The 57,671-nt window shown below is 33.4% G+C and carries 48 protein-coding genes and 1 tRNA gene (2 of these 49 only partly in view); 31 read left to right on the top strand and 18 right to left on the bottom strand.

The genetic code is table 11. The features are described from left to right. The 10 genes from ACM55H_RS09330 to ACM55H_RS09285 all read left to right on the top strand — a co-directional run. Positions 1–305: the 3' portion of a GatB/YqeY domain-containing protein gene (locus tag ACM55H_RS09330; RefSeq protein ID WP_416836240.1), read on the top strand. It extends 145 nt beyond the left edge of the window; the window shows 305 of its 450 coding nt (coding positions 146–450); its start codon lies off the left edge, out of view; the stop codon is at positions 303–305. A gap of 60 nt (positions 306–365) precedes the next feature. Next, positions 366–439, top strand: a tRNA-Arg gene (locus tag ACM55H_RS09325). An 83-nt stretch (positions 440–522) separates the two neighbouring features. Further along, positions 523–1,332 carry a zinc-dependent peptidase gene (locus tag ACM55H_RS09320; protein ID WP_416836239.1) on the top strand — a complete coding sequence of 270 codons (810 nt, stop codon included), beginning with the start codon at positions 523–525 and terminating at the stop codon, positions 1,330–1,332. A gap of 365 nt (positions 1,333–1,697) precedes the next feature. Beyond that, positions 1,698–4,421 carry a hybrid sensor histidine kinase/response regulator transcription factor gene (locus ACM55H_RS09315; RefSeq protein ID WP_416836238.1) on the top strand — a complete coding sequence of 908 codons (2,724 nt, stop codon included), beginning with the start codon at positions 1,698–1,700 and terminating at the stop codon, positions 4,419–4,421. A gap of 398 nt (positions 4,422–4,819) precedes the next feature. Beyond that, a complete protein-coding gene (locus tag ACM55H_RS09310) occupies positions 4,820–6,361 on the top strand; it encodes a glycoside hydrolase domain-containing protein (RefSeq protein WP_416836237.1) in 1,542 nt (513 codons plus the stop codon). A gap of 713 nt (positions 6,362–7,074) precedes the next feature. Beyond that, positions 7,075–8,415, top strand: a complete 1,341-nt coding sequence (locus tag ACM55H_RS09305; protein ID WP_416836236.1) for a sugar porter family MFS transporter — start codon at positions 7,075–7,077, stop codon at positions 8,413–8,415. After that, positions 8,399–9,997, top strand: a complete 1,599-nt coding sequence (locus ACM55H_RS09300) for a glycoside hydrolase family 32 protein (protein ID WP_416836235.1) — start codon at positions 8,399–8,401, stop codon at positions 9,995–9,997. The genes ACM55H_RS09305 and ACM55H_RS09300 overlap by 17 nt, the downstream gene beginning before the upstream one ends. Before the next feature lie 13 nt (positions 9,998–10,010). Continuing rightward, entirely contained in the window at positions 10,011–13,157 is a 3,147-nt protein-coding gene (locus ACM55H_RS09295) for a SusC/RagA family TonB-linked outer membrane protein (RefSeq protein WP_416836234.1), read from the top strand. A gap of 9 nt (positions 13,158–13,166) precedes the next feature. Next, on the top strand, positions 13,167–14,909 hold the full coding sequence (locus ACM55H_RS09290; RefSeq protein ID WP_416836233.1) for a RagB/SusD family nutrient uptake outer membrane protein: 1,743 nt from the start codon (positions 13,167–13,169) through the stop codon (positions 14,907–14,909). Between the two features lie 93 nt (positions 14,910–15,002). Next, positions 15,003–15,899, top strand: coding sequence for a carbohydrate kinase family protein (locus ACM55H_RS09285; RefSeq protein ID WP_416836232.1), 897 nt, complete (start codon positions 15,003–15,005; stop codon positions 15,897–15,899). Positions 15,900–15,982: 83 nt separating this feature from the next. Here the strand turns inward: ACM55H_RS09285 and rpe are convergent, their stop codons facing one another. The 5 genes from rpe to ACM55H_RS09260 form a co-directional block, all read right to left on the bottom strand. Further along, a complete protein-coding gene (gene rpe / locus ACM55H_RS09280) occupies positions 15,983–16,645 on the bottom strand; it encodes a ribulose-phosphate 3-epimerase (RefSeq protein ID WP_416836231.1) in 663 nt (220 codons plus the stop codon). A gap of 368 nt (positions 16,646–17,013) precedes the next feature. Then, on the bottom strand, positions 17,014–17,877 hold the full coding sequence (locus ACM55H_RS09275) for a sigma-70 family RNA polymerase sigma factor (protein WP_007137700.1): 864 nt from the start codon (positions 17,875–17,877) through the stop codon (positions 17,014–17,016). A gap of 165 nt (positions 17,878–18,042) precedes the next feature. After that, entirely contained in the window at positions 18,043–20,178 is a 2,136-nt protein-coding gene (locus ACM55H_RS09270) for a polyribonucleotide nucleotidyltransferase (protein WP_416836230.1), read from the bottom strand. A gap of 155 nt (positions 20,179–20,333) precedes the next feature. Continuing rightward, the gene (gene rpsO, locus ACM55H_RS09265; RefSeq protein WP_035670202.1) at positions 20,334–20,600 is read right to left on the bottom strand and encodes a 30S ribosomal protein S15; all 267 of its coding nucleotides are present in this window, start codon (positions 20,598–20,600) and stop codon (positions 20,334–20,336) included. Between the two features lie 157 nt (positions 20,601–20,757). Continuing rightward, the gene (locus ACM55H_RS09260; RefSeq protein WP_416836229.1) at positions 20,758–21,213 is read right to left on the bottom strand and encodes a GAF domain-containing protein; all 456 of its coding nucleotides are present in this window, start codon (positions 21,211–21,213) and stop codon (positions 20,758–20,760) included. 75 nt (positions 21,214–21,288) lie between these two features. On the opposite strand from ACM55H_RS09260, the gene xrtF reads away from it, so the two are divergent. The 8 genes from xrtF (at position 21,289) to ACM55H_RS09220 (ending at position 28,335) form a co-directional block, all read left to right on the top strand. After that, the gene (gene xrtF, locus ACM55H_RS09255; protein ID WP_416836228.1) at positions 21,289–21,840 is read left to right on the top strand and encodes an exosortase family protein XrtF; all 552 of its coding nucleotides are present in this window, start codon (positions 21,289–21,291) and stop codon (positions 21,838–21,840) included. Then, on the top strand, positions 21,815–22,258 hold the full coding sequence (locus tag ACM55H_RS09250) for an exosortase F system-associated membrane protein (RefSeq protein WP_416836227.1): 444 nt from the start codon (positions 21,815–21,817) through the stop codon (positions 22,256–22,258). The genes xrtF and ACM55H_RS09250 overlap by 26 nt, the downstream gene beginning before the upstream one ends. 58 nt (positions 22,259–22,316) lie before the next feature. Further along, positions 22,317–23,147, top strand: coding sequence for a restriction endonuclease (locus ACM55H_RS09245; protein WP_416836226.1), 831 nt, complete (start codon positions 22,317–22,319; stop codon positions 23,145–23,147). Positions 23,148–23,186: 39 nt separating this feature from the next. Then, on the top strand, positions 23,187–24,542 hold the full coding sequence (locus ACM55H_RS09240; RefSeq protein ID WP_416836225.1) for an MBL fold metallo-hydrolase RNA specificity domain-containing protein: 1,356 nt from the start codon (positions 23,187–23,189) through the stop codon (positions 24,540–24,542). Positions 24,543–24,594: 52 nt separating this feature from the next. Next, positions 24,595–25,008: an HYC_CC_PP family protein gene (locus ACM55H_RS09235; protein ID WP_416836224.1), complete on the top strand. Its 414-nt coding sequence runs from the start codon at positions 24,595–24,597 to the stop codon at positions 25,006–25,008. Positions 25,009–25,083: 75 nt separating this feature from the next. Continuing rightward, the gene (locus tag ACM55H_RS09230; protein ID WP_416836223.1) at positions 25,084–27,093 is read left to right on the top strand and encodes a TonB-dependent receptor plug domain-containing protein; all 2,010 of its coding nucleotides are present in this window, start codon (positions 25,084–25,086) and stop codon (positions 27,091–27,093) included. Positions 27,094–27,135: 42 nt separating this feature from the next. After that, a complete protein-coding gene (locus tag ACM55H_RS09225) occupies positions 27,136–27,477 on the top strand; it encodes a heavy-metal-associated domain-containing protein (protein ID WP_416836222.1) in 342 nt (113 codons plus the stop codon). A gap of 177 nt (positions 27,478–27,654) precedes the next feature. After that, on the top strand, positions 27,655–28,335 hold the full coding sequence (locus ACM55H_RS09220) for a DedA family protein (protein ID WP_416836221.1): 681 nt from the start codon (positions 27,655–27,657) through the stop codon (positions 28,333–28,335). Between the two features lie 76 nt (positions 28,336–28,411). On the opposite strand, the gene groL is transcribed toward ACM55H_RS09220, so the two are convergent. From groL to miaB, 9 genes are all read right to left on the bottom strand, one after another. Next, complete coding sequence (gene groL, locus ACM55H_RS09215) at positions 28,412–30,040, bottom strand: chaperonin GroEL (RefSeq protein WP_039108955.1); 1,629 nt, start codon at positions 30,038–30,040, stop codon at positions 28,412–28,414. 39 nt (positions 30,041–30,079) lie between these two features. Beyond that, entirely contained in the window at positions 30,080–30,355 is a 276-nt protein-coding gene (locus tag ACM55H_RS09210) for a co-chaperone GroES (protein WP_035670228.1), read from the bottom strand. 135 nt (positions 30,356–30,490) lie between these two features. Further along, positions 30,491–30,835: a preprotein translocase subunit SecG gene (gene secG / locus ACM55H_RS09205; RefSeq protein WP_039108956.1), complete on the bottom strand. Its 345-nt coding sequence runs from the start codon at positions 30,833–30,835 to the stop codon at positions 30,491–30,493. Positions 30,836–30,838: 3 nt separating this feature from the next. Further along, positions 30,839–31,693 carry a tetratricopeptide repeat protein gene (locus ACM55H_RS09200; protein ID WP_416836220.1) on the bottom strand — a complete coding sequence of 285 codons (855 nt, stop codon included), beginning with the start codon at positions 31,691–31,693 and terminating at the stop codon, positions 30,839–30,841. Positions 31,694–31,774: 81 nt separating this feature from the next. Further along, complete coding sequence (locus ACM55H_RS09195) at positions 31,775–32,278, bottom strand: LptE family protein (protein WP_039108960.1); 504 nt, start codon at positions 32,276–32,278, stop codon at positions 31,775–31,777. An 85-nt stretch (positions 32,279–32,363) separates the two neighbouring features. Next, on the bottom strand, positions 32,364–33,623 hold the full coding sequence (locus ACM55H_RS09190; protein ID WP_416836219.1) for a sigma-54 interaction domain-containing protein: 1,260 nt from the start codon (positions 33,621–33,623) through the stop codon (positions 32,364–32,366). Positions 33,624–33,747: 124 nt separating this feature from the next. Then, a complete protein-coding gene (locus ACM55H_RS09185) occupies positions 33,748–33,894 on the bottom strand; it encodes a hypothetical protein (protein WP_416836218.1) in 147 nt (48 codons plus the stop codon). 106 nt (positions 33,895–34,000) lie between these two features. Then, positions 34,001–34,372 (bottom strand): GxxExxY protein, encoded by a 372-nt coding sequence (locus tag ACM55H_RS09180; RefSeq protein WP_416836217.1) that lies wholly within the window; start codon positions 34,370–34,372, stop codon positions 34,001–34,003. Positions 34,373–34,451: 79 nt separating this feature from the next. Continuing rightward, positions 34,452–35,897: a tRNA (N6-isopentenyl adenosine(37)-C2)-methylthiotransferase MiaB gene (gene miaB / locus ACM55H_RS09175; protein WP_416836216.1), complete on the bottom strand. Its 1,446-nt coding sequence runs from the start codon at positions 35,895–35,897 to the stop codon at positions 34,452–34,454. 356 nt (positions 35,898–36,253) lie between these two features. Here miaB and topA point away from each other — a divergent pair, with 356 nt between their 5' ends. From topA to ACM55H_RS09140, 7 genes are all read left to right on the top strand, one after another. Next, entirely contained in the window at positions 36,254–38,770 is a 2,517-nt protein-coding gene (topA, locus tag ACM55H_RS09170) for a type I DNA topoisomerase (protein ID WP_416836215.1), read from the top strand. 69 nt (positions 38,771–38,839) lie between these two features. After that, positions 38,840–39,991 (top strand): formimidoylglutamase, encoded by a 1,152-nt coding sequence (locus ACM55H_RS09165; protein ID WP_416836214.1) that lies wholly within the window; start codon positions 38,840–38,842, stop codon positions 39,989–39,991. A 128-nt stretch (positions 39,992–40,119) separates the two neighbouring features. Beyond that, complete coding sequence (gene porK / locus ACM55H_RS09160; protein ID WP_039108969.1) at positions 40,120–41,526, top strand: T9SS ring complex lipoprotein PorK/GldK; 1,407 nt, start codon at positions 40,120–40,122, stop codon at positions 41,524–41,526. 54 nt (positions 41,527–41,580) lie between these two features. Next, entirely contained in the window at positions 41,581–42,231 is a 651-nt protein-coding gene (gene porL, locus ACM55H_RS09155) for a type IX secretion system motor protein PorL/GldL (RefSeq protein ID WP_416836213.1), read from the top strand. A 45-nt stretch (positions 42,232–42,276) separates the two neighbouring features. Then, entirely contained in the window at positions 42,277–43,827 is a 1,551-nt protein-coding gene (gene porM / locus ACM55H_RS09150; RefSeq protein ID WP_416836212.1) for a type IX secretion system motor protein PorM/GldM, read from the top strand. A 48-nt stretch (positions 43,828–43,875) separates the two neighbouring features. Then, positions 43,876–44,766 (top strand): type IX secretion system ring subunit PorN/GldN, encoded by an 891-nt coding sequence (gene porN, locus ACM55H_RS09145; protein WP_039109448.1) that lies wholly within the window; start codon positions 43,876–43,878, stop codon positions 44,764–44,766. Between the two features lie 101 nt (positions 44,767–44,867). Next, positions 44,868–45,920 carry an NAD(P)/FAD-dependent oxidoreductase gene (locus tag ACM55H_RS09140; protein ID WP_416836211.1) on the top strand — a complete coding sequence of 351 codons (1,053 nt, stop codon included), beginning with the start codon at positions 44,868–44,870 and terminating at the stop codon, positions 45,918–45,920. 2 nt (positions 45,921–45,922) lie between these two features. On the opposite strand, the gene ACM55H_RS09135 is transcribed toward ACM55H_RS09140, so the two are convergent. Continuing rightward, positions 45,923–46,306: a DUF983 domain-containing protein gene (locus ACM55H_RS09135; RefSeq protein ID WP_416836210.1), complete on the bottom strand. Its 384-nt coding sequence runs from the start codon at positions 46,304–46,306 to the stop codon at positions 45,923–45,925. Between the two features lie 73 nt (positions 46,307–46,379). Here ACM55H_RS09135 and abc-f point away from each other — a divergent pair, with 73 nt between their 5' ends. After that, positions 46,380–48,287: a ribosomal protection-like ABC-F family protein gene (abc-f, locus tag ACM55H_RS09130; RefSeq protein ID WP_039108974.1), complete on the top strand. Its 1,908-nt coding sequence runs from the start codon at positions 46,380–46,382 to the stop codon at positions 48,285–48,287. 34 nt (positions 48,288–48,321) lie between these two features. Here the strand turns inward: abc-f and ACM55H_RS09125 are convergent, their stop codons facing one another. Continuing rightward, positions 48,322–49,290, bottom strand: coding sequence for an App1 family protein (locus ACM55H_RS09125; protein ID WP_416836209.1), 969 nt, complete (start codon positions 49,288–49,290; stop codon positions 48,322–48,324). Positions 49,291–49,354: 64 nt separating this feature from the next. On the opposite strand from ACM55H_RS09125, the gene ACM55H_RS09120 reads away from it, so the two are divergent. After that, positions 49,355–50,224 carry a diacylglycerol/lipid kinase family protein gene (locus tag ACM55H_RS09120; protein WP_416836208.1) on the top strand — a complete coding sequence of 290 codons (870 nt, stop codon included), beginning with the start codon at positions 49,355–49,357 and terminating at the stop codon, positions 50,222–50,224. Between the two features lie 9 nt (positions 50,225–50,233). Here the strand turns inward: ACM55H_RS09120 and ACM55H_RS09115 are convergent, their stop codons facing one another. Beyond that, positions 50,234–51,382 carry a GNAT family N-acetyltransferase gene (locus ACM55H_RS09115; protein ID WP_416836207.1) on the bottom strand — a complete coding sequence of 383 codons (1,149 nt, stop codon included), beginning with the start codon at positions 51,380–51,382 and terminating at the stop codon, positions 50,234–50,236. Between the two features lie 97 nt (positions 51,383–51,479). Between ACM55H_RS09115 and ACM55H_RS09110 the strand changes: the two genes are divergently transcribed. Then, positions 51,480–51,758, top strand: a complete 279-nt coding sequence (locus tag ACM55H_RS09110) for a 4a-hydroxytetrahydrobiopterin dehydratase (protein WP_416836206.1) — start codon at positions 51,480–51,482, stop codon at positions 51,756–51,758. Positions 51,759–51,808: 50 nt separating this feature from the next. On the opposite strand, the gene ACM55H_RS09105 is transcribed toward ACM55H_RS09110, so the two are convergent. Next, positions 51,809–52,291 carry a DUF1761 domain-containing protein gene (locus tag ACM55H_RS09105; RefSeq protein WP_039108980.1) on the bottom strand — a complete coding sequence of 161 codons (483 nt, stop codon included), beginning with the start codon at positions 52,289–52,291 and terminating at the stop codon, positions 51,809–51,811. Between the two features lie 228 nt (positions 52,292–52,519). Here ACM55H_RS09105 and ACM55H_RS09100 point away from each other — a divergent pair, with 228 nt between their 5' ends. The 3 genes from ACM55H_RS09100 to nagB all read left to right on the top strand — a co-directional run. Beyond that, positions 52,520–53,326: a leucine-rich repeat domain-containing protein gene (locus ACM55H_RS09100; protein WP_416836205.1), complete on the top strand. Its 807-nt coding sequence runs from the start codon at positions 52,520–52,522 to the stop codon at positions 53,324–53,326. Positions 53,327–53,933: 607 nt separating this feature from the next. Further along, positions 53,934–56,033, top strand: coding sequence for an alpha-L-fucosidase (locus tag ACM55H_RS09095; RefSeq protein WP_416836301.1), 2,100 nt, complete (start codon positions 53,934–53,936; stop codon positions 56,031–56,033). A 146-nt stretch (positions 56,034–56,179) separates the two neighbouring features. After that, a protein-coding gene (gene nagB / locus ACM55H_RS09090) for a glucosamine-6-phosphate deaminase (protein WP_416836300.1) crosses the window boundary here: on the top strand, positions 56,180–57,671 show its 5' portion. The gene runs 422 nt beyond the window's last position; only the first 1,492 of its 1,914 coding nucleotides appear in the window; its start codon is at positions 56,180–56,182; the stop codon falls past the right edge of the window.

Raw genomic sequence — 57,671 nt, 5'->3', positions numbered from 1 at the left:
ACGACGAGGTTAAATTGCTTCAAAGATTAGTAAAAACCCGTAAGGAAAGCGCTAGAATTTTTACAGAGCAAAACCGTTTGGATTTGGCTGAACCAGAATTGGCTCAAATTGCAGTAATCGAAAAATTCTTACCCGCACAATTGAGTGAAGCAGAAGTTGAAGCAGTGATTGCAAAAATCATCTCCGAAACTGGAGCTTCAGGTATTGCTTCAATGGGAAAAGTGATGGGATTAGCTGCTGCTCAATTAGGCGGGACTGCTGAAGGAAAAACCATTTCTACAATAGTTAAAAAATTATTGACATAAAATAGTTATGATTTGCGATTTAGGAATTGGAATTTCAAAACTTTAAATCGCAAATCAAATGGCTGCGTAGTTCAACTGGATAGAATATCAGATTTCGACTCTGAGGGTTGCAGGTTCGAACCCTGTCGCGGCCACAAACGCAAACAAAATACTCCAAAATAATTTCAAGTAAACTTGATTATTTTGGAGTATTTTTGTTTTAAAGAAGAAAAAAAATATGACAGAACAACTTTTTATTTTCATATTGTTTGGGGTATTATTTCTTGTAATGATTATTTTTAGAGTTCTGGAGCCTGCTTATCTCTTATTGTTCAATAAGCCACTTTATATTCATTGGTATCCTTTTTCTAAGAAATTAAAATCTAGCCAACGACAAATTTTAGTCAATGAATTTCCATTTTATAATAGACTTTCCTCTAAAAGGAAAATGTATTTTGAACATCGGGTAAAAGAGTTTATCGGGAACTATCAATTTATCGGGAACGAAATTGTCATTTCAGAACAAATGCAAATGTTGATTGCAGGAACTTATGTAATGTTGACTTTTGGAATGAGGAACTATCTTGTCAGTTTATTCAATAAAATAATAATTTATCCTTCCAGTTATTTTTCTACAGTAAATCAAGAATATCATAAAGGAGAATTTAATCCTAGAATGAAAGCCATAGTTTTTTCATGGGAAGATTTTTTGCTGGGGCATGCAACATCAAATGATAATATTAATCTTGGCTTACATGAGTTTTCACATGTACTGCATTTTCATTGTTTAAAAAGTAATGATCCAAGTGCCATTGTCTTTTTTGATGAATTCAATGAAGTAGTAAAATATTATACCGACCAAAATTTAAATAATGAATTAAGACAAAAAGGTTATTTTAGGTTGTATGCCTATGAAAATCAATTTGAATTTTTATCAGTAATATTAGAGCATTTTTTTGAAACACCTCTTGTTTTTAAAACAACACATCCTGAATTATACGCGCATATTGCTAAGATGATCAATTTTAAAGAAGAATATTTAAATTAAAGGGTTCATTCTAATCAGCTTAATTCGGTTTTATATTTTATGATAAGTTTTTTTTATAAAAAGCCACTCGTAAGTTATTAAAAAGAAAATCGTTATGTAAAATGAAATAGTAATGCCATATTTTTATATATTTGTCCATAATTGTAATAATCATTTTATACTCAAAAGAAAATGATATTAGTTCTACAAAAAAGAACAATTACTACACCATTTGAAATTATCATAATCAGGAATCATTTTTGTAGGGTTAAGAACGTCTATAGTCACTGATACTATTATAGACATGATTTTAGAAAAATCAATTACAAGAATAACTGAAATTACTCTAAAATTTTTATATTGTTATTTTTATAATCATAAATCGTATGTCAAGAAGAGGCTGTTTTATACTACTGGCAAGTTTTATATGTATACTGAATTCCTGTAATTCATCAGAAGCTGATAGAAAGAAAATTTCAATTGGATTTTCACAAAGTGTTGGTGACGATATTTGGAGAACATCGATGAATCATGCAATGGAGGTTGAATCTTCGCTTCATCCAGAGGTTAACTTGAGAATTTATAATGCGAATCGTCAACCAAAAAAACAGATTCGTGATATTGAAAAGTTTATTGAAGATAAAGTAGATGTCATCATAGTTTCCCCTTTTGAATCAGACTCTATTGTCCCAGTAATAGAAAAAGCCAAAGCCAAAGGTATTCCGGTAATCATAGTAGACAGAAAAGTAAATACGTCCAATTATACAGCATATTTGGGAGCAGACAATATTGAAGTGGGACGATTAGCTGGTAAACATCTTGTTTCAATTTCTAAAGGATATGCAAATGTGATTCAAATTTATGGGGATTTAAATACATCGCCTGGTTTAGAAAGAAGCTTGGGGTTTAAACAAATTATTAAACAATATCCTGGTATTAAAGTTTTTGATATAGATTCAGATGACTTTGGGCATCCAAAAACAAATTATATAAAGTTATTAGATAGTTTGTCTAATATTGATTACGTATATGCCTTTAATGATTTAATTGCGTATAACGCATGGAAAATTGCCAAGGATAAAGGGTTAGATAAAAAAATAAAATTTATAGGAGTTGATGGGCTTAATGGACCATTCGGAGGGATTCAATATGTTAAAGATAAAATTTTAGAAGCAACTGTTTTATACCCAACAGGCGGTAGCGAAGCGATACGATTAGCTTTAAAAATAGTCAATCAAGAAATTGTTCCTAAAAATAATAAACTGAATACGATATTGATTGATTCTCTTAATGCAGATATAATGAGCAATCAATTTGATAAAATAGCAATTCAACAGGCTGATATTGAGCAACAACAAAATATTATTAAAAACCAGGAAAAGAAATATTCGACTCAGAGTAATCTTCTGAAACTTTTAATTTCTTTATTTGTAATTGTGCTAAGTTTAGCAATATATAGTATTTATTCTGGAATTACAATTCGTCGTAAGAAGAAAGAATTGGAAGAGACAAATAAAAAAATTGTTAGCCAAAGAAATGAAATTGAAAAATTTTCTGAAGAATTAAAACTAAGTAACGAAGCAAGACTTAATTTTTTTACAGGTTTGTCTCATGAATTCAAAACGCCGTTAACGTTGATATTGAGTTCTATAGAATCTTTGGGAAATGAATTTAGAAATAAAGGTGTTTCCGTGAATAAGGAAATTAATTTGATGTATAACAACTCCAGAAGGTTGCTCCGGTTAATTAATCAATTATTAGACTATAGAAAAACAGAGGATCAAAAATTTACTTTGAGAGCATCAAAAACTAATATTTTAGATTTTTCAAAAAGTATTATTAGTGATTTTGATCGGGAAGCGAAGAAAAGAAATATTGATTTTTCATTGACAACTAACAATCCGGAATTAGAAGTCTATATGGATCGAAATCTTATGGATAAAGTCTATTTTAATTTGTTGTCAAATGCCTTTAAATTTACTCCTGAAAAGGGTAAAATTTCGATTGTAATAAAAGAAGATAAGCCCAATAACATTGTTAAAATTCACTTTAAAGATTCAGGTATAGGGATTCCAGAAAATGAGTTGAAGGAGGTATTTAATGCTTTTTATCAAGGTTCAAATAATTACAGGAACAGTTCTGGAATAGGGCTTCATTTATCAAAAAGTTTTATCGATCTGCACAAAGGGAAAATAGAAATTAATTCAAAAAATGGAGCAGAATTTATAATTACATTACCATTAGGAAAAGAGCATCTTGATGAAAAATATATAATAAAAGAGCCAATACTAGATTTTGTCCATGAACCGGATTATCTGGATTCCGAGTTTATTCAGACTGTTGAACCCAAAAACACCGAAGATAAATATTCGATTCTTTATATAGAGGACAATACCGAGCTTTTAGATTTTGTATCTCATAAATTTTCAGCAGAGTATACTTTTTTTGCATCTGATGGTACCAATGCAATTGAAAGGGCATTAGAATTAATTCCAGATATTATTATCTGTGATTTGAATTTGCCTGAAAAGAATGGTTTTCAAATTTGTGAAATACTCAAGAAAGATTTAAGAACGTCACATATTCCTATTATAATGCTTACCGCTTCGGACAATCAAGATTCCTATTTGAAAGCTCTAGAAAGCGGTGCCGATATCTTTTTGACAAAACCATTCAATTTAAAAGTATTGGCGCAATCTATTAAAGGATTGCTTTTTAACAGAGAAAAACTACGATTTTATTATACCAATAATATTTTAAATATTGAGGATGGTGATTTTGGTGTTTCTGAACAAGATTTTCTAAGAAAGTTGAATGATCTTATTGAAAAAAACTTGGATAATTCTGCTTACACTGTTGAAGATCTTGCACGAAGTTTAACTATTTCTAGGGTACAATTGTATCGAAAAGTGAAAGCTATATTAGGAATTAGTGTCAGTGACCATATTAATAATATGCGATTAGATAAGTCAAAAGAATTACTAAAAAAGGCGGACTTAAATATTTCAGAAATTGCATACGCGGTTGGTTTCTCCTCACCAAATTATTTTTCAACTTCCTTTAAAAATAAATTTGGGGTTACGCCTAAAGAATATAAAAGTAAAAAATAGTTGATTTTCTATTGAACCACTTTCTTCCTAACAAAAATAGCGTAACATAATTGTATTTTACGTAACATAAGAGCAACTACAAAGAAGTAGCTGCTCTTTATTTTTATGTCTAATGTGTTGTTTTTTAGTGTTTTATTTTATTTTTGATGATTATAAAAAGCATTAGATAAAACCATTACATTCTTAAAATAAAAACTGATTTTTTACAAATATCTTAGTAATTGAATTTAAGATTTAAACACAATTAATTTTTTTGTTTGATTTTAAATTACAGCTGCGAAAGATCTTGGAAGTTTTTAATTTCTTTTTGATCGCTTCCTTTTTCTGATAGAAATATTTAATCTGAGAGTATTAAAGTCTTTTTTATGTACTTAATAATTCTCGTAAATCATCAAAATATGAAAATAAGCTTTAAGTTTTTATGTCTTCCACTTTATGTTGCATTATTTTATAATTGTACTAAAGAGGATAAGCCGGCAACTGGAAACCCTATTGTAGAGACAAACGCTCCAGCGTGTCAAACCCCTAATGAATTAGATAATGCGTATCGAACTTTCTTTAAACCTGCAGGAGGTTGGGTTGGTGATCCCATACCATTTTATGAAAATGGAATATTCCATATTTTCTATTTGTACGACGCGAGAAATACATTGTCTACATTTCATCCTTGGTACAAAGTAACTACAACTGATTTTGCAACATTCAATGACACTAGTGAAATGATTGCCACAGGAACTGCGACTGATCAGGATGGAGCATTAGGTACAGGATCCGTTTTTAAATTGAATGGAATTTATTACGCTTTCTATACAGGACATAACGGAATTCTTGATCCTAAAGAAAAAATTATGCTTGCAACGTCTACGGATTTAAAAAATTGGACCAAAGATCCTTCCTTTTTATTGCAGGCTTCTTGGGGATATGATCGCAATGAATTTAGAGATCCAATCGTCATAGAAGATAAAAGTACAGGAACGTATAAAATGTTGATTGCGACACGTTCTGAGGTTGGTTTAGTTTCTAACAGTACTGTGCCATGGCGAGCAGTAATCGCTCAATACAGTTCTACCAATTTAAGAGATTGGACTTTGGAAAAGCCATTTTATGAGGATACAACTACTTTTATAACTGAATGTCCTGATGTATTTAGTATGGGTGACTATCAGTATTTGATCTATTCTAATATTGATGATCGAATGGTACACTATAAATACCGTTTGCTAACTGACAATACTTGGATTACTCCCGTAAATAGTGCGTTAGATGGAATTGCTTTCTATGCTGGAAAAACAGTTGCCGATGGTATAAACCGGTATATAGCAGGGTGGTGTCCTACTAAAAACAAAAACAGTGATGCCGCTATTTTTGATTGGGCTGGATCGCTTGTAACGCATCGCCTTGTTCAGCATCAAAATGGAAGATTAGGTATTGCGATACCCAATGGTGTAGACAGCAAGTTTATTGTTAATGAAGCTTTAAATTCGAAAATAAGCTTTGGGACTACAAAGCAAGGAGATGCCTATACACTGAAGGGCATTGGCACGGAGAAGACATTTTCAGTATTTGACAGAGAAACTAGAGCATTTAAAATTAAAACACATATAAAAGCGACATCATCCACTCAATTCGGTTTTGAATTTGGAGCGTGTGACACGCGAAATGAAGTATTTGCCATTGTATTCGATTTAGCCAAAAATCAATTAAGATTAGATAAGGTTATAAAAAATGCGTCCTCCTTAAATGTAACACAGCTTCCGCTAAATGTACCGGCTAATAAAGAGTTTAATGTTACAATCATTTCTGAAAATTCGGTATGTGTGATATACATTAATGACGAAATCGCTTTTACAAACCGTATCTATAAAATGAATCAGAATCCTTGGGCTATTTTTGCTGATAATGGTGAAGTCACTTTTTCAGATTTAAAAATTTTTAAATAAAAGGAGTATAGAAAAGGATGACTTTAGCCTTTTTGACCTTTATTATAACGCTTGTTTTATAAAGATTCAGGTTTAGTAATTAAAATTAATTCTGTTCATTTTTCACTTTCTTACGTAATATTAAAATCAAAACCATCAAAATCTAATTTTGATGGTTTTTTTATGGCTTTATTTCAATGCAATAATTCTGCTACTTTCCGCACTGGATGCAACTATTGGAAATAGATGTATTGGAATTATTTTTAATATAAGTTGTCTTGTTCTTGTTGCAATTCCTGTACATAGATATAAAAGATCCTTGAATCTTGAGTTCACATTGCATTTTATCAGTATAATTTTTCTTAAAACCTTTAGAATACTTTCACAATATTAGATTGCTTAATAAATTCATTTTTTTTATCAATTATTTTTAAACTTCCTGTAAAAATAAATTAAAATTTTATTAATTGAATAAAATCCATCAAGGGACTTTTTTTTTATTCCTGAATATCTATTTTTTTAAAAAATACGTGTAACATAATTGTAACAAGTGTAACATAATCGAACTACAACGAAGTAGTTATTTGTTTATTTTAAATTATAACTATTTGATAAACAGTATTTTATTGTTTATTCGTAATTATGAAACAGTATTAAATGAAATTGTAACATCCTCAAAATAAAAGCAAAATTTATGCGGATATCTTAGCAATCTAATTTAATATTTTTTGATAATGAAAAAAATTATTGTTTGGTCTCTGATTGCTTCACTAGCAGGGTTTCTTTTTGGATTTGATACCGTTGTTATTTCAGGAGCTGATAAAAAGCTGCAAGTTTTATGGAATTCTTCTGATGCTTTCCATGGAACAGTAGTTATGGGAATGGCTTTATGGGGTACCGTCTTCGGTGCAATATTTGGTGGGATTCCAACTAATAAAATTGGAAGAAAAAATACACTATTATGGATAGGGATTTTATTCTTTATTTCGGCTATTGGTTCGGCTATGGCAAACAATCCATTCGTTTTTGCTGCATTTAGATTTATTGGAGGACTTGGGGTTGGAGCATCAACAATTGCTGCACCCGCTTATATCTCGGAAATTGCTCCTGCAAAAGATAGAGGTAAACTGGTTGCTTTCTATCAATTTAATATTGTTTTGGGAATTCTGGTGGCATTCCTTTCCAATTACTTATTAAGGAATACGGGTGAAAACTCATGGAGATGGATGATGGGAGTACAAGCAATTCCATCGTTTATTTATACCGTATTTATTTATACGATTCCCAAAAGTCCAAGATGGCTATTGTCAAAATCCCGAAATGAGGAGGCTAAAAAAGTCTTGCAGCTAATGGGGCAAGAAGCCGATTTTGAAAAAATGATGGTGGAGATTAACCAAGATAATAACGATACGACTATTTCCAATGAAAATATTTTCATGAAAAAATACCGTACTCCTTTGATTTTAGCCTTTTTTATCGCGCTGTTTAATCAATTGTCTGGTATTAATGCATTTTTATATTATTCACCCAGAATTTTTCAAGAAGCTGGTTTGGGAGAAAGCACCGCTTTATTGAGTAGTATAGGAATTGGAGCCATAAATTTAGTTTTTACGCTAATTGGGGTTTTTCTAATTGATAGATTAGGGAGAAAAGTCTTGATGTATATTGGTTCAGTAGGATACATTATTTCACTTTCTCTTGTTGCCATGGCCTTCTTTTTCCATTGGCAAGGAATGGCGGTTCCAATCTTCTTGTTTTTATTTATTGCTTCACATGCAATAGGTCAAGGAGCCGTAATCTGGGTTTTTATTTCAGAAATTTTCCCGAATCATCTTAGAGCATCCGGACAAGCTTTTGGGAGTACAACGCACTGGGTTTTAGCAGCAATAATTCCATCTCTAATTCCATTTTTGTTTTCGACGATAGGTCCTGGAGTTGTGTTTTTGTTTTTCGCAATAATGATGGTTTTTCAACTCTTGTTTGTTGCGGTTTTGATGCCGGAAACTAAAGGGATTTCCTTAGAAGAATTAAGTAAAAAATTAATAAAAAAAGAAAACTATGATTACAGTAACTAAAAAAAGATACTTCTTGTCGATATGTTGTGTAATGGGATTACTGGCTTTGTTCAGTTGTAAAGAATCTTCCCTTTTGGATAAAAAAGTGTATTCAGAGGAAGAGCTTTACAGACCAAATTTTCATTTTACACCAAAAAAGGGATGGATGAATGATCCTAATGGAATGTTTTTTTATAATGGCTATTACCATCTTTTTTATCAACACTATCCAGATTCAAATGTTTGGGGCCCAATGCACTGGGGCCATGCAATAAGTAATGATCTTATCACTTGGACAGAAAAACCAATAGCTATTTATCCAGATGAAAAAGGGTATATTTTTTCGGGAAGTGCTGTTGTTGATTTAAAAAACACCTCTGGTTTTGGTAGTTTACAAAATCCGCCCATTGTAGCGATGTTCACCTATCACAATCCTGTTAAAGAGAAAGCTGGTGAGGCAGGTGTTCAATCACAAGGGATTGCTTATTCGTTAGATGAAGGTTTGACTTGGACTAAGTATGAAAAAAACCCAGTTGTTAAATTTCCAAATATTAAAGATTTCAGAGACCCCAAAATGACTTGGGATAATGTCCATAAACAGTGGTTAATGGTTTTAGCAGCAGGGGATAAAACGATGTTTTATAGTTCTAAAAACTTAAAAGATTGGCAGTTACTTTCTGATTTTGGTAAAAACATTGGGGCTCATGGCGGTGTTTGGGAATGCCCAGATTTTTTTCCCATGCTTATAGATGGTTCCGATGAATATAAATGGGTGCTTTTACTAAGTATAAACCCTGGAGGTCCTAATGGAGGCTCAGCTACTCAATATTTTGTTGGAGATTTTGATGGTACCACATTTACTTTGGATGAATCCTTTTCTCAGGATTTGAAACAGCACAAATCACTTTGGATTGACTACGGCAGAGATAATTATGCGGGTGTTACGTGGTCAAATATTTCAGAGACTGATGGTAGAAAATTGTTTACAGGTTGGATGTCCAATTGGCAATATGCGAATAAAGTACCTACAGAGAAATGGAGAGGGAGCATGACTTTGCCAAGAGAATTAAAACTTATAAAATCAGGAAGTCATTTCAGAGTTTCTTCTCAGCCAGTTAAAGAATTACAAAATTATGTATCAAAGACCATAAAAAAAGAGGTGCTTAAAATTGAGAAAAAAACGGTGTTGATTGATAAATCACTGATTGATTTATCAAGAGTGGATATTCAGTTTACATTGAAGAGCCTGAAAAAAGATGTCTATACTTTTTCACTTTCCAATAATGCTAATAACACCATACATTTTGGTATCAATACAAAAGAGAAGTACTTTTTTATCGATAGAAGAAAATCGGGGGATTTGTCTTTTTCGGATGTTTTTGCAAAGCAAATTTCAAAAGCTCCATTTACAGAAGATTTTGATAAAATCGATGTACGAGTACTAATTGATAAAACCTCAATCGAAGTATTTTACAATAACGGACAAACAGTTATGACCGAAATATTTTTTCCAGAAAAACCAATGGAAACATTTTCAGTCACTAAAGAAAATTTCAATTTTACTATTGAAAATTTAATAATTAACCAACTAAAATTTAACTAAACTATCTGAAATTATGAAACAAAAAATCATCCTCTATTTAATTTTAATGGGTTCCTTTTTTTCACTTACGGCCCAGAACATAGGAATAAAAGGAGTGGTAACCTCTTCCGAAGACGGAATGTCACTTCCCGGGGCAACAATTACAGCCTCCGGAACAAAAAATGCTACCACAACAGATCTTGATGGTCATTATACGCTTAACAATTTAGATAAGAATGCTACTTTGATATTTAGTTTTACAGGTTTTGCAAGTCAAACAATCAAAGTTAACGGTCAAGAATCGATAAATGTTGTTTTAAAACCGGAGTCCACCAATTTAAACGAAGTTGTAGTAGTAGGATATTCAAAGGAGAGAAAAGTAGATGTAACAGGAGCCGTTACGGTGGTAGATTTAAAACCGATTACAGGTCAAAGTATGAGCTCTGGAAATGCTATGCAGGCTTTACAAGGGAGAGTTGCCGGATTGACCATTGAAAAATCGGGTGACCCAAGTGGAGCAAATAGCAGAATATTAATCAGGGGTGTGAGTACGCTGGGAAATACAGATCCTTTGTATGTAATTGATGGAGTTCCTACGGTAAGACCGGAAGTATTTGCCAGCTTGAGTCCAAGTGCTATAGAATCAGTTCAAGTATTGAAAGATGCTTCTGCTTCCTCTATTTATGGATCTAGGGCTGCGAATGGAGTAATCATTGTAACAACAAAGAATGCTGCAAAAGGAGTGATGAGTGTTTCTTACAGTACTAATGTTTCAGTGCTTTCTGAGAAAAAGCAACGTTATAAAATGCTTAATGCACTGGACAGAGGAAAGGTTTTGTGGCAGGCATCAGTTAACGATCATGCAGATCCAGCTGGCGGGTATGGCGAGATCTATAATTTTGATTGGAATCATGATTTTAATAACCCAGTGTTAAACAGCGTAACTGTTAAACCTTATGTTGGCGGGGATACCAATGTGCCTGTCGGAGATACTGATTGGCAGAATACGATGTATAAAACGGGATTGCTAATTAACAATGATTTATCGGTATCCGGTGGGTCTGATAAAGCAAATGCGGTATTGAATATGGGTTATTTAGATAATTCAGGAATGTTGAAATATACCAATTATGAAAGGTATTCAGCAAGACTTAATGCCAATTTTAAGTTGTTCAATGATAAAGTTAGGTTTGGTGTAAATTCTCAATTTACACAGTCTAACGAAAGAAGTGCCGCCAATGATGTAGGAAATGCACCAACACCAGGTTTAGCCATAACTTTGGCACCAACTATTCCTGTATTTACAGCCTCTGGTGAGTATGCAGGACCATTAGGATCGGGTTATTCAGACAGAAATAATCCTTTATTGATGCAATATCTAAACCGATGGGATAACAACAGAAAAATGTCTTTGTATGGAAATGTCTTTACAGAAATAGATATTTTGAAAAATCTTACTTTCAGAAATAGTATCGGGATGGATTTTAATGATTTCAATAGGAAAGATATTGAGCCAACTGTGAGTAATGGGTTTGTTAACAGAAGTACAAATAGTTTGACTTTTGATACCAATAAATATTCAAGTTTAACAATTTCAAACACGTTAAGTTACAACTTGAAAGTTTCAAATCATAAAATTGGAGTAGTTGTAGGGACTGAATCGACTAAAACTGATTTGAATACTTTATATGCTCGTGCTGAAGGATTTGCAGTAGAGTCAGAATCTTATTTTACGCTTTCTGCAGCTACAGGTGCCAGAACTAATAATGGTATTTCAACAGGAAGCAGGTTGCTTTCTCAGTTTGGTAAAATTAACTATGCGTTTTCAGACAGGTATTTGGCTACGTTTACTATCCGAAGAGATGGCTCGTCTAGATTTGGACAGGACAACAGATATGGGATTTTTCCGGCTGCTACTGTAGGTTGGAAGATTAATAATGAAGACTTTTTCAAAAACATAAAAGCAGTTTCAACTCTTAAGCTGCGTGCAGGTTATGGAGAAGTAGGAAATCAATCTATTGGTGATAATGCTCGTTTTGGATTGTATGAAGCGCGATATGGATCGAATCAAAATGTATATTTCCCTGATTTTTTCAATATCTATTATAATGTTGGAACGGCTTATGATTTGAATGGGACTAATACAGGAAATTTACCTTCTGGTTTTGTATCGATACAAGCTGCTAATTCAGGACTAAAATGGGAAACTACTAAAGAGGTTAACGTAGGTCTTGATTTTGGTTTTTTCGAAAATAAATTATCGGGGTCCTTTGACTATTTTTCAAGACACACTGTTGGGATTTTAATTAAACCGCCAGTAGCATCTGCTGTAGGTGAAGGGCAGCAGCGTTTTGTAAATGGAGCTTCTACTGCAAATAAAGGTTGGGAACTTACAGTAGGGTATGCTGATAAGTTAGAAAACGGATTGTATTTTAATGTTTCGACAAATTTTGGAGCAACAAAAAATAAAATTACAGATTTACCGGCAGAAGTTAGAGCAGCTTATCCTGGTACAGCTTTAAACTCTATCATTGGTCATTCACAATTTGAAATTTTTGGTTATAAAACAGATGGTTTGTTTCAAAGTCAGGCAGACATCGATTCGCATGCCACTCAAGTAGGCTCTAGGCTAGGAGGTATAAAATTTGTTGACATCAATGGTGATGGCAAAATAAATTCAGATGACAGAACTTTTATTGGTACAACACTTCCAAAATTAGAATATGGTATTAATATTAGTTTAGCGTATAAGAATTTTGACATGTCAGTTTTTGGTTCTGGTGTAGCCGGAAGAATTGGTGTTGACCCTTATATCTACTGGAACAATTTTGTTCAAGGTAGAGATAATGCAGGCCCGGGAACATTTAATGCGTGGACACCAACCAATACCAATACGGATGTACCGTCTCTTTCTTTGGCACATAATGACAGTCAGACTTCAGATTATCTTTTTAGAAATAATTCCTATTTTAAACTTAGAAATCTACAAATTGGATATTCTCTTCCTGACGGTTTAGTTAGTAAAACGGGATTCATAACTAGATGTAGAGTGTATGCACAAGGGGAGAATTTATTCTGGTTTACTCCAAAAGGATACATAGGATCAGATCCAGAACGTACAGATGTTAACAGAATACCGGTGCCTACTACTTTATCATTAGGTGTAAACTTTAATTTTTAATTAATTCTCATGAAAAAATATAATAAAATAGTTATCAGCTTCTTGTCCGTCTTATTTTTGGCATCATGTAGCAAAGAATTTTTAGATTATGAACCTACCGGAGTACTATCTTCCGGTAATGTGGCAACGGCTGCGAATGCAGATGCCCTTGTTAACGCAGCTTATGCTGCCATTGGAAATGATGAAATGGTGGGGCCAATAACCCACCAATGGGTTTATGGAAGTGTACGATCAGATGATGCTTATAAAGGCGGAGGTGGTCGAGGCGATGTTGACGTTATTGATCGTTACGAACAATATAATTTAACCACTCCGGATTATGGAGATTGGATGTTACCTAGAACTTGGACGAATCACTATAAAGCGATTTCAAGAGCTAATTTTGCTTTATCTGTAATCAATGCAATTCCTGATGCGGATTATCCGTTAAAAAAAGTGAGACAAGCGGAATTACGCTTTTTAAGAGCACATTCTCATTTTATGTTGAAATTGCTGTTTAAGAAAGTTCCTTTTATAACAGAAGAGTTGAGTCAGGAACAGATTTTAAAAACTTCTAATGATTTGTCAAATGAGGATTTGTGGAATAAAATTGCAGATGATTTTCGTTTTGCATTTGATAATTTGCCACAATCACAGGATCAAGTGGGAAGGGCTGATAAAAATGCAGCAGCGGCTTATTTAGCAAAATTAAGATTGTATCAGGCTTACGAACAAAATGATACACATCAGGTTACCAGTATTAATACAGCTAGATTACAAGAAGTTATTGATTATGCTGATAAAGTAACTGGGAGTTTAGAACCGGACTTTGGGAATAACTTTTTAGATGGTCATGATAATGGATCAGAATCTATTTGGGCAGTTCAGTTTTCTATCAATGATGGAACCAATACAGGAAGAGTAAGTTTTGTGACTGGGTTAAATTCTCCTCATGGTACGCCACTTTATGGATGTTGTGGTTTTCATATGGCGAGCCAGAATATGGTAAATGCTTTTAGAACAGATGCTAACGGTTTGCCATTATTGGATACTTTTAACAATGCAGATATTTTTAACGCTGTTGATGGAAATGGAAATGCGCCACTTGCTGCAGGGGTTACGATTGATCCAAGAATTGACCATACAGTAGGTGTTCCTGGAAGACCATTTAAATACAAAAACACACTGAAAGCTACCGGTGATATGGTTTACAAATTCAGTTGGGCTAGAGATCCGGGAGTTTATGGATACTTTGGAAATATGAAAGAGCAACAATCTCCGGACTGTTCTTGTTATGTAAAAAATGGACCATTCATTGGTACTTCAAAAAATGTTGATTTTATCAGATATGCAGATGTGTTATTATTTAAAGCAGAAGCATTAATACAATTAAACAGATATACTGAAGCATTACCCATAATTAATCAAGTTAGGGCAAGAGCTGCAGCGAGTACAACAATGCCTTTGGCAGCAGGAGCTTCAAATGTTTATAAAATTGCTCCATACGCTTCTTTTCCTTCAAAAGATTATGCTATGAAAGCACTTATGTTTGAAAGACGATTGGAGTTTGGAATGGAAGGTCCCCGCTTTTTTGACCTTGTAAGATGGGGTAAAGCAGAACAAGTTTTGAACGCTTATCTTGGTGTAGAAAAAACAAAGAAAGATTTCCTTTCCAATGCGCATTTTACTGCGGGTAGAGATGAATATTATCCGATACCTCAAAGAGAAATTGATTTTACTGGAGGTCTATACAAACAAAATCCAGGATATTAAAATAAGGTTAATAATAATGTTTGTTTGGTTAGTGTTTTAAATTAGGTTAAAGGCAAGTTTTACACTTGCCTTTAATTTTTAAATTTTTTAGTTATGAATACAAAATACATGCTAAGTGTAGTTAGCTTTGGAGAGGTTTTATGGGATCTTTTCCCAACCCATAAAAAAATTGGAGGAGCACCATTAAATGTTGCGCTTCGAATGAATTCTTTGGGAGCAGAAACAACGATTATAAGTCGTGTCGGTGCAGACGAAGATGGTAACGAAATTATATCCTTTATAAATAATCAAGATGTGAGTTCAGATGCTATCCAAATAGGGGAAGATTATAAAACTGGTGTGGTTAATGTAATGATTAACGAAAAGGGAAATGCTTCTTATGATATTCATTACCCGTCTTCCTGGGATAAAATTACACCCACAAAAGAAATGGATGAAAAAGTTTCGGAATCAGATGCTTTTGTTTTTGGGAGTTTAATATGCCGTGATGAGGTTTCCAGATCTACTCTGTATGACCTTTTGGATAAAGCTAAATATAAGGTTTTGGATGCAAATCTAAGAGCTCCGTATTACACTGAAGATGTCCTTAATGAATTGATGTTAAAAGCAGATTTCATTAAGCTCAATGATGAAGAATTATATGAGATAAGCCAACAATTGGAATCGCCTTATAATTCCTTTGAGCAAAATATTAAATTTATCGCTGAAAAGACAAATACAAAGCATGTTTGCGTAACAAAAGGCGCATTTGGAGCGGTCTTATATTACAATGATAAATTTTATTATAATAGCGGTTATTTTATAAAAGTAGTTGATACTGTAGGTGCAGGGGATTCTTTCTTAGCCTCCCTGATAGTCAAATTGCTTAGAGGAAAATCACCACAAAAATCATTGAATTATGCATGTGCTGTAGGTGCTTTAGTAGCCGGACATGAAGGAGCCAATCCTAAAATTTCCGAAAAGGAAATAAATAAATTCATGAAGCTTTAACAAAATAGTTTAAGCATAAAATTAAATTCATAAAAAAGCCAAAGAAACAATGTCTTTGGCTTTTTTATGCAAAATAGTGTGAACTAAAAAGAAGTCAATTTCTTTAAATCGGCAATCGTTGCTGTTGGGTTTTCTGCCTTAAAAACAAAACTTCCAGCGACAAGAACATCAGCTCCGGCTTCTACAAGTTGTTTTGCGTTTTTATTAGTAACGCCACCGTCAATTTCTATAATTGTATTTGCTCCTTTTCTGGTAATTAAATCTTTTAATTTTTGAACCTTAGCGTAAGTATTCTCTATAAAAGATTGTCCGCCAAAACCTGGATTTACACTCATGATACAAACCAAATCAATATCATTGATTACATCTTCCAAAAGGTCAATATTTGTGTGTGGATTTAAGGCAACTCCGGCTTTCATGCCTTCGGTTTTAATGGCTTGTAAGGTTCTGTGTAAGTGCGTACAGGCTTCATAATGTACACATAAGATATTTGCTCCTAAATCAGCAAAAGTCTTGATGTATCTGTCCGGATCTACAATCATTAAATGAACATCGATTGTTTTTTTTGCATGTCTTGAAATAGCTTCAAGAACGGGCATTCCAAAAGAGATGTTTGGTACAAAAACGCCATCCATGATGTCAATATGAAACCAATCGGCTTCACTATTATTGATCATTTCGATGTCGCGTTGCAGATTAGCAAAATCAGCAGCAAGAACTGATGGAGCAATAAGTGTATTCTTCATTGTGTAGTTGAATTGTTTGTGCAAAAGTAGTTTTTTTAGAGCAATTGACGAAAGTTTTTTATAGATTCAGTTCGTAAGTTATCCTGCGATTTGCGTAAGGGATTGAAGTGGAAATCCTTTTTATTTTTTTTAATAAAAAGATTGCAACGAAAAGCTCGACCCGAAGTTTTACGGAGGGTTACGCCCAAATGAATTTAAACAGGATAGGTTCAAGAGAATCTAAAATGAATTCAGATTAAAAAAATAAAACTCCGGTAATCAGCCGGAGTTTCAATCATCAATCAAAAAACGAACAGTCAATCAAACTGTTGTTCATTTTGAATTAAAAGATTTAAAATTTAAAAATTTTAATTGGGGAATATTGTGAATTAACCTAAGTAGGTTTTTAATATTTTACTTCTGGAAGTGTGTTTCAATCTTCGGATTGCTTTTTCCTTGATTTGACGTACACGCTCACGAGTTAAGTCGAAAGTTTCTCCAATTTCCTCTAATGTCATTGGGTGTTGATCACCAAGACCAAAGTACAAACGAACAACATCAGCTTCTCTTGGAGTCAATGTTTCTAAGGAACGCTCGATTTCAGTACGCAATGATTCGTGGATCAATTCTCTGTCTGGATTTGGAGATTCACCAGAACGCAATACATCGTAAAGGTTAGAATCTTCTCCTTCTACAAGAGGTGCATCCATTGATAAGTGACGACCGGAGTTTTTCATACTCTCTTTTACGTCATTTACGGTCATGTCAAGTTCTTTTGCAATTTCCTCAGCAGATGGTGGACGCTCGTTAGATTGCTCTAATAAAGCGTACATTTTGTTGATTTTGTTGATAGAACCAATTTTGTTCAAAGGCAAACGAACGATACGGGATTGTTCAGCCAATGCTTGTAAGATAGATTGACGAATCCACCAAACGGCATACGAGATGAATTTGAAACCACGTGTTTCATCAAAACGTTGTGCTGCTTTTATCAATCCTAAATTTCCTTCGTTAATCAAATCGGGAAGGGTTAACCCTTGATTTTGATATTGTTTTGCTACCGAAACCACGAAACGTAAATTGGCTTTTGTCAATTTTTCTAATGCTTTCTGGTCACCGGCTTTAATCTTTTGTGCTAATTCTACCTCTTCGTCAGCGGTAATAAGGTCAACTTTTCCAATTTCTTGTAAATACTTGTCTAATGAAGCAGTTTCACGATTGGTTACCTGCTTGGTGATTTTTAGTTGTCTCATGTTTTTTTTGTCTCCTCAATTTTTAAGTGTACAAGTAGTTATACGTATGGGGTCGATAAAAAGTTACAATAGTTTTGAAAATAAATTTAATAAAAACAAAAAAACCGTTTCAAATACATGAAACGGTTTTTTCTATAAATAAACCTTTAGTAAACTAAGATCTGATTACTCTTTTTTCTCCTCGCGTGGAGGTCTTGGCATTAAGGCTTTTCTAGATACTTTCTCTTTACGAGTTTTAGGGTCTAAACCTAGATACTTAATCATGAACACATCACCCATGTTAACTACATCGGCAACATTTTCTGTTCTTTCCCAAGCCAATTCCGAAACGTGAAGTAATACTTCGTTTCCTGGAGCGTCAAGGTATTCTACAACTGCACCAAAATCTAGCATTTTGATTACTTTCACTTCATAAGCTTCACCCATTTGCGGTTTGAAGGTAATCGATTGGATTTTGGCCAATACCGCTTCAATTCCAGCAGGGTCAGTTCCAAGAATTTCGATAACTCCTTGTTCGTTTACTTCGTTGATTACAATGGTTGTTCCTGTAGCTTTTTGTAATTCTTGAATTACTTTTCCACCAGGTCCAATCAAAGCACCAATAAAGTTACCAGGAATTGTTCTTGTGATAATTTTTGGAGCATAGGCTTTAACATCTGCTTTTGGAGCTGCTAAAGTATCGGTTAGAATTCCAAGGATATGCAAACGACCATCTCTGGCTTGTGCCAAAGCAGCTTCCATAATCTCGTATTTCAATCCGTCAATTTTGATGTCCATTTGACAAGCCGTAATACCTTCAGAAGTTCCAGTTACCTTGAAGTCCATGTCTCCCAAGTGATCTTCATCACCAAGAATGTCTGATAAAACTGCAAAACGATCTCCATCAGTAATCAATCCCATTGCAATTCCAGAAACGGGACGTATCATTTGAATTCCAGCATCCATTAATGATAATGTTCCAGCACAAACTGTTGCCATAGAAGAAGAACCGTTAGATTCTAATACTTCAGAAACAATACGAATTGTGTAAGGACAATCAGCAGGAATCATGTTTTTCAAAGCACGTTGTGCTAAGTTTCCGTGACCAACTTCTCTTCTTGAAGTTCCTCTTAATGGACGAGCTTCTCCTGTAGAAAATGGAGGGAAATTATAATGCAAGTAGAATTTTTCTTCTCCTTGTTCAGATGGTGAATCAATTTGGTTTGCTTCTCTAGAAGTTCCTAAAGTTGCTGTTGCCAAAGCTTGAGTTTCTCCACGAGTAAACAATGCCGAACCGTGAACTGATGGTAAGTAATCTATTTCACACCAGATAGGTCTGATTTCTGTAGTTTTTCTTCCGTCAAGACGTGTTCCTAAATCTAGCGTTACATTACGAACTGCTTCTTTGTTAACTTTGTAGAAATATTTCCCTACTAAATCACCATTTTCAGCCAATTCTTCTTCTGTAAATAATGTTTTTACTTCTTCTTTTACTTCTGCAAATGCAGCAGTTCTCTCTTGTTTAGAAGATCCAACTTTTGCAATATCATAGATTTTATCATATGCAGCTGCTTTTACTTTAGCGTAAATTGCATCGTCAGATTTTTCAGTTTCGTAAGTACGAACTTCTTTTTTTCCAAATGCTGCTGCCAATCTTTCTTGTGCGGCAATTTGAACTTTAATGTGTTCGTGAGCAAATTTAATGGCTTCAACCATTTCTGCTTCCGAAATTTCTTTCATTTCACCTTCTACCATTGCGATAGAATCTGTTGAAGCACCAATCATCATGTCGATGTCAGATAATTCTAATTGTGCACGACTTGGATTGATAATAAATTTACCATCAATACGACCCACACGAGCTTCAGAAATTAAAGTTTCGAAAGGAATGTCAGATAAAGCTAATGCTGCTGAAGCTGCTAATCCTGCTAATGCATCAGGCATTACATCTTCGTCATGAGACATTAATTGAATCATTACTTGTACTTCAGCATGATAATCATCTGGGAAAAGTGGACGCAATACACGGTCAACCAATCTCATTGTTAAAACTTCGTTATCGCTTGGACGAGCCTCTCTTTTGAAGAAACCACCAGGAAAACGTCCTGCTGCAGCAAATTTTTCGCGATAATCTACCGTAAGCGGTAAAAAGTCGATACCAGGACTTGCTTTTCTTGCGGATACTACTGTTCCTAAAATAACAGTTTTTCCAATTCTTACTACTACAGCACCGTCAGCTTGTTTCGCTAAACGTCCTGTCTCGATTGAGATGCTTCTGCCATCTCCTAAATCGATGTTTTCTACAAATAATTGTGGAATCATAATTTTAATTCTCTTTAGATTAAACAATGGGTTCTAGTTGTGTTGTAGTTGTTGTTTTGCGTAGTTAATGCCTAAAACCCAATGAAAACCCAAACTTTTTTATTATTGTATATAAAAACAAAAAGAGGCACTTTCGCACCTCTTTTTTATATTGATTATTTTCTGATATTCAATACTTTGATAATCTCACGATATCTGTTGATTTCTGTTTTCTTCAAGTAATCCAACAAAGCTCTTCTTTTACCTACTAGTAATACTAATGAACGCTCTGTGTTATAATCATGACGATTTTTTTTCAAGTGCTCAGTTAAGTGGCTAATTCTGAAAGTGAATAAAGCGATTTGTGCTTCTGATTTTCCAGTGTTTGTTTTTTCTCCGTGTTTAGCGAAGATTTCTTCTTTAATCTCTTTAGTTAAATACATTCCAATATTTGTTTAATGATTTTTATGTATGCCGTACATCTATTGTAAGACGGGTGCAAAAGTAAAAAATAATTATGACACGAACAAAATAAACCTTTCTTTATTTTGTGAACTGGCGAAGCAATTATGAATTATGAATTGTCAATTATTTTAAATCTTAATACAACTTCGCAATTTCCTCATTTACAAACTCTAGAAATTGTTCGTCATCTTTATTAAATGGATTGAGTACGTGGCTGTCAATATCAATTTGTCCTATATTTTCTCCATTTACAAAAAGCGGAACCACAATCTCTGATTTTACTGTAAAGCTACAGGCAATATAATTGTCTTGTGCTGCAACATCAGGAACTACAAAATTTTCGTTAGAAACCGCCACTTGTCCGCAAATACCTTTTCCAAAAGGAATTATGGTATGATCTGTTTCTGCTCCTACATAAGGGCCTAAGTGTAAAGTTTTAGTTTCCTGATTTGCAAAATAAAACCCTACCCAATTGTAATAGTCAATGGAGTTACTTAGAAGCTGACAAATAGACAAAAGTTTTTCGTCTCTTGAAAGCGTTGTGTTTAGCGTGATTTCGGTTACTTTTGGTTGTAGTTCTTGAAATGTCATTGTTTTTATTTATATTTATGCAAAAGTATTTAAAGCAGTTTTTAAAAATTATATAAATTTGTTAAAAAATAGATTTTGAAAAAATATTTTATTCTCTACAAACCTTTTTTGTTTTTTCTGGCTACCTTTTTTTTGACTTACATTGCCCTTACCTTTTTGTATCAGGAATATCTTAATAGTTTTGGAGAAAATAAACTGGATAGAATTACCCAATTTGTGGGCCAGAATACAAAACAGGTTATGCAATTGTTTGATAAAAGCGCTACTGTTGAGGAAAATACTTTAGAACCTTATATTAAGTTGTTTTACAGTCAAAAATATGTAGCTAGAATTATTGAAGGTTGTAATGCCATTAGTGTTATCATTTTGTTTGTTGCTTTTATAGTTGCTTTTTCAGGAAAATTAAAAACAACGTTGCTTTTTATCTTTGGCGGAAGCGTACTTATTTATGTATTAAATGTATTTAGAATAGCAATTTTATGTTTTTTGATGTTTAATTATCCAAATCAAAAACAGTTTTTTCACGGAGTACTTTTTCCTTTGTTTATATATGGTGTTGTTTTTATTTTATGGCTAATTTGGGTTAATAAATTTTCAAGATATGCTTCAAAAACTACTAAAGAATAAAGTTAGACTACTACAATTTATTGTTTTAGTTGCATTGTTAGTGCTAATTCGTGCATTTGAAGATCAATTGTTTTACGATCCTTTTTTGGATTATTTCAAAAACGATTTTACTCATTTACCCTTGCCCGATTTCAATTCATTTCAATTGTTTTTGGGATTACTTTTTCGTTATACATTAAATACAGTTGTGTCATTAGGGATAATTTATGTTCTTTTCAAAGATGTGCAAATGGTAAAATTTGCCCTTGTCCTCTATTATTTTTTCTTTATGATATTAATTGCTGCTTTTTTCTATATAATTTTATTAATCAAAGGACATAATAATTTAGTATTGTTTTATGTTCGCCGATTTTTGATTCAACCCATTTTTGTTTTGTTATTTGTTCCGGGATTTTATTATCAAAAACAAAATAAGTAATCTTTTTTCTTTACCTTTAGTATGGATTTAATTTGCTAATTGTCAAAGTTTTAAGGATATGAAAATTGTCAAGCATTCTGGAGATATTGTAGAATTTAATCCTGATAAGCTGAAGAGCTCACTTTTAAAATCGGGGGCAAGTGCTGTTGTTGTGGAAAATATTTTGCAAACAATTAGAAAACAAATGTACGAGGGCATTTCAACCAAGCATATCTATAAAATGGCTTTTGGTTTATTGAAAAAAACGGCTAATTCCCATGCAGCACGTTATAACTTAAGAGAGGCTATACGATTATTAGGTCCAGCTGGTTTTTTTTTCGAAAAATACATTGCGAGACTTTTTGCTTCAGAGGATTATAAAACTAAAACAAACGTAACGCTACAAGGAAAATGTGTTTCGCATGAAATAGATGTTTTGATTAAGAAGAATGGTACTATTGCCATGATTGAATGTAAATATCATGCGGGAAGGGATGCTGCTTCTGATGTGAAAGTGCCCATGTATATTTTGTCTCGTTTTAATGATTTAAAAATCAATCAGCATCCTGTATTTTCTGATAACGATGTTATTTCAAAATGTTGGATAGTCACTAATAATAGATTTACAACAGATGCCATTGATTTTGCCAACTGTTCAGGCTTGAATTTGTTAAGTTGGAATTACCCGGAAGACAATAATTTGAAAACAAAAAATGACAACAGTTATTTGTATCCGGTAACATGTTTAACTACTTTGTCACTTGCCGAAAAAGATAAATTATTAATCCTTGATGTAATCCTGGTAAAAGAAATAATAAACAATTCCGATTGTTTAGAAAAAATTGGATTGAGTACAATCCGAATAAAAAATGTATTAAAAGAAGCTTCGGACTTATGTAGATTTATTTAAAAAAAAGTTCTGTATTATTTAATTTTAAATTAAAATCAGATGAAAATTAAATTTATTGGAGGTGCAGGAACTGTAACCGGTTCGAAAACATTAATTGAAAGCAACGGAATTAGAATTCTAGTAGATTGCGGCCAATTTCAAGGAATTAAACCGCTACGAGAACTCAATTGGGAGCCGCTGCCTATTTTGCCTTCAACAATAGATTTTGTTTTGTTAACTCATGGTCATTTAGATCATTGCGGCTGGTTGCCCAGATTGGTGGATCAAGGTTTTACGGGAAAAATTTATTGTACAAGTCCTACTAAGGATGTCGCTAAGCTAATTTTATTGGATAGTGCTAAAATTCAAGAAGAAGAAGCCAAAAAAGCGAATGAAGGAAAATTTTCCAAACATGAAATTGCTCAACCACTTTATAACGTAGCTCAAGCCGAAAAAGTTTTTCCGCTTTTTAGAGTTATTAAAATCAATGAAGCTATTCCTTTGGACGCTGAAATTAGTGCCGTTTACACGAATGCAGGACACATTATTGGCGCCTGTACAATTGAACTGCAGCTTGAGAATAAAATATTAGTTTTTTCAGGAGATATTGGACGAGATAATGATGCGCTTATGTATCCGCCAACAAAACCCAAAAGAGGCGATTATATATTTCTTGAAAGTACCTATGGGAATCGGTTGCATCCCAATACAGATCCCAAAGACGAGTTGGAAATGTATATTAATAATACCGTTCAAAAAGGCGGAACAATCATCATTCCTAGTTTTGCCGTAGAGCGTGCACAAAGTGTAATGTATCTATTATGGAAACTTAAAACTGAAGGAAGGATACCTAATATTCCTTATATCATTGATACTCCGATGGGAATAAGTGTTTTGGATATTTTTTCCAATAATAGAAAATGGCATAAATTACCAGAGCATGACTATGTTGAAATGTGTAATATGTTCACGATGATTACAGAATATCAGCAAACTATAGAAACTATTTTTAATAAACAATCAAAGGTTGTTATTGCCGCAAGCGGAATGGTTACTGGCGGTAGAGTTCTGAGTTATTTAGAACGATATGTTGGATTACCTGAAACTACTGTGATTATTATTGGTTATCAAGCTGAGGGAACCCGCGGAAGAAAATTATTAGAAGGTGCCAAAGAAATTAAAATTCACGGTAAATATTATCCGGTGTTGGCTACGATATTAGAAATAGAAGGATTGTCTGCGCATGGCGATCAAAAAGACCTTCTGAATTGGTTGTCAGCTTTAGAAAATAAACCCAAAAAAGTGTTTTTAGTTCATGGAGAGAATGCACCAGCTGATGAACTTCGAATAAAAATTCAAGAAAAATATGGGTTTGATTGTAAAGTTCCTTTAATGGGGCAAGAGTTTGAACTTTAATTTTTAACAGAACTTTCATTTTATAGATTGATTAAATCAGTATTTTTGCAAAATGAGATTCAAAAAGCACATTAGTATTATTCTCGCTTTTTTCCTGTTGGTTTCCAATGTGGGATTGGCTTTTGATGTGCATTATTGTGGAGAGAAAGTAGCCTCAATCCAGCCATTTTATTTAAAATCCGGTGAAGTTTTAAATTCAGTTGAAAAAGGATGTTGCGAAAAAAAAGTTTCAAAAAAAGACAGTTGTTGCAAGAACAAAGTAGTTCATTTTCAAAAAAAATCAGATAATGTACTTATAAAAGCATTTTCTTTAAATGCTGATATACCATTTTTAATAAAGGAATGGAATCCTATTGTTTTCTCTAAAGTTACAGTTTTTAAAAACTTCGAAAATAACTCTTATTACTGCGACGCTCATTCGCCGCCACTTTTTAAGCTTTACAGCCAATATATTTTCTACGCCTGATTTTAATGTTTTTTAAAAGTCAAATCATTTTTTATGATTTGAAATTACTTTTTATAAACATTAAAATATTTTGCCATGCAAAAAACAATAATGCTATTTGTTGTTATTTTGTTTTCAATTCCTCTGTTTTCTCAAGAAAAACTGGATGAAGTCAAAGTGATAAAAAAGCAAAAAGGGATTCAAAAATCATTTACGGTAACAGGAAATACTACACTAATTACAAGTAAGGAATTACTTAAAGCGGCCTGTTGTAATCTAGCCGAAAGTTTTGAAACAAATCCGTCTATTGATGTCAGTTTCTCTGATGCTTTAACAGGGACTAAACAAATCAAAATGCTGGGATTGACCAGCCCGTACTTAATGATTACCGAAGAAAATATCCCATCAGTGCGTGGTGCTTCACAAGCATATGGATTGTCATTTACTCCTGGAACTTGGGTAGAAAGTATTCAAATTACAAAAGGAGCGGGAAGTGTAGTCAATGGATATGAAAGTATTTCGGGACAAATTAATACTGAATTAATTAAACCCATTAATGATATTCCATTTTTTCTGAATGCCTATGGTTCGTCAGATTCGCGGTTTGAACTAAACACCCATTTCAATAAAAAAATATCAGATAAATGGAGTAGTAGCCTGTTTCTTCATGGAAATACAAGAGTTGCTAAAACAGATATGAATAATGATGGTTTTTTGGATAATCCGTTGGCCAAACAAATCAATATTCTTAATAGATACCAATATTACAATGCTGAGAAAGGCTGGGTGAGTTTTATCAATTTCAGATACATGAATGATAAAAAACAAACCGGAGAATTAGACTTTAATCCTGACAAAGACAAAGGGACAACCAATTATTGGGGGTCAGAAATCAACACGGAGCGATTGGATGTTGCTACAAAAGTGGGGTATGTTTTTAAAGACTTGCCTTATCAGAGTATTGGTTTTCAAAATGCTTTTAATAGTCATAATCAACAGTCGTATTTTGGTTTGAACCAATATAATATTAAGCAAAGCAGTTATTATTCGAACTTGATTTTTAATTCAATTATCAGTAACACAATGAATAAGTTTGCTGCAGGTTTGAATTTTACGTATGATAAATACCAAGAATTTGTCAATGTAAATGATTACAGTAGAATTGATAATTCAGTAGGTGCTTTTTTTGAATATACCTATGATAATGCCGATAATTTTAGCATTATTCTGGGAGGAAGAATTGATAATCACAACCGTTTGGGTACATTTTTAACCCCACGATTGCATGTACGATACAATCCTTGGGAAAAAGGAGTTTTACGATTTTCAGCGGGTAGAGGAAAGCGAAGTGCCAATATTTTTGCCGAAAACCAACAACTTTTTGCCAGTTCAAGAACATTTGATATTTTAGACTCAAACGGTAAAATATATGGATTGAACCCAGAGATTGCATGGAATTATGGGGTGAGTTTTGGTCAAAAATTTTTGCTCTTTGGCAAAAAAGCGGATGCGGGTCTTGATTTCTATAGAACCGATTTTCAAAACCAAGTAGTTGTTGATGTGATGCAAAGTCCACAGCAAGTGTTGTTTTATGATTTGAAAGGAAAATCAGTTGCCAATAGCTTACAACTGGAATTCAATTATGAAATTTTGGATCATTTCAATTTTCGTTCTGCCTATAAATTTTATGATGTAAGGACGGATTATATTTCTGGAAATTATCAAAAACCATTACAGGCTAAACACAGAGTTTTTGGAAATTTAGAATACGAAACCCATATTGGAGAAAAGGGAAAACAATGGAAATTTGATTATACTTTTAATTGGATTGGAAAACAGCAATTGCCAAATACAGCAAGCAATCCCATAAATGATAGATTATCGGGATTTTCGCCATCTTATTCGTTGATGAATGCACAAATTACCAGAACTTTTTCTGATAGATTTGAAGTGTACGTAGGTGGAGAAAATATTGGTAACTATACTCAGGAAAAAGCGATACTTGGTTCTGATAATCCTTTTGGACCAAATTTTGATACTTCAATTGTGTATGCACCTGTTTTTGGACAAATGTATTATGCTGGATTGCGATTCAAAATAAAATAAGCGCAGCATAAAAAATTTAATAATCACTATAAAAAAGTAAAAATGAAAAATATAATTTTAATACTAATGGTTAGTTTTCTTGGATTTGCTACTCAGGCTCAAGAGAAAAAGAATAAAAATGCCCATTACACAACTGAAGTAAATGGGATTTGTGAACAATGTCAAAAACGAATTCAAAAAGCAGCCTTTTCCGTTTCTGGAGTTAAATCAGCAATTTGGAGTATAGAGACGCACCAATTGAGTTTGATTTTGAATGAAGAAAAGTGTTCCCCCTTAGATGTGAAAAAAGCTATTGCAAAAGTGGGACACGATACTGATGAGGTAAAGGCAACAAAAGAGGATTACGATAATCTTCATAGCTGTTGTAAATACGAACGATTGTAATTTTAAAGTCCAAAATGAAAATTTTGGACTTTTTTTAATTTAAGATTTAAAGGATTTAGAATCGTCATTGCTATGTTTTTAAAGCGTTAATTAAACTTTAAAATGAGGCAATAAATTGCGGTTAAGCTAAATTATTCTTACTTTCACGACCAATAAATTTAATTACAAATCGTTTTTATGAATAATTTTGATTGGACACAATTACTTAATCCGGAATTTTATATTACCCTTCAAATAGGAGGAGTTCAAATAGGTTTGTATATCGTTTTATTTATAATTTTTGCGGAAACTGGTCTTTTTGCCGGTTTTTTTCTTCCTGGAGACAGTTTGCTTTTTCTTGCGGGAATTTACAGTAAAGATTTGGTACAAAATATGGTCACTATACAAAGCGATTTTATTAATGTTACCATATTATCGTTATTGGTTGCTGCTGCAGGAATTGTAGGAAATATGGTTGGCTATTGGTTTGGGGCAAAAAGTGGGTATTATTTATTTAAGAAAGAAGATACTTTTTGGTTTAAGAAAAAATACCTTTTGCAATCAAAAGATTTCTTTGAAAAATATGGTGGAAAAGCAATAATATTTGCACGGTTTTTACCGATTTTTAGAACCTTTGCACCTATCGTAGCGGGAATTGTATCTATGGATAAAAGTAAATTCATGTTCTTCAATGTTTTAAGTTCTTTTTTATGGTCCTTTATTTTGATTTTTTCGGGTCATTATCTATATGGTGTCTTTTTGGATAAGTTTGGAATTGATCTGAAAGAGCATATTGAATATATCATAATAATAATTGTTCTTATTACCACGGTTCCCGTTTTATTCAAGCTTTTGAAAAAAAGAGTTCATATAAAATAATCATCAATTGCAATAAATAAAAAAAACTCCGTTTCAATTAAGAAACGGAGTTTTTTTATTTAAAAATGAGAATGAATTACATCATTCCTGGCATACCGCCACCCATTGGGTTTCCGCCACCATTGTCTTCTTTAATATCAATCAAAGCACATTCTGTAGTTAAGATCATACCAGCTACTGAAGCTGCATTTTCTAAAGCGACACGAGTTACTTTTTTAGGGTCGATAATACCTGCTTTAAGCATATCAACATATTCGTCTGTTTTTGCGTTGTAACCAAAATCACCGGAACCTTCGGCAACTTTTGCAACAACAACTGAACCTTCAAGACCTGCATTTTCAACAATAGTTCTCAATGGAGATTCTACTGCACGAGATACAATTTGAATTCCTGTTGCTTCGTCAGCATTATCAGCTTTAATAGTACTAAGTGCATTTTTAGCTCTCAATAAAGCAACACCGCCACCAGCAACAATTCCTTCTTCAACAGCAGCACGAGTTGCGTGAAGTGCATCATCAACTCTGTCTTTTTTCTCTTTCATTTCTACTTCAGAAGCAGCACCAACATAAAGTACAGCAACTCCACCGGCTAATTTAGCCAAACGTTCTTGCAACTTTTCTTTGTCATAATCAGAAGTTGTCGCTTCCATTTGACCTTTGATTTGGTTGACACGATTTTTGATGATGTCAGCTTCGCCAGCACCACTTACAATCGTTGTATTGTCTTTATCGATAGTTACTTTTTTAGCAGTCCCTAGCATTTCGATAGTTGTGTTTTCTAAAGTGTATCCTCTTTCTTCTGAAATTACAGTTCCTCCAGTTAAGATAGCAATGTCTTCAAGCATAGCTTTTCTTCTGTCACCAAAACCAGGAGCTTTTACTGCAGCGATTTTCAAGGCTCCACGTAATTTATTTACCACCAATGTAGATAATGCTTCACCATCAACATCTTCAGCAATAATCAATAATGGTTTTCCAGATTGAGCAACTGGCTCAAGAACTGGTAATAATTCTTTTAATGAAGAAACTTTTTTGTCATATAAAAGGATGTAAGGATTTTCCAATTCTACTTCCATTTTTTCTGAATTGGTAACAAAATAAGGAGAAAGATATCCTCTGTCAAATTGCATACCTTCCACAACATCAACATAAGTATCAGTTCCTTTAGCCTCTTCAACTGTGATAACACCTTCTTTTCCTACTTTTGCGAAAGCTGTAGCGATTAACTCACCAATTACTTCGTCATTATTTGCAGAAATTGAAGCAATTTGTTTGATTTTTTCAGAATCACTTCCTACTACTTTTGCTTGTTTTGCTAAGTCAGCTACAATAGCTTCAACCGCTTTATCAATACCACGTTTCAAATCCATTGGATTCGCTCCTGCAGCAACGTTTTTTAAACCTTCTTTCACGATAGCTTGTGCCAAAACTGTTGCAGTTGTAGTTCCGTCTCCAGCTAAATCATTAGTTTTAGACGCTACTTCTTTCACCATCTGAGCACCCATATTTTCCAATGGATCTTTCAATTCAATTTCTTTTGCAACGGTAACACCATCTTTAGTAACATTTGGTCCACCAAAAGCTTTTCCAATAATTACGTTACGACCTTTTGGTCCTAAAGTTACTTTTACTGCATTTGCTAATGCATCTACACCACGTTTTAATCCGTCACGTGCTTCAATATCAAATTTTATGTCTTTTGCCATTTTAATTTATTTTGTTAATTCGTTTATTTGTTAATTCGATTATATTATTGCTAAAATATCGTCTTCACGCATGATCAAATAATCTTTTCCTTCCAGTTTCAATTCAGTTCCGGCATATTTTCCGTAAAGAACAGAATCACCAATTTTTACTGTCATTGTGTGGTCTTTTGTTCCGTTTCCAACGGCAACTACAGTTCCTTTTTGTGGTTTTTCTTTAGCTGTATCTGGAATAAAAATCCCTGACGCAGTTTTAGTTTCAGCTGCTACTGGTTCGATAAGAACTCTGTCTGAAAGTGGTTTAATGTTTAAAGCCATGATTTTATATATTTTTATTATTTTTATGATTGCATTTAGGATTTCAGAAATTGTGCCATCCTATTATAACTGACATATTTTCTTATAAAAAATGCCAGCTTTGACAGGCTGGCATTTAGAATAAAAAGTGTTGTTTTATTTTGCTGGATTTGTTTCAGCAGGTGTGTTTTGAACTGGAGATGCTGGCGTAGCAGTTGCCGGTGCAGCAGTACCTGTTTGTTCAATAATTTTAGAATCATTATCGCTTAATGCTCCTGTAAAGCTTAAGCTAGAAAGAAGTATAAGTACAATTAAAATAGTAGCAAGTGTCCAAGTGCTTTTGTCTAAAAAATCTGTTGTTTTTTGTACACCACCTAACATTTGAGAACCACCTATTGTTGAAGATAATCCACCACCTTTAGGGTTTTGAACCATTATTACTACGATTAATAGGAAACAAACTATTGTTATTAAAACTAAAAAAATTGAAAATGTGCTCATTGTTTAATTATTGTTTTGTTGTAAAATCTTAATATCCGCTATGCGGTCTGCAAAGAAACTACTTTTTTCTGGATATTTCAAAATTAATATTTCATAAGCTTGAATCGCTTTTTGATATTTTTTTTGCTCCAAATAAACCCGTGCTAAAGTCTCCGTCATTAAATAGGAATTGTCGTCTTTATTAAGGTCAAAAGTAACTGTTGATGCAACACCATGTTTTACAGGTGAAATCTTCGGGCTGGTTTCTATAAATTTATCGATTAACGCTGCTTTTTTCTTTTTGTCTTCATCTTCTATCGGTAGGGTTTTAGAAGTATTTACATTTTCCGGTTCTCTAACAATAGGCTGCGTTCGGGATAATTGAAGCCATTCTTGGAAGGAATGCTTTTCACTAATGGAAAAATCCAAAGGAGTTCCAATGGCTAATTTTTCTTCTGTGGTTTTTAAATTTTCATTAGATTCTAAAGGTAAAGCTTCCTTTATAGAAGTAAGAATCGATTGTTCCAGAGTATTTATTTTGGACTCTGACTTTTCTTTCTGAATAATTATTTCACTATCGACTACAGTAATGTCAAGAAGTTCGAGTGCTTTTTTATCATATAATCCTTTTTGAATAGCAGTAAAAGTATCCGAAGTAATAAAATCAAACAAAACGGTTCTGTCAGTCGTATGTGCGGCAGTAACTTTCAGAGCAAAATTATACTTAAAACTATTTTGGTTATAAAGACCTTTTAAACGTAAAGCTCTGGCACTTTGAAAATATGGAAATTCATCCAATACATTTCCCAACGCTTCCGTTTGCTTTTCATTGATAGCATCGGGTCTGTTTATTAAATAAGTATAATCGGTTACATTCATAAAGGTTATTCGTTTATTTGGTCATTCGTTTATTTGTTCTTCGATTAACCGAATCAACAAATTACCGAATCAACACCTCATTTACCATTTAGCAAGGGATTCATTAAAGATATCTTGTGTTATTCTTTCGAAGATATCTTTCAAAGCACTATTCAAAGTTGATCCTACAAGTTGCTGTGTTGCCGGGTAATCGTAATAAAACTCAAATGGTTTTTCGAAATTATCCGTTTCTTTATTTTTATTGGTAAACCTAACATTTACTCTTATTTTTAATCTGTTTTGAGCCGCTTTCTGATCGGCAGTTGCGGTCATTGGGCTTATTCTATAATCTACAATTTCTCCTTCGTAAGTTAAATCAGCACCACTTTTCACTAAATTTAAGTTGGTTTGATTCTGAATGATGTCCTGTAACGCCAGTGTAAAGGTTCTGTCAATTCCAGGTTCAATCAAATCTGCATTATTTTGGAAAAAATTCACCTGAAAGGTTTTCGCGTCAATTTTTCCTGTTCCTGTAAAGTTGTAAACGGAGCAGCTATTGAAAGTCACTGCGATCAACAAAATAAAAATATATTTTATGTGTTTCATTTTAAATTTTAAAATTGCTTCGCCAATTCGCTAACGCTCGGGTCAAAGATATTCATTTTCAATTCACAATTTCCAATTTGAATTTTTACAAATCAAATTGTTTGATTTTTCGATACAAAGTTCTTTCGGAAATCCCCAATTCATCTGCGGCGGCTTTTCGTTTTCCTTTATTTTTTTCCAATGATTTTTTAATCATTTCAATTTCTTTCTGCTCTAATCTCAAGATTTCCTCTTCCTCTTCTATTGTTTCAGCAAACAGGTAGCTGTCGTCATTCTCTTGATAACGTTCTTCTTTATTTTGAGTGGTAATCAAAGCTGTTCTTGGTTCTTCTTCAAAATCTATTTCGCTGTCATTTTCTTGAGAGCCATAGATTTTTTTAATCAAATTTTGATTTGTTTCTTGCACTTTAGAACTTCCACTTTGCATTAGTTCCAAAGTAAGTTTTTTCAAGTCATGCAAATCACTTTTCATGTCAAAAAGTACTTTGTACAAAATCTCTCTTTCAGTATTGAAATCGCTGTCGCCTTTTTTGTCTTTAATTACTGATGGCAAGTTGGTACCTTCAGCAGGTAAATAGGATTGTAAAGTTGCAGCCGAAATTTCACGGTTTGTTTCCAAAACCGAAATTTGTTCCGCAACGTTTCTCAATTGACGGATGTTACCGCTCCATCGAAATTTTTGCAAAACAGCAACAGCACTTTCGTCTAATTTTAAAGGTGGCATCTTGTATTTATGTGCAAAATCAGAAGCAAATTTTCTAAATAGCAAGTGAATGTCTTCTTTTCGTTCTCGCAACGGAGGTAAAGTAATATCTACGGTGCTCAAACGATAATACAAATCTTCACGGAATTTTCCTTTTTCGATAGCATTAAACAAATTAACATTGGTAGCAGCTACAATACGTACATCTGTTTTTTGCACTTGTGAAGAACCTACTTTTATGAATTCGCCATTTTCCAAGACACGAAGCAACCGCACTTGAGTAGTCAAAGGCAATTCACCTACTTCATCAAGGAAAATAGTTCCACCGTCAGCCACTTCAAAATATCCTTCACGGGTATTGGTCGCACCTGTAAAAGCGCCCTTTTCATGTCCGAAAAGTTCACTGTCAATCGTTCCTTCAGGAATTGCACCGCAGTTTACAGCAATGTATTTTCCATGTTTTCTATGCGAAAGCGAATGAATAATTCTGGGGATATTCTCTTTTCCAACACCACTTTCACCAGCTACCAGTACCGAAATATCAGTAGGAGCAACTTGAATGGCTTTTTCTATGGCACGATTGAGCTTTGGGTCATTCCCAATAATCTCAAATCGTTGTTTTATAGCTTGTACTGATTCCATATTGTCATTGCGAGGCACGAAGCAATCTCATTAATGTTGTTTTTTTAACCATTCCCGATAGCTATCGGATTCCCGAATTATTAAAACTAATTTTCGTTTAATACTATATTCGATTCGTAAGAATCTATTGCTTTGGTTTTGTAAGTGTATCTTTCACAGGAGCTGTTTTTTCAACTTTATGTTTTGGAAAATAGGTTCTGATGATAAAGAATGTAACTCCAAATCCAACTATAAAAGTAACTAAACCAATTAGTATATTTTTTTTTGACATCTTAATTTTAATTTTTTTTAATATCTAATGAATTAAAAAGTGTTTTAATTGATTTTGTTTTTTAGCCACAGATTAAAAAGATTTTCACAGATTTGTTTAACCTTCTTTATAACGCATATCTTCTATATTGTAAAGATTTATTTTGAAAATTAACTAATAATCCAATTTCTGAATCTGCTAATTTCAAATAGTTTAAAATTTGTGCAATATGTTCGTTACAGAATTCTTTTACAGCTTTTATTTCTAATACAATATCTTCACAAACAATAAAATCGGCATTAAATTTACTACGCAAAATCTCACCTTTATAGTCAATCGAAAATTCTTTTTCTCTTTCGTAAGGAATATTGTTTAGTTTAAATTCTACTTCTAAAGCGTCTTTGTAAACAATTTCTAATAATCCTGGACCAAGAATTCTATGTACTTCCATACAAATCCCTATAACTTTATAAGTTTCCTGTTCTCTGTATCCTTCCATAAAATATCTTGTTTTTTTGCCAGAGATTAAAAAGATTTCAAAAAATCTGTGAAAATCTTTTTAATCTGTGGCTAAATTTTTAATTCATCTCACTCAAACCAATCGCTGCACCTTTTAGAGTTCCGCTGGTACAGCTTTCTATTTTAACCAAAACAAAATCTCCAATCTTATAATTTTCTTTTGGAAAAACCACGGTAATACTTTGTGAATTCCTTCCGGAAAACTCTTCAGTCGATTTTTTGGAAACTTTTTCTACCAAAACTTCTACGGTTTGACCAATGAATTCTTCAGAGCGCAACCAAGCGTGTTTTTGTTGTAAATCGACAATTTCCTGTAATCTTCTCGCCTTGGTTTCTTCGGTTACATCATCTTCCATTTTTCTTCCTGCCAAAGTTCCCGGACGTTCAGAATACGAATACATATAACCAAAATTATACTTCACATATTCCATTAAGCTCATTGTGTCTTGATGATCTTGTTCGGTTTCTGTTGGGAAACCAGCAATCATGTCCTGCGAAATGGAGCCGTTAGGAATAATAGTTCTGATTTTATCAATCAAATTCATGTATTCTTCACGCGTATGCAAACGGTTCATTTCTTTTAGGATTCTATTGCTTCCGGATTGGACAGGTAAGTGAATGTGCTTACAAATATTTGGGTGTTTTGCAATCACATGTAAAATACTTTCGTGCATGTCTTGTGGATTGGATGTCGAAAATCGAATGCGCATTTTAGGAAAACCAACTGCTACCATTTCTAGTAATTGATCAAAATCAACTGCTGTTGCTTTTTGCATTTCGGTAGCATTTTCGAAATCTTTTTTCAAACCACCACCATACCACAAATAACTATCTACATTTTGTCCCAAAAGGGTAATTTCCTTAAAACCGTTGTCCAACAAATCCTGAATTTCCTTCATGATACTCTGCGGTTCACGGCTGCGTTCTCGTCCGCGGGTGAAAGGCACCACGCAAAACGTACACATATTATCGCAGCCACGGGTAATAGAAACCAAAGCCGTAATTCCGTTGCTCATCAATCGCACAGGCGAAATATCACCATAAGTTTCATCCTTCGACAAAATCACGTTAATCGCATCACGTCCTTCTTCCACTTCTTGCAAAAGGTTCGGTAAATCTTTATAGGCATCAGGACCCACAACTAGGTCTACAATTTTTTCTTCTTCCAGAAATTGACTTTTCAAACGTTCGGCCATGCAGCCTAAAACGCCCACTTTCATTTTCGGATTAATGCGTTTCACCGCATTGTATTTTTCCAAACGTTTGCGAATCGTCTGCTCCGCTTTGTCCCGAATAGAACAGGTGTTTACCAAAACTAAATCAGCTTCCTCCAGAACTTGCGTTGTATTGTATCCGTTTCCAGATAAAATAGAAGCTACGATTTCACTGTCCGAAAAATTCATCGCACAGCCATAGCTTTCTATAAATAATTTTTTGGTATTCTCGGGTTTATGTTCTAGAACAAGACTTTCGCCTTGTTTACTTTCTTCAATAATCTTTTCCATCCTATATTTTCAAAGCACAAAGATAACGCAATTGAAATAAATATGACAAGATGTCAGATGAAGAATTAACACTATTTTAAGGCATTTTTTCTAGGGAGCTATTTCCCGCTTTCCGTTACAAGTTCCTCACAAAAAAAGTAAAGTTTCCAAAGTTCTAAAAAGAGCTTCCGTTGGTCGCTTTTTTAGAACAGGAAACTTTTACTTTTTTGCTCCGGGCTTTTCACTGCAGTCGGGGCTAAAAAACAGTCGAGTATGGCTATAACTTACCTATTAATGGTTGTGAAATAGTTCAAAAATAAAATCAAAAGCCTGATATTTAAAAAAAATAGATACTTTTGTCCCAGAAAAATAGAGCAATGGCAAAGAATTTAGTTATAGTTGAGTCCCCTGCAAAGGCAAAAACAATCGAGAAATTTCTAGGAAGTGATTTTCAAGTGGAGTCCAGTTATGGACATATTGCCGACTTGCCTTCCAAAGAAATTGGTGTAGATGTAGAAAATGGTTTCAAACCAAAATATGAAGTTTCTGCTGACAAAAAAGCGTTGGTTACTAAACTAAAAGGACTTGCCAAAAAAGCCGAAATGGTTTGGTTAGCAAGTGATGAGGATCGCGAGGGTGAAGCTATTTCTTGGCATTTAGCCGAAGAATTAAAATTAGACAAAAAGAAAACCAAGCGTATTGTTTTTCACGAAATCACAAAAACAGCGATTCTAAAAGCGATTGATAATCCACGTGAAATCGATTATAATTTAGTCAATGCACAACAAGCGCGTCGTGTATTAGATCGATTGGTTGGTTATGAATTGTCGCCTGTACTTTGGAGAAAGATAAAAGGAGGACTTTCTGCTGGTCGTGTACAATCGGTTTCCGTTCGTTTGATTGTGGAACGTGAAAGAGAAATTCAAAACTTCAAAGCCATTGCAACATATTCTGTTGTTGCAGAATTTATTAATGAAGCAGGGAAATCATTTAAAGCTAAACTGCCTAAAAATTTCAATACAAAAAAAGAAGCCGAAGATTTTTTAAATAAAAATATCGGATCTACCTATAAAGTTTCAGATTTAGAAACGAAGCCTACCAAAAAATCACCAACCGGTCCATTTACGACTTCGACTTTGCAACAAGAAGCTGCGAGAAAATTGTATTTGCCTGTTGGAATTACCATGCAACTCGCACAACGTTTATACGAAGCTGGACTTATCACTTATATGAGAACGGATAGTGTGAACTTATCCAAAGATGCTATGGAAGCTGCTGAAGCCGAAATTATAAAATCGTACGGAAAAGAATTCTCTAAACCTCGAACTTTTGTCAATAAAAGCAAAGGCGCACAAGAAGCGCACGAAGCAATTCGTCCAACGGATATGTCACGTCATACGGTAAATATCGACAGAGATCAAGCCCGTTTGTATGATTTGATCTGGAAAAGAACCTTGGCTTCGCAAATGAGTGATGCACAATTGGAGCGTACTAATGTGAAAATTGAAGCTAATAATCATGGTGAAATTTTCACGGCATCTGGAGAAGTTTTACTTTTTGAAGGTTTCTTGAAAGTGTATCTTGAAGGTCATGATGACGATGAAGAGGAGCAAGAAGGCATGTTACCCGCGATGAAAGTCAACGAAAAATTGCAAAACAATTATATTACAGCGACAGAAAGATATTCTCGTGCAGCTGCAAGATATACCGAAGCTTCTTTGGTGAAAAAATTAGAAGAATTGGGAATTGGTCGTCCTTCTACTTACGCACCAACAATTTCCACAATTATCAACAGAAATTATGTTGAGAAAGGAAATCTTGACGGACAAGAACGTAATTATACGCAATTGACTTTGCAATCAGGGAAAGTAGGAGAGAAGTTATTGAAAGAAAACACGGGTTCCGATAAAGGAAAATTAGTTCCTACAGATATTGGAACTATTGTTACGGATTTCTTGGTTAAGAATTTCGGAAACATTTTAGATTATAATTTCACTGCAAAAGTGGAACAGGATTTTGATGAAATTGCAGAGGGAAATATTGTTTGGACAAAAATGATGCAAGAATTCTACGATACATTTCATCCAACAGTAAAAGATGTTGAAGCTAATGCAGATAGAGAAAGCGGTGAAAGAATTCTGGGAACAGATCCAAAAACAGGGAAACCGGTTTCGGTGCGTTTAGGGAAATTTGGACCAATGGCTCAAATTGGAGCTGCAGATGATGAAGAGAAAAAGTTTGCCAGTTTAATGGCAGATCAAAATATTGGAAATATTACTTTAGAGGAAACTTTAAATTTATTTTTGTTACCCAAAAATCTTGGACAGTATAAAGACGAGGAAGTTGAAGTGAGTAATGGTCGGTTTGGACCCTATATTCGTCATGGAGCAGCTTTTGTTTCTTTGCCGAAAGGAGAAAATCCTTTGGATGTAGATTTTGAAAGAGCGAAAGAATTAATTGACGAAAAAGCAATAGCTGATGCGCCAATTGCAGTTTATAAAGGAGAAGGTGTTCAAAAAGGTGTGGGTCGTTTTGGTCCGTTTATCAAATGGAACGGTTTGTTTATAAATGTAAGCAAGAAATATAATTTTGATAATTTGTCACAATCAGATGTTGAAGAATTGATTGAAGATAAATTGCAGAAAAACATTGATAAGGTTTTACATAACTGGGAAGAGGAAGGAATTTTAGTTGAAAAAGCCCGTTGGGGACGTTCGGTTATAACCAAAGGAAAAATCAAAATTGAATTAAGTAAAGATGTTGATGCCACAAAATTGACATTAGCAGAAGTTCAAGAAATGATTGCCAAGAAAACGCCAGCCAAAAAAGTAGCGGCAAAGAAAGCTCCGGCCAAGAAAGCTGTTGCCAAGAAACCTGCGGTTAAAAAGAAATAAGTATTAATACATTCCATCTCTTCTCCCTCTTTTTCGGAGAGGGCCGGGGAGAGGAAAAAAAGAAATAAAATGGAATTTGATTTTCTGAAACCCGTAGACGATGAAATCCTTAGTTATATAAATGGATTGACTTCTCAGCAATTGGGAAGTAAAATTGTTTTGCATACCAATGAACAGTTTCCGGATTTAAATAAGATTAAAATTGCTGTAATAGGCGTTTTAGAAAATCGGGGAGATAAAAATGCACTTTCTGATGTTGATTTAATACCGCTTAGGAAAGAGTTGTATGGATTGTTTCCTGGAAATTGGGATGCTTCAATTGCAGATTTGGGGGATATACTTGCGGGGAATTCAGTTGAGGATACTTATTTTGCACTAAAGAAAGTTGTTGCAAGTCTAATCAAGAAAAGGATTACTCCTATAGTTATCGGTGGTTCCCAAGATTTGACGTATGCTCTTTACAGAGCCTATGATGATTTAGAACAAATGGTCAATTTAGTTTCCATTGATAATAAATTTGATTTTGGTAAAGATGAAGAAGCCGTTTCAGCTTCTTCTTATTTGACAAAAATAATTGTAGATGAACCTAATAATCTTTTTAACTATTGTAATATTGGGTATCAAACGTATTTCAATTCGCAGGAAGAAATTGATTTGATCGAAAAATTATTTTTTGATGGCTATAGATTGGGTGAGATTTCAAATAATATTGCTCTTGCGGAACCCGTTTTTAGAGATGCAGATTTAGTGAGTATAGATTTGAATTCAATTAAGTCATCTGATTCAGGAAATTTTGTTTCATTTGCACCCAATGGTTTCAATGGTAAAGAAATATGTTCTTTATCCAGATATGCAGGAATAAGTGATAAAGTATCTTCTTTTGGGATATTTAATCATAATAATTCGGTACAGGAATCGGTTATTATTGCACAGATAATCTGGTATTTTATAGAAGGATTTCATTATCGCTCTAATGAATATCCGTTTGGAAGTAAGGAAAACTATTTGAAATATATCGTTCCTTTAGAGGAAGAGGAACTTGTTTTTTATAAAAGTGATAAAACAGACCGTTGGTGGATAGAAATACCATTTATTTCAAACGGTAATAATAAATTAAAGAGAAATACGTTATTACCGTGTTCCTACGATGAATATTTATTGGCCTGCAATCAAGAATTACCTGAAAGATGGTGGAAAGCACAAAGAAAAAATATCATTTAGAATAATTTTTTACTTATTTATTATTTTTTTATAAAAAACACGTTGTTTACTGTAAAAAAATTGTTTTTCTAAAAAATAATAAATAGGTTTACACACTTAAAAATAATGAATAGTTAACCCAAATTTATATGAAGAAGTTCATTGCATTTACGGCAATTTTGACCCTATTAATTAGCTGTGGTAAATCAAGCGACAAAGGAGAATTAGTAGGTGTCAATGGTGGGAAATGGCATCCTGAGAAACCTTATGGAATGACATTGGTTCCTGGAGGTGCTTTTACTATGGGTAAATCAGACGACGATTTAGCTGATGTTGAGGATGCGCCAACAAAAACGGTAACTGTTCGTTCTTTTTATATGGATGAAACTGAAATTACAAATAGTGAGTACCGTCAATTTGTAGAATGGGTAAAAGATTCTACGATGAGAGTTCGATTAGCAATTCTTGCTGACGAAAGTGGTCAAAAAGCAGGAGATGGAAAAGGGAAAGGTAAAAATTCTGGTAGTATTGGGGATTTTGCTTTTAATGATTCTGATCCAGAAAAGATGACTGCGTATGATAAATATATGTATGATAACTATTACAGTGTAGGTACTGCTGATGATCCTTATGCTGGTAGAAAATTGAATAAAAAAGTAAAATTAATCAAAGATACGAAGTTGTATCCGGATGAGTATTATACTGAGGTTATGGATTCTATGTATTTGCCAATAGAAGCTTCTTACAATGGATTACGTACTATAGATGTAAATAAATTGAAATTCCGTTATTCTTGGATGGATATTCAGGCTGCTGCCAAAGCCAAAGTTGGTAAAAGAAAAGATTTTATTAAAACAGAAGAAGTAAACGTGTATCCTGACACCACTGTTTGGATTAAGGATTTTGCTTACTCTTATAATGAGCCAATGCATAATGACTATTTCTGGCACAAAGCATATGGAGATTATCCAGTTGTAGGTGTAAAATGGACTCAAGCAAAAGCTTTTTGTGCTTGGAGAACTTTAAATAAAAATACATACATAAAATCCAAAAAGAAAGGACACGATTTAATCAACTCTTTCAGATTACCTACTGAAGCTGAATGGGAATATTCTGCTAGAGGTGGTTTAGAATCAGCTACTTACCCTTGGGGTGGACCGTATACTAAAAATGACAGAGGTTGTTTTCTTGCTAATTTCAAACCAAACAGAGGAGATTACGCAGCGGATCAAGCTTTATATACAGTAGAAGCAAAATCATATGAGCCAAATGGTTATAATTTGTATAACATGGCAGGAAATGTTTCGGAATGGACTGATTCTTCTTATGATCCAAATGCATATGAATATGTTTCTTCAATGAATCCAAATGTTTTGGATGCTTCTAATAAACGTAAAGTAGTTCGTGGAGGTTCTTGGAAAGATGTTGCTTATTTCCTACAAGTAAGCACACGAGATTATGAATACGCTGATTCGGCAAGAAGCTATATTGGTTTTAGAACTGTTCAAGATTACATGGGAATTCAAACTACCGGAAAAACTAAAAGAGGCAAATAATAAATAATTATAAAAGAAACCAAATCTTTAAATCTAACCCCAAAAAAAATTATTATGGCATTACTTAGCAAAAAAACAATGAATTTCGCATACGGAATGGGTGCGGCAGTTGTAATCATTGGAGCATTATTCAAAATTACTCACCTTGAATTCGGTTTTATAACTGGAAATTTAATGCTAACTATTGGACTTGTTGTAGAAGCTGCAATTTTTGCTCTTTCTGCATTTGAACCAGTTGATGATGAATTAGATTGGACCTTGGTTTATCCAGAACTTGCTAATGGTAAATCTACAGGACCAAAGAAAGCAAAAGTAGAAACTCCTTCTGACGCTCAAGGATTGTTATCTCAAAAATTAGATGCTATGTTAAAAGATGCTAAAATTGACGGAGAATTAATGTCAAGTTTAGGAAACAGCATTAAAAATTTCGAATCAGCTGCAAAAGGAATTGCGCCTACCGTAGATTCTATTGCTTCAACTAAAAAATATAGTGAAGAGTTGACTTTGGCTGCAGCCCAAATGGAATCTTTGAACAGTTTGTATAAAATACAGTTGCAAAGCGCTTCAAGAAACGCACAAATCAATGAAGAAGTTGCTGAAAATAACTTAAAATTAAAAGACCAAATGCAGTCTTTGACATCTAATTTGTCATCACTTAACAGTGTATACGGAGGAATGCTTTCTGCAATGAACAACAAAGGATAATTAGTTTCAAACGATATAAAAATAACAAACTAATTAGTAGAAAATATGGCAGGAGGAAAACTAACCCCTAGACAGAAGATGATAAACCTGATGTACTTGGTTTTTATCGCAATGTTAGCATTAAATATGTCCAAAGAAGTATTATCTGCTTTTGGGATTTTGAATAATAAAATAGTAGAGTCTAACTCTATAACAGATACCAGAAATGAAAGTTCATTTCTACAATTATCTCAAAAAGCAGTGGATCAACCGGGGCAGTTTGGTGATAAAAAAGCTAAAGTTGAAAAAATTAGAGCCTTGTCTAAAGATTTTAATGATTATTTAGAAAATATAAAAACTACTGTTACTAAGAAATTTGTAAGAGATTCACAAGGAAATTTGCCATATGAGCAAATGGATAAAGGAGATTTAATTGACAGAATGTTTTTTACTGGAGATAGGGTCTCTAAGCAAGGACAAGAGTTTTTAGATAGAATAAACAATTTTTCAACTCAAATCAAACAAATTGGCGGAAGCTCAATTGCTGATTCTGAAATGAAAAAAATTGAAGCTAGATTTGCTACTAATCCTATTTATTCCGAAAAAGCGGGTGCAAAATTACCTTGGATTGATTATAACTATAAAGGATTTCCACTTATTGCTACAATTACAAAATTGTCGCAATTACAAGCGGATATCAAGACAACTGAAAGCGATGTAATGACTGGAATGTTCCAATCAGATTTAGTTGCTGCAGCTTCTCTTACTGCTTATCAACCGATAGTAGTTCTTGAAAAATCAGTTTTCTTTCAAGGCGAAACTGTTCAAGGAAAAGTTATATTGGGTAAATTTGACCCATCATTAAGAGCTAAGTCAGTTATCGTAAATGGTTCAAGTTTACAAGCTGAGGCTGGTCAAGCAAAATTCTCATTTGGAGCTGGTAATATTGGGGAACACCCGATTGGTGGTTCATTCAATTTTGAAGAAAATGGAAAATTAGTTCCTCTTACAATACAAAAAAGCTCTTACGTTGTTGTCCCAAGACCAAAATCAGCGACTATTTCTGCTGATAAAATGAATGTAGTTTATAGAGGTGTTGTAAATCCTATGACAATTTCCTTTGCGGGAGTATCTGCGGATAAAGTTTCGGCTAGCGCTCCAGGATTAAGTTCTGCGGGAGGTGGTAAATACAATATGAGTCCAGGTGCTGGTTCTGAAACAGTAATTAATGTTACTGCAACTCTTCCTGACGGTTCTAAGGTTTCTGATAAAAAATCTTTTAGAATTAAAGGAATTCCAGGTCCTACAGGTACGATACGTGGTGAAATGGGAGTTGTAAAAGGTCCTAAATCAAATTTACAAATTGCTACAATTGGAGCCAAATTAGTTGATTTTGACTTTGAAGTTGGTTTGGATGTTGTTGGTTTTAATTTGAAAGTAACAGGTCAGCCTACAGTAGTTGTACAAGGAAATAAATTGAATGCACAGTGTAATGCTGTTCTTTCTAAAGCAGTTAGAGGTGATCAAGTTACCATTTCTGAAATTAAAACTAAACTTGTTGGTGCAGGTAGTTATTTATTACCAAGAACAGCTCCAGTAATTTTTGAAATACAATAATAAGTAGTTTTAATAAAAACTGCTTCATTAACTTATAATGAAAACATGATGAATGTAAGAAATTTTTTGATTGCTATTATCTCTGTCACTTGGAGTTTTGCATCTGTAGCGCAATCTAATTTGCTGAATGCTAAAACGCCAGATCAAATTGGTCTTAAGTCTGCTGCACAGTTGATTTCTGATAATGACAAACCATTGGCTTATGGTTATGTGCATGATAGAGATGTCTTGATGGGTAAAACAACATGGGAAATAATCGATTTAAGTGAAAAGATTAATTTTGCATTGTATTTCCCAATTGATACAGCTAATATCGGTTCAGATAGAAGATCATTGTATGATGTCTTGACAAAAGCGATGAGAAATGGTAAAATAACGGAAGTTTATACTGATAGTTATTTTAATACAAAAAAATCGATGCAAGATATTCAAGCTTCATTGACTCGTATTGATACTACAGATGCAGGGAGAGAACAAATAAATGCTGGTGCTCAGATTTCACCGGAGTATATTTTAAAATCAGATCTTACTGCACAAGATGTCACTCAGTATAAAATAAAAGGATATTGGTATTTTGATAAACGCCAAAGTGAATTGAAGTATCGTTTACTTGGAATTTGTCCAGTGACTCCAGATGTTTTCACAATGAACAGTGATGAAAAAGATTATATTGAATTATTTTGGATCTTTTTCCCAGCTGCAAGAGATGTTTTACACGAAGCAAAAGCTTTCAATGATAAAAATTCTGCAATGCCGGTTTCTTTTGATCAAATATTAAATTCAAGACGTTTCAATAGTGTAATTTACAAAGAAGAAAACGTTTACGGAGACCGATCAATTGCTGAATATATGAAAGATAATGCTCAGAATCAATTGTTAGAGTCTGAGAGAGTGAAAGAAAAAATTCGTAATTTCGAACAAGATATGTGGAATTATTAATTCGCATTTTAAAATAAAAAGAAAAACTCTTACTGTGATGGTAAGAGTTTTTTTGTTTTAAAGTCTTTACTTTGCATTTACTTAAAAAGGGATTATTTCAAATGATTGATTATTTAATAATAGGTTCAGGTTTAGCGGGTATTTCATTTGCAGAGATTGCTTTGCGGAATGACAAATCTATTTTGGTGTTGGATAATAATTCACAAAATTCCTCAAAAATTGCAGGGGGTTTGTATAATCCGGTTATACTAAAACGCTTTAGCGAAGTATGGCAAGCTCAAGAGCAACTGGTATTGATGAATGAATTTTATACTGTTTTAGAAGAAAAACTGAATTGTAAAGTAGATTTCAAAAGACCAATCCTAAGAAAATTTTTCTCTGTTGAAGAACAGAATAATTGGTTTGCCGCATCTGATAAAGTGGCGTTGGCTCCCTTTTTATCTATAGAATTGATTTCAAAAAAGTATTTAGGAATTGATTCTCCTTATGGATATGGCGAAGTGTTGCAAACTGGTTATGTAGATACCGCTTTGTTATTAAATAAATACAGAGAATATTTAAAAGAAAAGAATCTATTTAAGGAAGAATCATTTGATTATGATGTTTTGCAAACTGAAAGTGATGGAATTCATTATAAAGATATTCAAGCCAGACATATTGTTTTCGCTGAAGGTTTTGGCATGCATGCAAACCCATATTTTAAACATTTGCCTTTAGACGGGACTAAAGGGGAGCTTTTTATTATTAAAGCACCTCAGTTGGATTTAGATGTAATCGTAAATACAAGTGTATTTATTCTGCCACTTGGGAATGATTTATTCAAAGTGGGGGCTACATACAATTGGAAAGATAAAACTGATTTGCCTACAGAAGAAGGAAAGATAGAATTAGAGGAAAGGGTAAAAGAAATTATTACTTGTGATTTTGAAATTGTGGAGCATTTTGCGGGAGTTCGACCAACTGTAAAAGACAGAAGGCCTTTAGTAGGAACGCTTCAAAATTATGAATCAATACATATTTTGAATGGTTTAGGAACAAGAGGGGTTATGTTAGGTCCAGCAATGGCAAAAGCTTTATTTGATAATATCGAACATCAAATTCCTTTAAATCTGGCAATTGATATAAACAGATTTCTGCCTAAAGGGCAGCAATAATGCTATTTTAAATTTATTTTTGGATCATAAGAGACAAACATATTGATGTATATGTTTCTAGACAAGCGCAGAATAAATGGAAATAAGAGAATAAGTGAAGCAATTATAGCAATAAAGGCAACTTTTAAACTGGAGCCGAAAATTACGAATGCGATTATAAAGGCTGCAATTCCTACGCCAACATTCAATCCATAACTTACATACATTGCTCCATAAAAGAAGGAAGGTTCGATTTGATATTTTAAACCACAATGGCTACAATTTTCATGCATTTTTAAAACTTTATCAATATGTAACGGATTTTTATCCAAATACATACTCTCATTCTGACATTTAGGACAACTTCCTGTTAAAATGCTATATAATTTGGATCCTTTTTTTAACATTTGCAAAAAATTTAATATTTCCTTTTTTAGAGTTACAAATTTACACATTCAAAAAGGAATAAAATAACAATACATGCTTAATATACACAATTTATCCGTTTCGTTTGGTGGTACTTATTTATTTGAAGAAGTTACCTTTCGATTGGGTGCTGGAGACCGTGTGGGTCTTGTTGGAAAAAACGGGGCTGGAAAATCGACCATGCTTAAAATGTTGGCAAAGGATTTTGCTCCTGATTCGGGTGTTATTTCTCAAGAGAAAGATCTTCGAATGGGATTCTTGCGTCAGGATATCGATTTTGAACAAGGAAGAACGGTTTTAGAAGAAGCCTATGAAGCTTTTACGGAGATTAAAATTGTTGAGAAAAAGCTTGAAGAAATTAATCATTTGTTGGTTACCCGCACTGATTATGAAAGTGACGAATACAGCCAAATTATAGAAGACTTATCTGACTATACCCACCGTTTTGAATTGTTGGGTGGTTATAATTATGTTGGAGATACAGAGAAAATTCTACTTGGATTGGGTTTTAAAAGAGATGTATTCGATAATCAAACGGAAACTTTTTCCGGTGGATGGAGAATGCGTATTGAATTAGCCAAATTATTATTACAGGCAAATGATGTTTTGTTACTGGATGAGCCTACAAATCACTTGGATATAGAAAGTATCATTTGGTTAGAAAGTTTCCTTCGCAATTATCCAGGAGTTGTTGTGATTGTTTCACACGATAAGATGTTCTTGGATAATGTGACCAACAGAACTATCGAAATTTCTCTTGGGAAAGCGTATGACTTCAATAAACCGTATTCTCAATATTTAGAATTGCGTCATGAAATTCGCGAAAAACAATTGGCAACACAAAAAAATCAGGCCAAAAAAATTGAAGAAACTGAGAAATTAATCGAAAAATTCCGTGCGAAAGCTTCCAAAGCTTCTATGGCGCAATCGATGATTAAAAAACTCGACAAAATAGAACGTATCGAAGTTGATGAGGATGACAACTCGGTGATGAACATCACTTTTCCAGTTTCAAAGGAACCTGGTAGAGTAGTTATAGAAGCCGAGAATGTAACTAAAAGTTATGGTGATAAAACGATTTTGAAAGATATCAACTTGTTAGTGGAACGCGGAAGCAAAATTGCATTCGTTGGACAAAACGGACAAGGGAAATCGACTTTTATTAAGGCTATTGTTGACGAATTTGAATATAAAGGAAACATCAAGCTAGGCCATAATGTACAATTGGGTTATTTTGCCCAGAATCAAGCTGAATATCTTGATGGTGAAATTACCTTGCTGCAAACTATGGAAGATGCTGCAGCAGACACCAACAGAATGAAAGTACGCGATATGCTGGGTTCTTTCTTGTTTCGTGGTGATGATGTAGAGAAAAAGGTAAAAGTCCTTTCTGGAGGCGAAAGAAACCGTTTGGCGTTATGTAAATTGTTGTTGCAACCTATCAATGTTTTATTAATGGATGAGCCTACGAATCACTTGGACATCAAATCCAAGAATGTTTTGAAAGCGGCTCTTCAAAAATTTGGCGGTACTTTATTGTTAGTTTCTCACGATAGAGATTTCTTGCAGGGAATGTCAAATTTGGTTTATGAATTCAAAGACCAAAAAATAAAAGAATATTTAGGAGATATTAATTATTTCTTGGAGCAACGCAATATGGAGAATATGCGTGAAGTGGAGAAAAAAGATGCTGAAAAAGCAGCAGCTCCCAAAGAAAGTAACAAAGCCTCCTACGAAGATCAAAAGAAAGGGAAAGCGTTGCAAAATAAATTGAGCAAAGTGGAGAGTCAAATCAAGCAATTGGAAAAAGACATTCAAAACGATGACAAAATGCTCGCGTCTAATTATGATAAGCATATTGAAGATGCTAAATTTTTCATGGCTTACAATAAAAAGAAAGCCGAGTTGGACAAATTGCTGTTGGATTGGGAACTCGTTCAGGAAGAAATAGATAATTTATAAGATAAAAAAAGAGTTCCAATTTGGAACTCTTTTTTCATACAATAATCCCAATCATTTTAGAGTGCGCAATGGCTTCACTGCTATTTTTGAAGTAACAAACGGATACTTTTAAGGTTTCTAAATTTTTCAAAACAGCTGTTACTTTATCTTTTTTAGAGTCACCTGTTTGTCTAATGTAAACCGCTTTTACGGTGACCGGGAAAATTTTGCAAATTGCTTCGTATAAAAACGCATCGTGTTGAGAATCATCACCCAGTAGTACATATTCTAAATTGGGGTAGAATTCTAAAATGTGTTTTATTTTGTCAAACTTATGATTGTGATTACCTCCTCCGGTCAGAAAAAAATCTTTAAGGCTCGTTTTAATATCTTTCAATAGCAAAACTGCTTTTGGCAGTTGATGAAGTTCAGTAAACTTTATAATAAAACGGTACAAATTCCATTCGCTGCTGGAAACATAGAAAAAAGCATTGAATTCTTCTTTATTTTCTCTTCCAGCCGTACTTAATGCTTGGTAGTGTGTGACAACGTCTTCGTAAATTTTTCTTTTATTTATGTTTTTGAATAACAAAACATATAATTTCTTCAAAGGATTCAAGGTATGAGAAACTAAAAAAGTGTCGTCAATATCGGATATAATTCCTAAATTTCCTTTGTGCGGGCGAATGTAACTGTCTCTAGTTGTTAAGGTTTGGTTTTGATGAACAATACTCACCTCATATTCAATCCAGCCATAACGGGTAAATTGGTCTAATGGTACACAAAATTTAAAATAACCGTCATTCAAAGTTTTGGTGTGGATTTTCACTTTATTGTGTTCTAAATAAACATCAGCATTTGCTTGTGTTTTAATTCTAAACATACCAATCACCGAAGTTGCGTTTTTTATATTTTTTTTCTGAAAGTCGTATTCTTTAGCCGTTGTTGGTTTAAAAACATGTCCCATCACAATTAATTCTTGCTCATTAGCATAGCCACGGTATAATTTTAAAATAGGCTTCATTTATTTAGTACTTTTGAGTTGAATTATTCGTTTTATGTTTTATAACATTAAAAGTAGCTAAATTTTGAGAAAGAATATCATAATGATTGTTAATCCTATTTCTGGAGATATAGATAAATCTGAATTTATTGTAGCTGCAGCACATTTAGCTGCGACTGAAAATCTAAATTTTGTGCTTTATAATACTACTGGGGATGATGATATTTTAAAGATAAAATCACTTTATTTAAGTTATAATCCAGAAAGAATTATTGTTGCTGGTGGCGACGGGACGATAAAGATGGTTGCTGAGGCAATGGAAAAAAATGATGTAATTATTGGCATTGTGCCAGCAGGTTCAGCCAATGGTTTAGCTATGGATTTAAATTTACCAACAACCATTGCAGAAAACTTAGACATTGCTTTCCATAACGGTTATATGGAGATCGATATGATTTCCATTAATGGAAAAAAAAGTATTCATCTAAGCGATTTAGGACTTAATGCTGAAATGATTAAAAACTATGAAAAAAGTACTATTCGTGGTAAATGGGGCTATGCTTTACAAACCGTAAGTACATTAATCGATTTAAACGATCCTTTTACAGCGATAATCAAAGGTGATTTTGAAACCATTGAGTGTACAGCTAGAATGATTGTAATTGCTAATTCTAAAAAGTATGGGACTGGGGTTTCTATCAATCCTAATGGTGTTATGGATGATGGAAAGTTTGAATTAGTTATTTTGAAAAATCTGGATTTAGTTGTTTTAGGAAAAATTATCACTGGGAATATGCCATTAGATTCTGATGATGTAGAGATAATTTCTACTGACAGAGCTGAAATTACTACGAATATACCTGTTTGTTTTCAAATTGACGGAGAATATTATGGAGAAGAAACAAAACTAGATATTGAAATCTTACCCAAGCAAATGAAAGTTGCAATCCCTTAATTTTCGAAATTATTTAAATGGATTTCGTTCCTGCCAAATGGTTTCTGGCTCTAAATATTTAAATATTTTGGGCATATAAGAATTAACGATAGAATTGCTGTGCTCAATAAAACCATACATTTTTAAGGGTTTTGCTCCAACAGAACTTTTGATTTCTAAAGCCGTTCTTGCAAAAACGATTTCCTTAAAACCTTTATTTATAGAATAGGCGATCATGTCATATAGCATATTTAAATACAACATTTTTTCGCGTTGAATACTTTCATCGTATCCAAGGAAATAAGTGTCCATCACTTCACCATTTTTTATTAAAGTGTTGAAACCTATTAGTTTTCCATCAATGAAATAGCCATAAAAAAGGAATTTCTCTTTGAAAATCTCTTTAAAAATTCTAAAATGATTTTTCGGGAGAAAAAAAGTATTGAAAGGAGCATTTTTAGCGACATGAAAATACAAATCATAAATAGTATCTTCAAAAACAATGATGTCTTCTAGATGCATTTTTCTTTTTTCAACCTCATTTGCCTTTTTTCGGGCTCTTTTATACTGGTCTCTATATTTTTTTGAAAGGGAGTCTATGTAATCTTGTTCTGACTTCCAATTTTCGTCGATAGTAAAAACCATATTTGGTTGAGTAGAAAACTGATAATCATTTTTAAATTCCGGAATATCAAAAATTTGAATTTCATCGGTATTAAAATCTTTAAAGGAGGTAATATGAATCTTTCTTCCTTGAGTTTTAAACTTCTTTTTCAAAGCAATCGAAGCCGATTTTAATGCTTGTAATGCCTTCTTTTTATCAGTAGAATGAGAAAAATAAAAAGAATTTTGGCCAGTTAGCATATTATTACCAATAAGCAGCACATGAGAACCAAAATTTCGGAAAGCAAAATTCCGTATTGCTGTTTTGATACATTTGTCTCGTTCTCCAAAAGATTCTAACTTGTTTAAATCCAGGAATTGGGAAACAGCAATTCCAACTAAATCGCTATTTTCAAAAATTCCAATAAAATTGCAAATCATGTTTTCAGGAGATGATTTTTCTAGAACTTCTAGATATTTTTTCGATAAAAAAATAGTTGAAACGGCTAAATCATTCCATTTTTTTGGAAGTTGAGCGGTGGAATTATAAATTTTGAAAGAATAAGATGTATTCAAGTTGAATTTTAATATTTCATCAAAAATAGTTAATAAAGTTAAAGTATTTCTCTTTGATTCGAAATTAACTAACTTTATATAAATAAAAAATAAAATTATGAAAACCTATTCAGAAGTAACAATTCAACCCGAATTAAAAGAGCTAAAAGACTGGCAATTTATTAATAATGGAATTGAGAAAAAATTTTCCTTTTTAAACTTCACGCAAGCATTGGGATTCATCGTTCAAGTAGGGTTGATGGCTGAGAAAAGAAATCATCATCCGGAATTATTCAATGTGTATAATAAAGTGACGATTCGGTTAACAACGCATGATGCAAATGGAGTTACCGATAAAGATGTTGATTTAGCAAAAGCGATTGAGGAGATACAGTAAAAAAATCTCATCCTTTTCTAAGAGACGAGATTTTTATTGTTAATTTATTTTTAAACCCAAGCACAAATAATTCCGCCCATAATTGTAAAACATACAATCCAGAAACCTCCAGATATTAAAGTGTATTTAAAGCTTCTTTTTTCAAATAAGGCATTTGTGCCAATAATTGGCAATGCTAAAAACAAGCCAGATAAAAATCCGTGAAATGCACCATGTTTGAATGTTCTAAATGCAGTTCCATAATCGGACATAAACGCAGCGTAAGAAGGTAAAGCTTTTGTGGCATCACCACCAACCATGCTAAACGCACCCCATTGATGAATCGTTAAAAACTGAAGAATTATAGCAATAAGGAAAGCGTAAAAAACTGCAAAACCAAAAATTGCAACCATATTGCTGCCTTTCATGCTTTCTTCTGTTAATCCGGCTTCTTTCATCCAAATAGTTCCGAAAACTTTTGGGTGATACCAAACAAACCCTACTAAAAGGGTAGATAAAGCTGCAACTAAAAGCGCTAAAAAATTAATTTCCATAAAATAGTTTTTAAAGGTTAGTAAATCAAATTTAGTAAATTATTATTATTTAACAGTAATTCGAATTTATTGTAGGATATAACTCTATAAAATACGTGAATCGATGTATTTTGTCGATTTTATTTGCTCGTTGCCCACATTGTATGTAGATTTATATGTATAAAATAAAAAAATCAAGTTATGAAAAATATAACTACTCTATTTTTAACCGTTTTATTTTCTTTTTCCATGTTTGCTAATGTAGCTCCTTCAGATAAAGAAGCGCTTATTAAATTATACAAAGCAACGAATGGAAGCCAGTGGATTACAAAATGGGATTTGTCATTGCCAGTATCAACTTGGTATGGTGTTAAGCTAGAAGGTGAGAAAGTAGTTTCTGTAAACTTAGCCAATAATAATTTAGTTGGTGAAATACCATCTGATATTGTTAATTTAGTTAGTCTTCAAGAATTAGATTTACATAAAAATCAAATATCTGGTGCAATTCCTTCTTTCATTGGAAACCTAAAAGATTTGAAAGTATTAAATCTTTCTTTCAATAAATTGTCAGGAACAATTCCTTCCTCTGTATGCGAATTGAGTAATTTGAAAGACTTAGAACTTTATATGAATGCACTTTCAGGAGAGATGCCTATGCAAATTGGAGCCTTGAAACAATTAGAAGTGTTGTCATTATATAACAATGAAATAACAGGGCAAATTCCAAGCTCACTTTACGATGTGAAAACAATGAAAATCCTGCTTTTAAGCAGTAACAAGCTTAGTGGAGGATTAAGTCGTGAGGTGGTACGTATGACTTCTCTTGAAAATTTTAGTTTGTTTGATAATAAAATGAATGGTCAAGTGCCTTTAGAGCTAGAAAAATTGAATAATCTTAAAGAAATGAATATTTCTTATAATATGTTTAATGGTTTAGTAACTAAAGATTTGGCTGCACTTGATGCATTAAATATGACCATGATAAATGATAAGGGCGCTACTGTTTTGTTAGATGTTACAACTGATAAAAATTCAGCTATAGTTTCTGAAGATTAGTATTTGGAATAATAGGAGATTAAAAACTCTTTAAGAAAATGGATTTAGTTTTTTTTAAATAAGTTAGTTTAATAAATTTAGTTAGAAAAACCTGTGTAGCTTGTTGCTTCACAGGTTTTTTTATGCAAATAAATTATTTGAAGCTTTTTTAGTAGCGGGTAATCTTGAAAAATCTAATGGATTTCTGGATGATTATAATAAAATAGTTTCTGTCGCGAACTTATTATATTCTCCGTTCTTAAATTTATTTTTTATGTTATTTGATATTATAATCGCTCAGTTAGGATAAATATATAACCTGTTCAAAGCAGTACTCAAGCTGTCGATGAGAAATTTGGGTCCCTATGAGCTCATTTTTTGCCCCTGATTGTGTTTTGTGCCTGTTTGTTTTTTTTTGCATGACAGAACATATATAAACCTATTAGCATAATTAATAATGTGAAGTGGTTATTATATTTCATAGAATTCTTTTATCTAGAAAATGTCTTTTATTATCCCAAAACTCTTTTAAAATAGGTGTTGGTCGAAAAAGTTAGGATTAGAATATTAAATTAGTTTAACATTGTGTTGTTGCAAGTTTGATAACAAAATAATAATTATAATCATGATGAAAAATATTTTTCTGTTACTAAGTTTTTTTTGCATTATACCAATAATTAGTGGTCAAGAATTGGTAAAACCACCCAAACCTTTTGGTCCATTGCCTACGCAAAAACAAATTGAATGGCACGAAATGGAATCTTATGCTTTTATTCATTTCTCGTTAAATACGTTTACGAACAAAGAGTGGGGGTATGGAGATGAATCGCCTCAATTGTTTAACCCAACTGCTTTAGATGTACGTCAATGGGCTCGGGTAGCTAAGGAAGCGGGGATGAAAGGAATAATAGTAGTGGCTAAACATCATGATGGATTTTGCCTGTGGCCATCGGCATATACAGAGCGTTCTGTGAAAAATTCTCCTTGGAAAAATGGAAAAGGGGATGTTATTAAAGAATTAGCAGCTGCTTGTAAAGAATATAATTTAAAATTAGGACTGTATCTTTCTCCTTGGGACAGGAACAATTCGGAATATGGTAAACCGGCATATGTTACCTATTTTAGAAATCAACTAAAAGAATTGTTGACTAATTATGGCGATATTTTTGAAATGTGGTTCGATGGTGCCAATGGAGGTGATGGATATTATGGAGGAGCCAATGAAACAAGAAAAATAAATACACTGGAATATTATAATTGGGAAGAGACCTATAAATTTATTTATACAATAGCTCCTAAAACATTGGTTTGGGGAGTTGGACCTTCGGAAGCACGATGGATAGGAAACGAAGAAGGTCGTGCAAATCAAACCAATTGGAGTCTTTTACGTCAAAAAGATGAATTGGCGGGAAAAGTACACTATTCCGAATTTATGTCTGGTCATGAGGACGGAGAAAGATGGGTCCCAGGTGAAGCTGATGTATCAATCAGACCAGGATGGTTTTATCATGCTGTTGAAGATGATAAGGTACGATCACTAGATGAATTAGTAGATATTTATTATGAATCTATCGGTCGTAATGCAAATCTTATACTTAATCTGCCTGTTGACAGAAGAGGTTTAGTTCATGAAAATGATGAAGCCAGACTGAAAGAATTGGTAGCAACTATAAAAGCCGATTTTAAAACGGAAGTATTAGCCGGAAGTAAAGTCAGTGCTGATAATGTTAGAGGGAACAATGTCCAATTTACTGCTCAAAACGTTATTGATGGGGATAAAAACAACTATTGGGCTACGGATGATAATGTGAAAACGGCATCTATTATTTTTGAATTTAATCAACCAACACCTGTTAATAGAATCTTACTTCAAGAATATATAAAACTGGGACAACGTGTTAAGGCATTTACTGTTGAAGCTAAAGTTGATGGACAATGGAAAACCATTGCTGCCGAAACTACTATTGGTTACAAAAGAATTCTAAGAACCAATAGAGTTATGACTTCGGCACTAAGAGTAACGATTACAGATTCAAAAGCCAGTATTGTTATCTCTAATATTCAAGCCTTTAATGCGCCAACTTTTGTGCGTGCTCCTGAGGTAAAACGAGATAAAAATGGTGAAGTTACCATCAAATCCGAAGCAGGAAACAGCATTTATTACACTGTTGACGGCTCTGATCCATCAGTAAAAAGTATTTTGTATAAGGAACCATTCAGATACAATAAAGCAGTCGAAATAAAAGCAATTGCATTAAATGCAAAAGAAAATATAAGTAGTGCCATAAAAAGAGCTAAGTATGGAGTTTCTAAGGAAAAATGGAAAATAGTTTCTATCTCCAATGGCGATTTGAAAACCGTAAATCGGGTTATAGACGGCAACCCAAATACAGATTGGAGCTTTGGAAGCGATACTGTTAAACTTCCTCAGGAAATAATTGTTGATATGGGAACCCTACTTAAAATCAACGGGTTTACCTATGTTCCGCAACAAGTGGGTAATACTCTTAATTTAATAGCTAATTATGAATTTTATACCAGTACAAATGCTATAAAATGGACTAAGCAATCTCAAGGAGAGTTTTCAAATATTAAAAACAATCCTATAGAACAACTGAAAATTTTTGCGGAAGTAAAGGCCAGATATTTGCGTTTTGTAGCTAAATCAGCAGTAGAAAAAGGACAAACCGTTTCTATTGGAGAAATAAATGTTATTGAAGGACATTAGGTTAGATTGGATTATTCTGTAAAAATCACTTTAAGTTTATAATTATGTCTTTTGCCGAAGGCTACTAGCTGTTAGTCGAATTTTTAGTAGTTAAAGATTTATAAATACTTAATTTTATTTTAATTAATTAAATGAATAACTGGCAAATGATTAAAGAAGGTATAAGTTTTAAAGAAGCAGGGAAGTTTGAAGAAACACGTTTTGAGAAAATTCATAATGTTATTTTCCATTCCTCTCAAGAAGCTTCAGTATTAGTAGCACAAGAAATAGCAAATATAATTCAGAGAAAAGAAGAATTAAATGAACCTTGTGTTTTAGGACTGGCAACAGGATCTTCACCAATAAAAGTTTATGAAGAACTGGTTAGAATGCATAAAGAAGACGGTCTAAATTTTACAAATGTAGTGACCTTTAATTTAGATGAATATTATCCGATGGATAAGGATAACATTCAAAGTTATTATCAATTCATGCATGAGCATCTTTTTAACCATGTAAATATTCTTCCGGAAAATATTAATATTCCAGACGGAAAAGTGAGTAGTGAAGATTTGCACCAATATTGTATTGATTATGAAATGAAGATTAAATACTTAGGAGGATTAGATTTTCAGCTGTTAGGTATTGGTAGAACAGGACATATAGGATTTAACGAACCGGGATCTCACATTAATTCAGGAACGCGAAGTATTACCCTTGATCATTTGACGCGTGTCGATGCGGCTTCTTCTTTTTTAGGAATCGATAATGTGCCTAGAAAAGCAATCACAATGGGTATTGGCACAGTAAGAAATGCCAAAAGAATTGTGCTTCTTGGCTGGGGAATTAGCAAAGCGGGAATTATAAAAAAAACCATTGAAGGAGAAATATCTTCCCGAGTACCAGCTACTTATTTACAAGAACATAGCAACACAACGTTTGTTTTAGATACTGAGGCCTCATCGGAGTTAACAAGAGTAAAAACGCCTTGGTTAGTTAGACCTTGTATATGGACAGAAGAATTAAAATTGAAAGCAGTTGCATGGTTAACTGAATTAACCAAAAAGCCTTTTCTTAAATTAACAGATAAAGACTACAATGACAACGGTATGTCCAGTCTTTTAACAGATGAGGGAACTGCATATGATTTAAATATTAAAATGTTTAATAAAATGCAGCAGACAATCACAGGTTGGCCTGGAGGAAAGCCTAATGCAGATGATACGTATCGACCGGAGCGTTCAACTCCAATAAGAAAGAGAATAATTATTTTTAGTCCACACCCAGATGATGATGTTATTTCAATGGGAGGAACATTTGACCGACTTGTAGAGCAGGGGCATGATGTGCATATTGCATACCAAACCTCAGGAAATATTGCTGTTTCTAATGAAGAAGCTTTAAAATTTGCTGAAATTTCTAAGGCTTTAAATGTTAATTCTGGGGAATCGGAGGATATTATTCAGTTTTTGAAGAACAGATCGGCTAACGAAATAGATTCTTTAGAAGTTAGAAAATTAAAAGGATTAATTAGAAGAAGCGAATCGCTGGCAGCGACACGTTATCTTGGTGTTGCCGATTCGAATGTACATTTTCTAGATCTTCCTTTTTATGAAACGGGTACCGTTAAGAAAAATAATCTTTCGGAGGCTGATATTG

Origin of the sequence: Flavobacterium cryoconiti, assembly GCF_048158645.1 — a bacterium.
GTDB lineage: Bacteria > Bacteroidota > Bacteroidia > Flavobacteriales > Flavobacteriaceae > Flavobacterium > Flavobacterium cryoconiti.
The sequence above is the reverse complement of the archived record's forward strand: the minus strand, read 5'-3'. Positions and strand labels throughout refer to the sequence as shown.

Bases quoted from the DNA above. Each gene is read 5' to 3' on its own strand.
- ACM55H_RS09320 (WP_416836239.1), top strand. From the start codon at position 523: ATGACAGAACAACTTTTTATTTTCATATTGTTTGGGGTATTATTTCTT.
- ACM55H_RS09315 (WP_416836238.1), top strand. From the start codon at position 1,698: ATGTCAAGAAGAGGCTGTTTTATACTACTGGCAAGTTTTATATGTATA.
- ACM55H_RS09310 (WP_416836237.1), top strand. From the start codon at position 4,820: ATGAAAATAAGCTTTAAGTTTTTATGTCTTCCACTTTATGTTGCATTA.
- ACM55H_RS09305 (WP_416836236.1), top strand. From the start codon at position 7,075: ATGAAAAAAATTATTGTTTGGTCTCTGATTGCTTCACTAGCAGGGTTT.
- ACM55H_RS09300 (WP_416836235.1), top strand. From the start codon at position 8,399: ATGATTACAGTAACTAAAAAAAGATACTTCTTGTCGATATGTTGTGTA.
- ACM55H_RS09295 (WP_416836234.1), top strand. From the start codon at position 10,011: ATGAAACAAAAAATCATCCTCTATTTAATTTTAATGGGTTCCTTTTTT.
- ACM55H_RS09290 (WP_416836233.1), top strand. From the start codon at position 13,167: ATGAAAAAATATAATAAAATAGTTATCAGCTTCTTGTCCGTCTTATTT.
- ACM55H_RS09285 (WP_416836232.1), top strand. From the start codon at position 15,003: ATGAATACAAAATACATGCTAAGTGTAGTTAGCTTTGGAGAGGTTTTA.
- rpe (WP_416836231.1), bottom strand. From the start codon at position 16,645: ATGAAGAATACACTTATTGCTCCATCAGTTCTTGCTGCTGATTTTGCT.
- ACM55H_RS09275 (WP_007137700.1), bottom strand. From the start codon at position 17,877: ATGAGACAACTAAAAATCACCAAGCAGGTAACCAATCGTGAAACTGCT.
- ACM55H_RS09270 (WP_416836230.1), bottom strand. From the start codon at position 20,178: ATGATTCCACAATTATTTGTAGAAAACATCGATTTAGGAGATGGCAGA.
- rpsO (WP_035670202.1), bottom strand. From the start codon at position 20,600: ATGTATTTAACTAAAGAGATTAAAGAAGAAATCTTCGCTAAACACGGA.
- ACM55H_RS09260 (WP_416836229.1), bottom strand. From the start codon at position 21,213: ATGACATTTCAAGAACTACAACCAAAAGTAACCGAAATCACGCTAAAC.
- ACM55H_RS09250 (WP_416836227.1), top strand. From the start codon at position 21,815: ATGCTTCAAAAACTACTAAAGAATAAAGTTAGACTACTACAATTTATT.
- ACM55H_RS09245 (WP_416836226.1), top strand. From the start codon at position 22,317: ATGAAAATTGTCAAGCATTCTGGAGATATTGTAGAATTTAATCCTGAT.
- ACM55H_RS09240 (WP_416836225.1), top strand. From the start codon at position 23,187: ATGAAAATTAAATTTATTGGAGGTGCAGGAACTGTAACCGGTTCGAAA.
- ACM55H_RS09235 (WP_416836224.1), top strand. From the start codon at position 24,595: ATGAGATTCAAAAAGCACATTAGTATTATTCTCGCTTTTTTCCTGTTG.
- ACM55H_RS09230 (WP_416836223.1), top strand. From the start codon at position 25,084: ATGCAAAAAACAATAATGCTATTTGTTGTTATTTTGTTTTCAATTCCT.
- ACM55H_RS09225 (WP_416836222.1), top strand. From the start codon at position 27,136: ATGAAAAATATAATTTTAATACTAATGGTTAGTTTTCTTGGATTTGCT.
- ACM55H_RS09220 (WP_416836221.1), top strand. From the start codon at position 27,655: ATGAATAATTTTGATTGGACACAATTACTTAATCCGGAATTTTATATT.
- groL (WP_039108955.1), bottom strand. From the start codon at position 30,040: ATGGCAAAAGACATAAAATTTGATATTGAAGCACGTGACGGATTAAAA.
- ACM55H_RS09210 (WP_035670228.1), bottom strand. From the start codon at position 30,355: ATGGCTTTAAACATTAAACCACTTTCAGACAGAGTTCTTATCGAACCA.
- secG (WP_039108956.1), bottom strand. From the start codon at position 30,835: ATGAGCACATTTTCAATTTTTTTAGTTTTAATAACAATAGTTTGTTTC.
- ACM55H_RS09200 (WP_416836220.1), bottom strand. From the start codon at position 31,693: ATGAATGTAACCGATTATACTTATTTAATAAACAGACCCGATGCTATC.
- ACM55H_RS09195 (WP_039108960.1), bottom strand. From the start codon at position 32,278: ATGAAACACATAAAATATATTTTTATTTTGTTGATCGCAGTGACTTTC.
- ACM55H_RS09190 (WP_416836219.1), bottom strand. From the start codon at position 33,623: ATGGAATCAGTACAAGCTATAAAACAACGATTTGAGATTATTGGGAAT.
- ACM55H_RS09185 (WP_416836218.1), bottom strand. From the start codon at position 33,894: ATGTCAAAAAAAAATATACTAATTGGTTTAGTTACTTTTATAGTTGGA.
- ACM55H_RS09180 (WP_416836217.1), bottom strand. From the start codon at position 34,372: ATGGAAGGATACAGAGAACAGGAAACTTATAAAGTTATAGGGATTTGT.
- miaB (WP_416836216.1), bottom strand. From the start codon at position 35,897: ATGGAAAAGATTATTGAAGAAAGTAAACAAGGCGAAAGTCTTGTTCTA.
- topA (WP_416836215.1), top strand. From the start codon at position 36,254: ATGGCAAAGAATTTAGTTATAGTTGAGTCCCCTGCAAAGGCAAAAACA.
- ACM55H_RS09165 (WP_416836214.1), top strand. From the start codon at position 38,840: ATGGAATTTGATTTTCTGAAACCCGTAGACGATGAAATCCTTAGTTAT.
- porK (WP_039108969.1), top strand. From the start codon at position 40,120: ATGAAGAAGTTCATTGCATTTACGGCAATTTTGACCCTATTAATTAGC.
- porL (WP_416836213.1), top strand. From the start codon at position 41,581: ATGGCATTACTTAGCAAAAAAACAATGAATTTCGCATACGGAATGGGT.
- porM (WP_416836212.1), top strand. From the start codon at position 42,277: ATGGCAGGAGGAAAACTAACCCCTAGACAGAAGATGATAAACCTGATG.
- porN (WP_039109448.1), top strand. From the start codon at position 43,876: ATGAATGTAAGAAATTTTTTGATTGCTATTATCTCTGTCACTTGGAGT.
- ACM55H_RS09140 (WP_416836211.1), top strand. From the start codon at position 44,868: ATGATTGATTATTTAATAATAGGTTCAGGTTTAGCGGGTATTTCATTT.
- ACM55H_RS09135 (WP_416836210.1), bottom strand. From the start codon at position 46,306: ATGTTAAAAAAAGGATCCAAATTATATAGCATTTTAACAGGAAGTTGT.
- abc-f (WP_039108974.1), top strand. From the start codon at position 46,380: ATGCTTAATATACACAATTTATCCGTTTCGTTTGGTGGTACTTATTTA.
- ACM55H_RS09125 (WP_416836209.1), bottom strand. From the start codon at position 49,290: ATGAAGCCTATTTTAAAATTATACCGTGGCTATGCTAATGAGCAAGAA.
- ACM55H_RS09110 (WP_416836206.1), top strand. From the start codon at position 51,480: ATGAAAACCTATTCAGAAGTAACAATTCAACCCGAATTAAAAGAGCTA.
- ACM55H_RS09105 (WP_039108980.1), bottom strand. From the start codon at position 52,291: ATGGAAATTAATTTTTTAGCGCTTTTAGTTGCAGCTTTATCTACCCTT.
- ACM55H_RS09100 (WP_416836205.1), top strand. From the start codon at position 52,520: ATGTTTGCTAATGTAGCTCCTTCAGATAAAGAAGCGCTTATTAAATTA.
- ACM55H_RS09095 (WP_416836301.1), top strand. From the start codon at position 53,934: ATGAAAAATATTTTTCTGTTACTAAGTTTTTTTTGCATTATACCAATA.